Source organism: Gordonia sp. ABSL11-1 (assembly GCF_030315685.1).
Classification (GTDB): Bacteria; Actinomycetota; Actinomycetes; order Mycobacteriales; family Mycobacteriaceae; genus Gordonia.
Genome location: NZ_JASXSI010000002.1, coordinates 115,344 through 173,014, shown reverse-complemented (window position 1 = coordinate 173,014; position 57,671 = coordinate 115,344). Strand labels below are relative to the sequence as shown.

Here is a 57,671-nt window from a genome sequence, read left to right as displayed (position 1 = left end):
CGACCGAGCAGACCGCGGAACAACACCACCGACGCCACCAGCAGGACCAGCACCACTGTCGCGATGACCGGATCCTCCTCGTAATTCGTCTTCGCGGTCGGAGCGAGGTTCAGCCCGATCAACGCCACGATGGTGCCGGTGACCACCGGGGGCATCAGCACCTCGATCCATCCGATGCCCGCGAAGTGGGCGATCGCCCCGATCACGACGAGCAACGCCCCGACGACGACGATGCCGCCCAACGCCGCCGACTGACCGTCGGAGGCCGTCGCGGCCAGAACCGGTGCGATGATCGCGAAACTCGAACCGAGATAGCTGGGCAGGCGGTTCCGGGTGATCAGGAGGAACAGGATGGTGCCGATCCCCGAGAACAGCAAGGTCGTCGCGGGCGGGAACCCGGTGAGCACAGGAACGAGGAAGGTGGCGCCGAACATGGCCACCACATGCTGCAGGCCGATCCCGACGGTCCGCGGCCAACTGAGCCGTTCGTCGGGGGCGATGACTCCCCCACCGTCGACCTTCCGCCAGGACAGGAAGCCACGCGAGCGTTTTTCGGGTGTCGCCATGGGAATCAGTCTGCGGCATGGACACCCACTTCTGCTGACCTGACAGCGTTCTCCCAGCTGCGCGCCAGGCCGCCCGCAGGTCGCGGCGATAGCTTTCTTCTGGCCGGCAAGGCCGCCGGCCAGAACACAAGGAGAACATGCATGCCTACTCCAGGACAGAATCCCGGACAGGGCCCGCGCCCGGGCCAGCAGCACCCCGAACCGCCCCGCAGGCGTCGGCGACGTCGCGTGTGGAACCGCCGCCTGCACCGATGGGACTGGACCTGGTTCTGAGCCGACGCCCGACCTGACCCATCCACGCCGCGCCCGAGGACAGCAGACCGCGCAGTCCTCGGGCGCGGCTTCGTGACCCGATCGGACAACTTCGATGACCGCACGCGAGGCCTACCGCCGATTTCTTCCGGCACTCCGGGGCGAGGGCTCCCGATTCGCCCTTGCCGCAACACTTCTCCTCATCGCGACAGCCTGCGAGATCCTCGCCATCTTCGTACTGTCCGACGTGATCGACGGTGCGCTGTCCGCCGACAGCACGATCGCGTTCGCCCGACTCGCCGCCGTGTGGCTGCTGATCACGGCGATCTCCACCGGCGCCGACTACTACGGCCAGGTGTTCGCGGTCGCCATATCCGAGAGAGTGGTCCTGCGCCTGCGCGACGGACTGTTCGCCCACGTGCAACGACTCAATCCGGTCATCCACCGTCGATTCGGTCTGGGCGACATGGTGACCCGCCACTCGAGCGACCTCGAGGCCGTGGAGTACCTGATCGGCTCCGGGGTGATGCAGTTCATCGTCGCGATTACCAACACCGTCGGACTCGTGGTCGCCGCACTCATCATGAGCTGGCAGGTCGCCCTGGTCGCGATCGCCGCGGTGCCCGTGCTCTGGGCCGTCTCCGCCTTCTACGGACGTCGCCAGACCGTGGTCACCCGCGACGAACGGACCGCCAACGCCGACATCGCCGTCGCCGTACAGAGCGCACTCAGCGGTCACGAGACCGCGGTCGCCTACAACCAGCAGCGCCGTGAACACGCCCGGCTGCATCGCCACGGTGTGGCCTGGCGCGGGGCGCGCCTGTCGCAGACCAGGATCGAGGCCGGATTCGGTGCGGTGATGGGCTTCGGTCAGGTCGTCGTCACCCTCGCCATCGCGGTCGCCGGGGTCTGGCAGGTCCGTCAGGGGTCGCTCAGCGTCGGCCAGTTGCTCGCTCTCACCGGCTATCTCGGCATGCTCTATCCGAAGATGCAGGAACTCGCCGAGGTCCGGTTGTCGCTCGCGTCAGCCGCGGTGAGCGCAGAACGGATCGCCGAGCTCCTCGACCTCACCCCCACCGACGCCGACCGCGACGACGCGGTTGCGCACTCCGGACTCGACCACACGGTCTCGGTCCGCGATGTCACGCTGCGCCGCGGCGACGCCACCGTGCTCGATCGCGTGTCGCTCGACCTTCATCCCGGCCGGATCACTGCGCTCGTCGGTCCCAGTGGCGCCGGGAAATCCACGCTCGCCTCCCTGCTGTGCCGCTTCGACAGTCCCGACACGGGCACCATCATGTTGGGCGAGAAGGTCTACGCCGACCTGACCGGACAATCGATCCGCGACCACGTGACGCTCCTGCCGCAGCAACCCGTCATCAAGGCGACGACCGTCGCGGACAACATCGCCTATGGCCGCCCCGACGCGAGCCGCACCGAGATCATCGGTGCCGCACTGGCCGCCGACGCCGATTCGTTCATCAACGAACTCCCCGACGGCTACGACACGGCGCTCGACGAGGACGGCCTGACCCTGTCCGGTGGTCAGCGACAACGGATCGCCATGGCGCGAGCGATCCTGCGGGACAGCCCCGTCCTCGTACTCGACGAACCGACCTCCGGGCTCGACGACGAGACCGCGCAGCGCATCCTCGAGCCTCTCCGGCGACTGGCGCAAGGCAGGTCGACCCTGCTCATCACACACGACCCACGCGTCACCGACATCGCCGACGACGTCGTCGAACTGCGCGACGGACGACTGACGACCCGCGAACAGGCACTCAATCTGAGGAGCCACTCAAGTTCATACGCAACCAAGTGCATATGAACCCTGTTGCATAAAACGTCGGTGCAGTGCTAGCTTTCTGGCATGGCGCTCGAGCATGCGATTCTCGTGTCGCTGGCCGAGCGCCCCGGGACGGGATACGAGATCGGCCAGCAGTTCGACCGGTCCATCGGCTACTTCTGGTCGGCGACGCATCAGCAGATCTATCGGACGCTGAAGAAGCTGCACTCCGACGGACTGGTGAGTTTCGAGTCGGTCAGCCAGGACGGACGTCCGGACAAGAAGGTCTACACGATCTCATCCGAGGGCCGGAAGGTGTTGTCGGAGTGGGCAGTGAGTCCCACACCGGTCCAGCCGCTCCGCAGTGACCTCGGTGTCAAGCTGCGTGCCGCGGAGTTCGGGGACCTCGCCGCCGTGATCGGCGAGCTGAAGGTCCACCGCGACGAGCACCTCGCACAACTGAAGCTGTACATCGGCTTCCAGGAGAACTTCTATCCCGACCCGGATGCACTCATCGGCCGCAAACTCCACCAGTATCTGGTGCTCCGCGGCGGGATCCGCCAAGAAGAAGGCTTCATCGAATGGTGCGACGAGGTCATCGTCGCCCTGGAACGAGAGCTGTCCGCCTGACCGGGCATCCCGGTCGATCACACCGAGAGGAAAGGTCCGCCATGTCAGCCCACACGGCCGCACCGAATCCGCACTACCCGCGCCTGTTCGAGCCGATGCAGCTCGGCGGCACGACCCTGAAGAACCGCCTCGTCATGGGGTCAATGCACACCGGACTCGAGGACCGGATCTGGGACACCGACAAGTTGGCCGCGTATTACGCCGAACGTGCCCGTGGCGGAGTGGGACTCATCATCACCGGTGGGTTCGGTACGTCCCGGACCGGATTGCTGCTCCCGTTCGCCGGCAAGATGACCAATGTCGCCGACGTCGCGCGTCACCGTCGGATCACGAGTGCGGTGCACCGCGAGGACGGCAAGATCGCGATGCAGCTGATCCACGCCGGACGCTACGGGTACACGCCGTTCAAGGTCGCCGCCGGCTCCGAGCCGTCCCCGATCCACCCCTTCAAACACCTGAAAATGACCGACGCCATCATCCGGCACGTGATCAAGTCGTTCGGCAGATCCGCGAAGCTCGCCCGCAAGGCCGGCTACGACGCCGTCGAGATCATGGGCGGTGAAGGCTATCTGATCAATCAGTTCCTCTGCCCGCACACCAACGACCGCACCGACAAGTGGGGTGGATCGACCGAGAACCGGCAGCGGTTCCTCGTCGAGATCATCAAGGAGATCCGCCGACAGGTACCGCGCGACTTCCCGGTGATCCTGCGGCAGTCGATCGCCGACTTCGTGCGCAAGGGTCAGACCTGGGACGAGATCGCGCTGATGGCGCGCAAGGCCGAGGAGTACGGGGTCGACGCGATCAACACCGACATCGGCTGGCACGAGGCGGGCGTCCCGACGATCGTCACGTCGGTGCCGCGCGCCGCATTCGTCAAGTTCACCGAGCGACTGCGAGACGAGGTCTCGATCCCGCTGATCGCCAGCAACCGCATCAACACCCCCGAGGTCGCGGAGGAGATCCTCGAGCGCGGGAAGGTCGATGCGATCTCGATGGCGCGACCGCTGCTCGCCGACCCTGATTTCGCGGACAAGGCCGAGTCCGGACGCTCCGACGAGATCAACACATGCATCGGCTGCAACCAGGCCTGCCTCGACCACGCGTTCGTCGGCAAGAAGGTCTCCTGCCTGCTGAATCCGCGCGCGGGCCGCGAGACCACCCTGACGCTGGGAGCGACCCGCCGCGCCAAGCGGGTCGCCGTCGTCGGCGCCGGCCCCGCCGGACTGTCGGCCGCGGTCTCGGCCGCACAGCGCGGACACAAGGTCGACCTCTTCGAGGCGGGTGAGCACATCGGCGGCCAGTTCTCCATCGCCGCACGGATTCCCGGCAAGGAAGAGTTCAACGAGACGATCCGCTACTTCACCCGCCAGCTCGACCTCGCCGCGGTCACCGTCCATCTGAACACGCGGATCACCGCCGACGAGATCATCGAGCGCAAGTTCGACGAGGTGATCGTCGCAACGGGCGTGACGCCGCGCATCCCGCAGATCCCGGGAATCGAGCACCCGATGGTGATGTCCTATGCCGAGGCTGTGCTCGGCCACCGGGAGATCGGCAAGCGGGTTGCCGTGATCGGTGCCGGCGGAATCGGTTTCGACGTGACCGAGTTCCTCACCGTCGATGAGTCCCCCACCCTGAACCTGAAGGAGTGGGAACAGGAATGGGGCGTCAGTGAGGACCTCTCCAAGCCCGGTTTCGTCACCAAGCCGCGACCGCTGCCCGCGATCCGCGAGGTCTACCTCGTGCAGCGCAAGTCGGGTCGACAGGGCAAGACACTCGGCAAGACGAGCGGCTGGGTCCACCGGGCGACCGTCAAGATGAAGGGCGTCGAACAGATCTCGGGCGCCAACTACGACAGGATCGACGACGCCGGTCTGCACCTGAGCTTCCGCGATGAGGACGGCACCGTCATCGAGACCCGCATCCTCGAGGTCGACAACATCGTCGTGTGCGCCGGTCAGGAATCGGTCCGCGAACTCGTCGACCCGCTGACCGTCGCGGGCGTCACGACCCACGTGATCGGGGGCGCCGATCTCGCCGCCGAACTCGACGCCAAGCGCGCGATCCGACAGGGCACCGAGGTGGCCGCGGGAATCGCCTGACACAGAAAGACATTCACCAAACGACGTCCGACGACGTGACGGCGGTGGCACACTCGATCGGGCAGGTCCCCTCGAGGTGCCGCCGCCGTCGACGTGTGGACAGGAGTCAACGATGGGGTCTGAGTTCCCAGACCGACGATGGGGCACCGAATCGAGCCCGCTCCGTCGCCCGATGGTCGCCCTGGCCGGCACGCCGTTCGGCTCCTGGGTGATCCGCACCCTCGTCCCGCTCGATCGACGTCTCCTGCGCGCCACCGGCGGACGGCTCACCGCCTTGGGACCGATCGGTGCACCGACCGTTCTCCTCACGACCATCGGGCGCCGGTCCGGCGAGAAGCGGACGTCACCGCTGATCTATGTCCGCGACGATCCCGACCTGTTCGTCATCGGCTCCAACTTCGGGCAGGAGGAGCATCCGGCGTGGACGTGGAATCTCCTGGCTCAGCCCATATGCTGGGTCAACACGGCGGGCACCGACATCGAGGCCTCGGCCACCCTGCTCGACGGTCCCGAGCGCGATCGAATCGTGGGCGAGTTCGAGAAGATGGTCACCGTGTACGAGGTCTACCGCGGGCGCACCGATCGTCCGATGAGGGTCTTCCGTCTGACGCCCACGTAGCGTCGGGGCTGCGGGCCGTCTCCGAGTGGCGGCCCGACTAGAGTCGACAGCATGCCGCTACCTGCCGCCTCCGACTCCGCTCGCGCCGTGGTCTCGGGTGCCTCGTCGGGAATCGGGATGGAACTCGCATGGGCCCTCGCAGCCCGCGGACACTCGCTGATCCTGGTCGCCCGCCGCGGTGACGTCCTCGAAGAACTTGCCGGACGGATCCGCACCCAGCACGGCGTGCACACCGAGGTGCGGGCGGTGGACCTGTCCGATCCGTGCGCTCTCGAGGTGCTCGCCGCCGAGCTCGCCGACCGCGAGATCTCGATCCTCTGCAACAACGCAGGGATCGCCACGTTCGGTCCGGTCAGTGACCTCGATCCGGAGTACGAGCGTGCCCAGGTCCGGCTCAACGTGACCGCGGTCCACGATCTGACTCTCGCCGTGCTGCCCCAGATGGTGCACCGCGGGTCCGGCGGCATCCTGATGGTGGGATCGGCGGCCGGCAACATGCCGATCCCGAACAACGCCACCTATGCGGCCAGCAAGGCGTTCGTCAACACGTTCAGCGAATCGCTACGTGGCGAGGTCGGCGACCGCGGTGTCCACATCACACTTCTCGCGCCGGGTCCGGTCCGCACCGAGACACCTGCACTCGAAGACGCATCCATCGTCGACCGCATGGTTCCCGACTTCCTGTGGCATTCCAGTGCGCGGGTTGCGGAGATGAGTCTGGATGCGCTGGAGCACAACAAGATGCGTGTCGTGCCGGGCGCTCTGTCCAAGGCGATGTCGGTCGCCGGGGGGTACAGTCCGCGCGCCGTCGTCGCGCCGATCGTCGGGTCGTTCTACCGCAAACTCGGCGGCGACTCCTGAGTCGAGCCGGTCAGCGTCGTCGCCGACGACCCGTCCCGAAGATCGCCCTGCTGAACTCGCGGCCGGCCGCCGACGCGGCCGAGCGGAGAAAGCTCTGCACGGGCTTGCTCGTCAGCACCTCGGTCAGCATGCCCGGTTGTTCCGACGTCGGGTCAGGCGCGGGCACTGGCGGCGGTGGCGGTGGCGGTGCGTCCCCGGGTTCGTCCGGTGACAGGGTGTTCGCCGCCAATTTCTCGTAGGCCGATTCGCGGTCGATTGCAGTTCCGTACTTCGCGTACAGCGCACTCGCCTTCGCGGCGGCGGTGATGCCCTCGGCGCCAATGGCTTCCATGGACGATCGTGGAGCCCGGACCACGGTCCACGCCACCGGCGTGGGTGCACCCTTCTCCGACAACACGGTGACGATCGCCTCGCCGGTCCCCAATGACGTGAGCGCCTTGTCGATCTCGTAGACTTCGGAGACCGGATAGGTCTTCACGGTCTTCGACAACGCCTTCTGATCGTCGGGCGTGAACGCTCGCAACGCGTGCTGGATACGCGCACCCAGTTGGGAGAGAACCGCATTCGGGATATCGGTCGGGAGCTGCGAGCAGAAGAACACGCCCACCCCTTTGGAACGGATGAGTTTGACGGTCTGCTCGACCTGTTCGGTGAATGCCTTCGACGCGTCGTCGAGCAGCAGGTGGGCCTCGTCGAAGATGAAGACGAGCTTCGGCTTGTCGAGATCGCCGACCTCCGGGAGGAATTCGAACAGGTCGGCGAGAATCCACATCAGGAATGTCGAGAACAGGGCCGGACGCGCGGACTGCGCGCCGAGTTCGAACAGAGTGATGATTCCGCGGCCGTCCGGCGCCGCCCGGATGAGATCGGTGGGCTCGATCTCGGGCTCCCCGAAGAAGGTGTCGCCGCCGTCGGCCTCGAGATTGGTCAGCGCACGCAGGATGACACCGGCCGTCGCAGTGGACACACCACCGATCGCCTTCAGCTCGGGTTTGCCCTCGTCGCTCGCGAGATGGGCGATCACCGCCCGCAGATCCTTCAGGTCGAGGAGGGGCAGGCCCTTCTGGTCGGCCCAGTGGAAGATGAGTCCGAGCGTGGACTCCTGGGTGGCATTGAGACCCAGCACCTTGCTCAGCAGGATGGGCCCGAACGACGTGATGGTGGCGCGGACCGGGACCCCGATCCCTTCGGAGCCCAGGGACACGAACTCGACCGGGTACGAGGCCGGTTGCCACTCGTCACCGGTCTGCGTCGCCCGCTCGGCTATCTTGTCGTTCGTGGTCCCGGGCCTGCTCAGACCGGAGAGATCTCCCTTGATGTCGGCCATCACCACCGGGACACCGTTGGCGGACAACTGTTCCGCGATGAGCTGAAGCGACTTGGTCTTGCCGGTACCGGTCGCCCCGGCCACCAACCCGTGGCGGTTCATCATCGACAGCGGGATCCGCACACGGGCAGCCGGGTCGGCGTGTCCGTCGACCGACACGGTTCCCAGCTCCAGTGACGTCGAGTCGAACGCGTATCCGGCGGCGATCGTCGTCGCAGCGGTGTCGGGATCGGTCACAACAGCTGTCCTCTCATCCACATGGTCGTATCAGCTCGTGCACCACAGCAAACAATAGCCGTCGCGCCACCGCGCGAACGCTCACGACGACTAAGGTTGACCGGATGCAGGACAAACTCGTGTGGATCGACTGCGAGATGACCGGTCTGCGACTCGAATCGGACAAGTTGATCGAGATCGCCGCCCTCGTCACCGACAGTGACCTCAACATCCTCGGTGACGGTGTCGACATCGTCATCCATGCCTCCGACGACGACCTCGCGGCGATGCCCGACGTGGTGACGAAGATGCATGCGGCGTCCGGACTCACCGACGAGGTCCGTGCGTCGACCGTCTCGGTCGCGGAAGCGGAGAAGCAGGTGCTCGACTACATCCGGACCCAGGTCACCACCGCCGGCGCCGTCCCGCTGGCGGGCAATTCGATCGCCACCGACCGCGGGTTCATCGCCCGGGACATGCCCGAACTCGATGCGTACCTGCACTACCGCATGGTCGACGTCAGTTCCATCAAGGAACTCTGCCGGCGCTGGTACCCCAAGATCTACTTCGGGCAGCCCGAGAAGGGCCTCGCCCATCGGGCCCTGGCCGACATCCGCGAGTCGATCCGCGAACTGAAGTACTACCGCGCCGCCGCCTTCGTCGCCGGGCCGGGACCCGATGTCGACGACCTCACCACCATCGTCAATGACCTCGGACCTGCCTGAACACGCGAGACCGTAACCGATTGGAGTTCGGAGCACCCGACCCGCTAGAGTATGACTCTGGCTCTGGGACCCGGTGAGAGATCCTGGGTATCGGACGCCAATGGTGGATGTAGTTCAGTTGGTAGAGCACCAGGTTGTGATCCTGGCTGTCGCGGGTTCGAGTCCCGTCATCCACCCCGACCGCACTGCCCCCAACCTGCACCGCAGGTGGGGGCAGTGTTCGTTTCACCTGGACTCCCCTTGCAGCCACCGCCCGCCGTCCGATAGTTTCGAGATTACGTAACTACGGAGGATTGCCATCGTGCGCAAGGAACTCGCTGCCGCAGCACTGATCGGGGCACTCGTCGGTGGATGTGCCACGACCTCGGACGAGGACACGTCGCCGACGCAGGACGCGGCAGCCACCTGTGCACCGACCCCGCCCGCCGATGTCGGCACCGCCGACGGATGGCTCGGCTACCTCGCCGCCCATCCCGAGGACGTCGGAGTGAGCGTGACGGCCACCGACGGGCGGGTCATCGAACACAACGCGGACAAACCGTTTCCGACCGCGTCGGCGATCAAGCTGGTCCACCTCGCCGCGTACGCCGACGGCGTTGCCACGCAGAAGTTCCGGCCCGACGACACGGTGACCGTCGGCGAATGGGAGAGGTGGTACTTCCCCATCGACGGTGGTGCACACCGCCGTTCGCTGGCGTACCTCGGCATACCGGAACGCAATGGCGTCGCCACACAGCCCGACCGGCCGGTGTCCTACCGGCAACTGGCCGACGTCATGATCCGCTTCTCCGACTCGGCGGCACCGGATCTCTTCCGTGACCGACTCGGCGACGACACCCTGGCAGCGATCATGCGGCGCTACGGGATCGGCGACGACGCGCCCAGCCTCCTCGGCATGTACCTGGGCACCGTCGATCCCACCCTGCGGACCGCCGCCGACCGCGACCGCGCGGCGCAGCGCTACACCACCGATGTCGACTACGCGCGAGCCCGGCTCGACGCTCTGCGAACCGCCGATCTGACAGCCCCGCAGAGCGATTCGCCCATCCGCGCGACACCGCGCGCTCTCTCCGCCCTCATCGGCGCCCTCTCCGACGGCACGTTCGGCCCCGGTGCGCCCATCGCGCGCGAGATCCTCGAATACCAGGGACCGCAGCCGGACGGTGGGACGCTCGGGTTCAAGGGCGGGAGTCTGCCCGGCGTGCTCACCGACGTGTTCGAGTACCGCGGCGCCGACGGCCGGACCGGCGTCGGGACGGTGATGGTGCGCAACCTGTCGGCGGCCGACGCCTCTCGCAACGACTTCGCCCACCAGGAGATGCTGCTGCGCGCACTCACCGAGCCCGCCTTCGCCCGAGCGCTGGATTGCGCGTCGTGAGCGATGCCGAGTCCCGCATTCGCGACCTCACCGCGAGGGTGGGTCACCTCGAGCACGTCGTCGGCGTCGCGGGCCACGCCGACGACGCCGGCCCGAGGGATTCGCCGACTGCAGCCGATGACGGCGTGGAGTCGCACCGGGCCGGGACCATCGGATACTCCGGCACGGTCGATCTCGGTGGGCCGGTGCGCTGGGACATCCGCTACGACACGGAGTCCACGATCGGGCTGCCCGCGGAGACCCTTGCCGCGGTGTTCGCCGCTCTCGGACATCCCGTGCGACTGTCGGTCGTCCGGTTCCTGCTGCGTGGCGCGGCGTCGGTCTCCGAGCTCCAGGAGACCGGCGAATTCGGGACGTCGGGCCAGCTCTATCACCATCTGAAGACACTCACCGCAGCCTCGATCGTGACCAAGAGCGGACGCAACGAGTTCGTCGTCGCGCCGACCCACGTCGTCCCGATACTCGTTGCCCTGCTTGCCGCTGGTGACATCTCCGGCTCACTCTGACGCATCATCGTCCACCTACACTGGTCGGCATGTCTGCAACGGTCGATGCGCCCACTGGCCACCCCCTCGATCGGACGTTCGCCAGCGACAACGCGGTCGGCGCCTCCGCGGAGATCATCGATGCGATCGCCCGCGTATCCGCTGACGGCCACGTCGGTTACGGCGACGATCCCGTCACCGCGTCCGCGCGCGCCAAGGTCGTCGAGGCATTCGAGCACGATGCCGACGTCCACTGCGTGTCGACCGGCTCGGCCGCCAACGGACTCGCCCTGGCCAGCCTCCTGTCGCCGTGGGGTTCGGTGTTGTGCCATCGCGACAGCCACGTCTTCTACGACGAGTGCGGCGCTCCGGAGTTCTTCACCGCCGGCGGCAAGCTGATCCCGCTCGACGGCCCCGACGGCAAGATCGATCCTGCGGCACTCGCCCACGCCGCGCGGGCGGGAGCCGGCGTCGTCCACAGCACCCAGCCGCAGGTCCTGAGTATCACCCAGGCCACCGAGACCGGCTCGGTCTACACCCTCGACGAGATTCGCGAGCTGACCGGCATCGCCCACGAGGCGGGGCTGCGCGTCCACCTCGACGGCGCCCGGTTCACCAATGCCCTTGTCTCCCTGGACACCACACCCGCGGAGATGACATGGCGAGCCGGTGTCGACATCCTGTCCTTCGGCATCACCAAGAACGGCGGACTCACCACCGACGCGGTGGTGTCGTTCGATCGCACGCTCGCCACCGAACTCGCCTTCCGCGTCAAGCGCGCCGGGCAACTCACGTCCAAGATGCGGTTCCAGTCGGCGCAACTCGACGCCTACCTCACCGACGACCTCTGGCTCCGCAACGCACGTCACGCCAATGCCATGGCCCGCCGCCTCGACGCAGCGCTGCGCGACACGCCGGGGGTCGAGGTGCAGGGCAGCGGCGGCGCCAACATCGTGTTCTGCCGAATGTCCGACGCGGTGATGTCGGGGCTCCGCGACGACGGCTTCGTGTTCTACGACAGTCACCCGGAGCCCGGCGTCGCGCGATTCGTCACCTCGTTCGCCACCACCCCGGCCGCGGTCGACGCACTGATCATCCGCACCCGCGAGCGCGTCGGGGTCTGACCCACCCTGCGCTCCCTCCCAGCGCGCGCCACACCGGACAGACGACATCGGCTGTTCATGTCCATCCCGTACGATCCCGCGCATGCTCGAGGATCTGAACAAGGCCGCGAAGAAGGCCGGACTGCACGTCGCCCACGCGAAGAAGGACGGACTGTACTCGGTGCGCAAGGCCAAGAACGGCAAGCTCGTCGCGAAGAACATCGACGCCGATGAGGTCGAGAAGGTCATCAAGAAGCACAAATGATCTCGATCGGCGGCGCCTCGCGTCGCCTCCGTCGTCGCCCCCTCCCCTGATCCACCTCGGCTCCCGAGGTGGATCTTGCATCTGCGGTGCCGCAATGTGACACAGCAACCGATCTTACCCACCTCGTGACGCGGGCCACATTGACCTGTTACCCTGCCGTTACTTCAGGTCAAGTGACCTAAACATGTGAGAGCTATCGTCCCCTCTATGTCACTTCGGGGGAACGGCAGCCGTCAGAGAACGGAAACGTCCATGGGTCAAGGGGTTTCACGTCGGACATTCATGGGGGGAACCCTCGGTGCGGCCGGACTGGCGATCACGGCGGGAGCGACGAGCGGTGGCGGACACGCCGATGCCGCACCGGCCGGCGTCGTCGATGCGATCGTCATCGGGGGCGGACTCTCCGGACTGGCCGCCGCGAAGTCGCTGGTCGCGTCCGGGGCGTCGGTGGTGGTGCTGGAGGCCCGCGAACGCGCCGGAGGCCGTGTCCACAACATCTCCACCCCGCGGGTCGGCGCCACGCTCGACGCCGGCGCCGAGTTCATCGGGCCCACCCAGACCCACATCGCCGCGTTGGCACGCGAACACGACGTCCGGACCATCCGGACCTACAACCAGGGCGACAGCGTCTTCTGGAACACCGACACCGGCACTCGGATGCCCGCGGCGCTGCCGCTGCCCGCCGAATTCTCCACGCTCCAGGCACTTCCTGCGCTCGCCCGCGCCCAGGCGGAGGCACTCCTCCCGTTCCCCGTCGGTGAGCCCTGGCGCCACCCCGACGCACGCCGTCTCGACGCGATCACGTGGAAGCAGTACACCGACGCGGTCACCTCGGATCCGACCGCGCGGATGCTCACGAGCGTCGCCATGTCGGCACCGCTGTCCGTCCGGCCCGACGAGGTGTCGGCGCTGTACTTCATCAACTACATCGCCGCCTCCGGCGACGAGAACAATCCCGGCACCCTCATCCGGTTGCTCAGCACGGACGGCGGCGCGCAGGAGAGCCTCTTCGAGGGTGGTGCGGCACTGATCCCGTTGCGCATGGCGGCCGCGCTCGGTTCGCGTGTCGTGTACAACGCCCCGGTCCGGGCCATCGACCACGCCGGTCCGGTCGCCTCGGTCACCACCGATCGTGGGACCTTCCGGGGACGCAGGGTGATCGTCGCGATGTCGCCGGCCATCAGCGGCCAGATCCGCTACTCGCCGGGCCTGCCCGCTGCGCGGGTCGGCCTGACCCGCGGGTACCACATGGGTGCGGTCAGCAAGTTCGCCGCGGTGTACCGGCGTCCGTTCTGGCGCGACAAGGGCTTCTCCGGTCAGGTCTTCGGCAACGGCCGGCCGATCGACGTGACCTTCGAGAGCTACGCCGACAATCGCCACATCTTGATGGGATTCATCTCGGCCGATGCGATGCGCCGCCTCGACACGGCACCCGAGAGCCAGATCGTCCGCGAATGCATCGCCAACTTCGTCGACTACTTCGGGCCCGAGGCGCGCGACCTGCTCGACTACGGGATCTTCAAATGGGACCTCGAGGAATGGTCCCGCGGTGGCCCCGTCGCCGTCAGCTCGCCCGGCACCCTCACCCGACACGGCCCGGCGCTGCGCGAACCGGTAGGCCCGATCCACTGGGCCGGCACGGAGACCGCCGACTACTGGACCGGCTACATGGACGGCGCCGTCCGGTCCGGACAGCGCGCCGCCCGCGAGGTGCTCACCGCGCTGCGCTGAGCAGCATCCATCGACCCGACCGCTCGTCACGCGCCGGTCCGGTCTGCGATCCGAGGAGAACCCCGTGGCCAGAATGCCGGTCGAGAAACGTCGGGAACTGTTGCTCGAGTCCGCCTTCCGTGTCATCGCACGCCGTGGAGTGGACGGGGCGACGACTCGGGCCATCAGCGCCGAGGCCGGAGTGACGCTGTCGACATTCCATTACGTCTTCGAGTCCCGCGACGACCTGCTCGCCGCACTGGTGACGCGGGGCACCGACACCGAGTTGGCCGTCATCGCCACGGCGCTGGGGACGGCGGCCGCAGGGGCCGAGCGCGGACCCGGTGGCATCCGGATCATGTTGCAGGAGAGCCTCTCCGGGTACATCGACGGTGTGGTCGCCGATCCAGAGCGGGAGCAGGCGATGATCTCGCTGAATCAGTACGCGCGTCAGACGAGCGGCCTCGCCGAGCTCGGCGCGAACATGTACCAGCGGTACTACGACGCGATTGCCGACGGTCTCGAGGTCGCCGCCGATCAGGCCGGTGTCGGATGGGACCGGCCGACCGCAGAGCTGGCACCCCTGGTCGTCGCCGCGACGGATGGCATCACGCTCGCCTACCTCAACACCCGCGACCGAACCATCTGCGATCGGATCGCCGAGGCGACGGTGACGCTCCTACTCGGCCACGTGGGCGACCATCACTGACCGCAGACGACGTCCGGTGAGACGCGTCAGACCTACCGCGACACCGCGAAACAGGCTCGAACACAAGGGGGAACGACCATGGACGTGAGTCGCCGACAGCTTCTCGCCGGGGCCGCCGCAACCGCCGTCGGGGGCGGCGTCGCACTCGTGACCGGTCAGCCGGTCGCGCATGCGGCGCCGAACGGGGTGGACGGGGCGGCCCCGGCGGGATCCACCGACTTCCTCGTCGGGTGTGGGATCGCCGACGTGACCGGCGCGATCGCCGGCCAGGGCATGATGGGGTACTCCGACGCGGACCAGGTCGCCGAAGGCCTGTTGCAGAGGTGCTGGGCGCGCGCCTACATCGTGGTCGACCGGTCCACCGGTGACCGCGTGGTCTTCGTGACCAGCGACATCGCCTGTGTGTTCCAGTCGCATCACATGGGTCTCATGCCCCGGCTGCGAGCGCGTTTCGGCGATCTCTACTCCGAGCGCAACGTCAATCTCAACGCCACCCACACGCACGCGTCCTGCGGCGGGACGGCATGGGACTTCGCCTACTCGCTGGCGGCCTACGGGTTCAAGAAGAACTCATACGCCGCCGAGCTCGACGGGATCTTCACCGCCATCGTGCGCGCACACGAGAATCTCGCGCCGGGCAGCATCGCACTCGGTCGTGATGAGCTGCACAATGCGAGCCGGAACCGCTCGAAGGTGGCCTTCGACCTCAATCCCGGTTCGGATCGCAAGGAGTTCCCGGGAGCGATCGATCCAGGCGTCACGGTGCTGCGGCTGCGCCAGGGAGGCACGGATGTCGGTGCGATCACCTGGTTCTCGACCCACGGCACGTCACTCACCGACCGCAACCGCCTCATCGCCGGCGACAACAAGGGCTACGCCAGCTACCGGTGGGAGAGCACGCGGCCCGGCTTCGTCGCCGCCTTCCCGCAGACCAACAGCGGTGACATGACCCCCAACCTCGACCTGGTCAAGATGCACCCGGGCGGGCCGACCGACAACAACAAACGCAACTGCGAGATCATCGGCGAACGCCAATACCGCTCGGGCCGAGCCGCTTTCGACGGCGCGCGACCAATGAGCCGTGGCGGTGTCGACTCCATCGTGCGCTATGTCGACATGTCCGCGGTGTCCATCGACGGCATCTACACGCCGGAAGGCAGACGGGTCTCGACGACCCCGGCGATGATGGGCGCGGCAGCAGCGGCGACCAGCACCGAGGACAACTGGAAGTCGCAGCTCCCGTTCCTGAAGGAGGGCATGACGAATCCGGTGGTGACCGCGTTCGGCGGCGATCGCCGTCCGCCGGTCTCGCCATGGATCCGCGACATGCAGGCGCCCAAGCTCGTCCTCTTCCCGCTCGGTCTGCTGCCGCCGGCGCCGTGGATCCCGCATGTGGTGCCGCTGCAGATCATGCGGATCGGCGAGCTCGTCTTGATCGGGGTTCCCGCCGAGGTGACCATCGTCGCCGGTCTCCGGCTGCGCCGGGTGGTCGCGGACGCGCTCAAGGTGTCGATGGACACCGTGCTCGTGCAGGGATATTCCAACGCGTACACGCAGTACGTCACGACCCCCGAGGAGTACGACGCCCAGCAGTACGAGGGCGGCGAGACCCAGTACGGCCGGTGGACTCTGTCGGCGTACATGCAGGAGTTCCACACCCTGGCGGCCGCGATGGCCGCCGGTTCGACCGTGTCGCGGGGGCCGGCCCCGCTCGACAAGTCCGGATTCCAGCCGGACCTCCTGCCGCCGGTTCCCGCCGACCGTCCGGTGACGGGTCGCCGGTTCGGTGACGTCCTGCAGCAGTCGGCCGGCCGGCACCGGCCCGGCGCAGTGGTGGCCGCCGAGTTCGTCGGCGCGCATCCGACCAATGACTTCCACACCGGCGGCACCTATCTAGAGGTGCAGCGTCGCTCCGGGACGAACTGGTCGACGATCGCGACCGACAACGACTGGGAGACCGAACTGCGGTGGCGGAGACCGGCGGGTCAGCCGGAGGCCTCGGTGATCCGGATCGAGTGGACGACACCATCGGGCACCGCCGGACGATTCCGTATCCGTTACCACGGCGACGCCCGTAGGCCGGACGGGACCACCCGGCCGTTCACCGGCACCACAGCCACCTTCAGCATCGGGTGAACACTCCGATGACCGAACGCCGCACGGTGTCGGAAATGTCCGGACTCACGGTAAGCTGACCGGCAGATCGACCCAGTCATCCACCGCCCCTGCATCATCCATCACACGAATCGGATTCGCATGAAACTCGTCAGGCTCGTCTTTCTGGCCATCGTCGCCATCGCCGCATCCACACTCACCGTCGTCGCCACGGCAACCGCACACGGAGCCCCGTCCACGGGCACCCCCTCGCACCTCACGTCGGCCGGCGGCGACGGCGGATCGATCACCTCGGTCCTGCGCAACGCGACATTCATCCCCACTCCCGCGGGCGACGAACTCACCGTCGTCGATCCGGACGGCCGCACGATCGATCGCGTGGCGCTGACGATCCCGATGGGTGGCGCTGTGGTCCCGTTGCGCGCGAACGTCAGTGCCGACCGGACGTCGGCCACGTTCACCCCGGTGATCACCCCACAGACACGGGCGGCCATCGCGGCAGGTGTCCATCCTGTGTCGGCCAAGAAGGATCGGGCCTACCAGAAGATGATCTGGCACATCAACAACGGCTGGAACCGCGGCGGCGGCGTCGCCACCGCGGTCGGCGCGATCGTCGGTCTCATCGTCGGCTGCCTGGTCATCGTCGGCTGCATCTGGGGCGCCGGGGTCGGCGCGGCGATCGGCGCCGCCGTCGGGATCAACAACGGCGATCCTCAGGCCGGACAGGCGATCCTGACCTGGATCAACACGCCGTAACACCCCCGTCCTCGCTGATGCGCGTCACCCGATGGCGGCGCGCATCAGCGAGACGTTGTACTCCGTCCACGTCGACATCGTGAAGTACAGGTCCCTGCCGCTCGACCATGGGTGCAGGAACCCGCCGTAGAGCTGGGCGTAGCGCGCGGAGTGCACCAGCTCTGCGGGTTCGGACCACACCCCCTGAGGCGTCCGGGCAGTGCGCAACACAATCGATCCGCGCACTGCGTCCAGATAGCTGAGTTGCCAACGGGCCGAGGCGGCGTCGTATCGCGCCGACAGCTCGCCGGCCGGGCCGAAGAACAGCGGCGATGCCACGTTGCCGTCGCGCGCCGGCACCCAACGCCCGTCACGCCAGTACTGATAGGCGGTCTTGTTCAGCACCCGGTCGGTGCGTACACGCGCCAGTCCGACCGATCCGATGCGCGAGTTGGGCGTCCCGAACATGTAGACGTGGTCGCCCTGTGGGACCATCGACGACACCTGGAACTGGCTGGTCCCGAAGACGTTGTCCCAGCGCGCATGCGGGTCCTTGGTCCACGTCGACCCGTGATCGTCGGAGTAGGCCAGACCGCCGTAGTTGGTCAGCCACACGCCGGGGATCGGCCCCCAGGTGCGCACCGACATGTAGCTCATGTACTGCCGGTCCCCGATCGCGAAGCCCGAGGTCGGGATGGTGGTCATCTCATATCGGTCGATGTGTCGCGCACTCAGCACCTGCGCCGCATGGCATCGGCTGTCCTGGACCATCGTGTCGATCGACATGCCGTCGTCGAGTTTCCGGTCCGAGCTGAAGCCCAGAACGTTGCTGCGCCAATCCCGTCCGTTGGCGCCCGGCGGGCGGAAGCCACGGCCGAAGGTGTCCCCGAACGCGACGGCGATCTGTCCCGGGCGCGACTCCCACATGATGCCGAGATCGGTTCCGTTGATCTGCCAGCGTTTGTCGGTCCGACTCGTTGATCCCTTGCCCGTCAGAGTGGACACGAGGTCGACGTCGCGCACGCGGGGCGGGCGCGGCTTCATCGTCACGGGCGCACGTTCGCTGCCCGGGTCGACGGCGGGCGGCGGCGGTGGGATGGGTGCCGGGTTCGGGTTCGGCACCGGGACCGGGATGTCCTTGGGTGCCGGATCGAGAGTGATCTTGGGGAACTCGATGGAGAGCGCCGGACGGTCGGCCTTCGGCTTCGGCGGGTCGGTGATGTCCGGACACGGGTCCGTGCACGGATTCGTCGGCGGCGGCTGGGAGGGGATGCGCACCGGCGGCTTCTCCGGCGACTGCGGCTCGGGCACCGGAAGAATGCGTGGGTACGGCAGCGGTATCCCGATGTGATCGGGCAATCGTGGGATCAGATCACGCGGATCGAACGGTTTCGCAGACGGCGCGGGCGGGAGATCGACGACGCACCCCGAGCTGGGCAACGGCCTCGGCGCGGCGGTGGCCACCGGACTGATCACGCCCGCCAGGCAGGCCGTCGTCGCCGCAGCGCAGACCGCCGTCCAGCATGCGGTACGCACGGTCATGTCGGGCATCCCCTCGGTGTGATCAGGAGGAATGTATCACCGGGAAGACCTTGCGAGCTCGACACGAAGCGATAGCGAAACCGTAAACTCATTATTCACTTCAGCCACATCTGTTTACTGTTGTCACAATGAAGACACTTCTGCGCACGATCGCCACCCTCGTGATGACCGTCGCGATCGCCGGCGGTCTGGCCGTCGCGGCGCCCGCACACGCCGCCCCGGCCGCCGACTACAAGCGTGCGGCGACCGCGTTCAACTCCGGCAACCCGTACGTCGCGATCGGCCATCTCAACACCGCGCTGCGAACGAATCCGCGGGACACGAACGCGCTCGCGCTGCGCGCCATCTATGCCGATTACGGCTACGACCTGATCACCAAGAACGACTCGCTCGCGCGACTGGGGGCGATCGACGCCGGCAAACGTGGTCGCGTGGACACACTGCTCAACGCGATTCTCTCCCAGTCCCTGACCCCGCCGAACCCGCTGCCGGCCATCATCGGGCCCCGGACGGCCGTGGTCATCCTGGGGTACGGACTCCTGCCGGACGGGGCGATGCGTCCCGAGTTGATCGGCCGGCTCACGACCGGTCTCGGCCAGGCGTTCATGGCGCCCGGATCCCCGGTGATCGTGACCGGCGGAAACCCGAAGCGCGGGATCACCGAGGCGGCCGCGATGCGCGCCTGGCTGATCCGGCACGGCCTACCGGCCTCTCGCGTACACGCCGAGCACCGCGCCACCTCGACGGCGGGCAACGCGGTGCAGTCGGCGATGCTGATGCGTCGGATCGGCGCGGGCAGTGCCGTGATCGTCACCGACCCCAACCACATCCGGCGCGGGGTCGTCGACTTCATCACCGCGGGAGTGCCGGTGGTCGGGGCGATGGCCACCCTCAACGGCTACGTCCAGAACGTCTGGCCCGTCCTGGACAAGCGAGAGCAGTGGGCGATGTACCGCGACGGCATCTCGGTGCTCGGACTGCCCGGCTGAACGACGACTGCTCACAGAGAGCGGGCGATGATCTCCTTCATGATCTCGTTGGTCCCGGCATAGATCTTCTGCACTCGGTTGTCCGCCCACATCCGGGCGATCGGGTACTCGTTCATGTACCCGTAGCCGCCGAAGAGCTGGAGGCATTCGTCGGCGACGACCATCGCCCGGTCGCTGGTCCACCACTTCGCCATCGCGACCGTCGGGATGTCGAGGGCCCCGTCGAGGTGCTTGGTGATGCAGTCGTCGACGAACACGCGCGCGATCCGCGTCTCGGTGGCGGCCTCGGCGAGTTTGAACTTGGTGTTCTGGAACCCGAAGATCGGCCGGCCGAAAGCGGTGCGGTCCTTGGTGTATTCGATCGTCTGCGCGACCGCGGCCTCCATCCCGGCGACCGACGCCACCGCGATGATGAGGCGTTCCTGGGGAAGCTGCTGCATCAGCTGGATGAAGCCCTGCCCCTCCTCGGCGCCGAGCAGATTCGAGGTCGGCACGCGCACCCCGTCGAAGAACAGCTCCGAGGTGTCCTGACCGCGCTGCCCCACCTTGTCCAAGATGCGTCCGCGGCGGAATCCCTCGCGATCGGCCTCGACGAGGATCAGTGAGATGCCCTTCGCACCCTCGCTCACATCCGTTTTGGCCACGACGATGATCAGGTCGGCCTGGCCGCCGTTGGTGATGAAGGTCTTCGAGCCGTCGATGACGTACTCGTCGCCCTGCTGGATCGCCTTGGTCTTGACGTTCTGCAGATCCGAGCCGGTGCCGGGTTCGGTCATCGCGATCGCACCGACCACCTCGCCGCTGGCCAATTTCGGCAGCCAGGCCTTCTTCTGCTCCTCGGATCCGTAGGCGAGAAGGTAGTGCGCGACGATGCCGTTGTGCAGGCTCGCGCCCCACGACGAATCGGCGATGCGCGCCTGCTCCTCGATCAGGACGGCCTCGTGCGCGAAGGTACCTCCCCCGCCGCCGTATTCCTCGGGGATCGACATGCACAGGAGACCGAGGTCCCCCGCCTTGTTCCACAGGTCGCGATCGACATGATGCTGCTCGATGAACTTCTCGATGTTCGGCTTGATCTCCTTCTCGCAGAAGCTGCGAGCGAGGTCACGCAAGGCGGTCAGGTCATCGGTTTCCCAGGAGGAGCGGTCGGCCATGTCGTTGTGCACCCTTGTCGTCGGCGTTGCTGTCACCGGCGATCGTAACAGTGGTCGGTGGCACCATCAGCACGAGCCTGCGGCGGCAGCGATCCACCGGATCGGTCGGGGCGAAACGCCGACGACCCTGCCGGTCCGCTCGGTCCGGCAGGGTCGTCGTGCGTTCATGGTGATGCGCTCATGTCACGACGGACGGGTCAGGCATTGCCTTTCGACCACACGCTCCACGGGATGTTCCAGTCGCCGAGTCCGTCGGTACCCGACAGGACACCCCCGGAGGTGTTCTTCACGACGACCGGGTCACCGCGCAGGGTGTTCTTCATGACCCACAGCGCGTTGTCGGGACTGAGATTCAGGCAACCGTGACTGGTGTTGGTGTTGCCCTGCGCCCAGACCGACCAGGGTGCCGAGTGGAAGAAGATGCCACTGTAGGACATTCGGGTCGCATAGTCGACCGGGGTGCGGTAGCCGTTCGAGGAGTTGATCGGCACGCCATAGGTCGAGGAGTCCATGATGATGTGGTCGTGCTTGTCCGACACGAGGTAGACACCGTTGTCGGTCTCGTCGCCCGACTTGCCCATCGAGGTCGGCATCGTGCGGATCACCTTGCCGTCCTGGTTGAACACGACCTGCTTGGTGTTGTCGTCGGCGGTGATGATCATCGAACGCCCGATGCGGAAATTGGTCCGGACGTTCTCTTGACCGAACAGCCCGTCGCCGAGGTTGATGCCGTAGGTGTTGACGGCGACGTTGACCTTGGTGCCGGGCTTCCAGTACTCCTGCGGACGCCAGCGCACCTCCGATTCGCTGATCCAGTAGAACGCGCCCTCGGTCGGTGGATCGGTGGTGATCTTGATGGCCTGCTGGGCGGCCTTCTTGTTCGGGATGGGCTCGTCGAACTTCACCGCGACGGGCTGCCCGACGCCGACGGTCTCGTTGGGCGACGGCGTGAGGTAAGCCTGCGTCAGGTTGTTCGGCGCCTGCGTGGTGAACGAGACACGCTTGGTGCTCTTGCCGCCGATACCCACGGCGTCCGCCTGGAGGGTGTAGGTGCGGTTGTAGCCCAGCGGTTCCGCGCTGGTCCACGTCGTGCCGTCCTCGGAGAGTGTGCCCTTCACCGGCGACCCGTCGGCCTTCGGGATGCGCACGTCGGTGATCGAACCCTCGCGGGCCGCGACCGTGATCGGCGCGCCCGGCTGGACCCCCACCGCCTGATCGGCGAGCGGCTTGTCCGACCACTCGGTGATCGCGACGCCCGGCTTGAGCATGTCGTCGATCAGACTGGAACTCTGCACATCCGACGAGTACGTCGGGTCTTGCGAACATGCCGACACCATTGCGACGACCGCGGCGAGAATGCCGACGAGCGCGAGCGGCGAACGACCCCCTGTGCGGGTACGACCGATCCCCATGACCCTCCAACCTAGTAAGCACCGACCATCGACCCGCGCGACGTCAGCGACGACGTATCCCCCCCGGTTGCACGGTTCGGCCACTAGTGTACGAGACGTTTCGCGACCGGTTTGTCCGAGTCCCCGGCCTGTCGACGAAGAGCGCCGAGCGGGACCGATCAGCGCGGACCTCCGATCGACACGAAAGACGCCCCGCGTCGAGGCGGGGCGTCTTGTGTGGTGGTGCGCCATCAGGGACTCGAACCCCGAACCCGCTGATTAAGAGTCAGCTGCTCTGCCAATTGAGCTAATGGCGCTTGCCGGTGCGAGAACGAACCTTACATGTCGCGGCGACAGAAGTGAAATCGCCTGTTCGCGAGGCCCTCCGCACGGGTCGGTCAGGTCGCGCTCACGCGTTGCCCTTCTTCCACACCGACCACGGCACGTTCCAGTCGCCGAGCCCGTCGTCGCCCGGAAGCGGTGGACCGACAGTGTTTTTCGCGATCACGACGTCTCCACGCAGCGAGTGGTTCAGGAACCACTCGGCGTTCTCCGTGCTCACGTTGAGGCAGCCGTTGCTGACGTCGTCGACGCCCTGATCACCGAGCGACCACGGCGCGGCGTGGACATAGATGCCGCTGAACGAGATTCGGGTCGCGTCGTAGACGGTCTCCTTGTATCCCTCCGGCGAGTTGACCGGGACGCCATAGGTCGACGAGTCCATGATCACGCTGGGTTCACGTTCGGCGACGATGTACGTGCCGTTGTTCGTCGGCGTCGAGTCCTTGCCCATCGACGTCGGCATCGTCTTGACGACCGTGCCGTTCACCGAGACGGTGATCTGCTTGGTCTTGTCATCGGCGACCGCGACGAAGCTGCGACCGACGGTGAAGTCGGACGACATGTTGTTGTCGCCGAAGACCCCGTCGCCGAGGTCGATGCCCTTGGTCTTGACCGCGACGTGGACCTTGGTCCCCGGCTTCCAGAAGTGCTGGGGCCGCCACCGCACCATGCTGTCGTTGAGCCAGTAGAAGGCGCCCTCGACGGGCGGATCGGTGGTCACCTTGATCGCGTTCTGCGCGTTGCGCTTGTCGACGATCGGGGTGTCGAAATTGATCGCCACCGGTTGGCCGATGCCGACGGTCTCGCCGTCGGAGGTCACCGTCGAGGCGTCGGCCAACGAGCCGGCGGACGCCGTGGTGAAGCCGATCTTCCGCGCGCCCTGACCGTCGAGGCCGCGCGCGGTCGCCGTGAGCGTGTAGTCGGCCCCGAAGTCCAACGGGTCACTCGACACCCAGCGGGCGCCGTCGGAGGAGACCTTCCCCGCGACCGGTCCGTCCGGTCCGGAGACGACCACCGACGAGAGATTGCCCTCGTGTGCGGTCACCGTGATCGGCGCACCCGGCATCACCCCGACCGCCTTGTCGTTCATCGGCGTGTCCCGCCATCCCGTCACCGAGATGGTCGGCTGTGCCAGCGAATCCAGGCTCTGCGCGTCGGTGATGGTGTCCGGGTACTCGGGAGCGGTCGAGCAGCCGGCCAATGCGGCGACCGTCAGTCCGACGAGCGCAGCACCCAAAGCACGGTGACGGGCGCACAGCGTCGCGGCCGATTGTCGAGCCGATCTCACCGGGTGATCTTCCGCACCACCACGACCGCGACCAGTACCCCCACACCGGCCAGCGCGTACCGCACGGCCGGAAGGCTCAGGGTCGCGAGTGCCTTGTTCTTGGCGTCGTCGGCGAGCCGCTGCGGGTTCGCGCGGTCGGCCAGCGCGTCAAGCGTCTTGGCCAGATCTTCACGCGCCTGCGCGATGTCCTGCTCGATACGTTCGGTATCCCCGGCCACGTGATTCCTCCCAAGTGTTGTCGGCGTCGTTCGTGATGTCGGCGTCGTGCCGGTGGCGCCTGGGCGTGATGTCGGCAGATCGGGTCCGACCCCACGGCGCCGCCCGAGCGCCCCGACGCCGTGATCGACCATTCGAGACTACGGCATACGGCCGTGTTCACCGGCGTGTGCAGGACGTTCGGTGTCGTCGGCGGGTGCGGGCGAACGGCGCCATCCCGACATTCCGTACGTGCCCGGACAGAACGGACCGTCGACCCGATCGACTAGCCTGACGGTATGCCAGCGACCACGAGGTTGTCCGTCGGGGACAAGGCTCCCGCGTTCACGCTTCCCGACGCCCAGGACACACCGGTTTCCCTGTCCGATTACGCAGGCCGCAAGGTCATCGTCTATTTCTATCCGGCGGCCTCCACTCCGGGGTGCACCAAGCAGGCGTGTGATTTCCGCGACAATCTCGCAGAGCTCGGGGGCGCGGGGATCGACGTCGTCGGCATCTCCCCCGACAAGCCGGCCAAACTCGCGACCTTTGTCGCCGACGAGGGCCTGACCTTTCCGCTCCTGTCCGACCCGGACAAGAAGGTGCTGACCGAATGGGGCGCGTTCGGTGAGAAGAAGATGTACGGGAAGACAGTCACGGGCGTGATCCGGTCGACGTTCCTCGTCGGCGAGGACGGCACGATCGAGGCCGCCCAGTACAACGTGCGCGCCACCGGGCACGTCGCGAAGCTCCGTCGAGACCTGTCCGTCTGACACCCGCCGACGATCATCATGTCCACGTCAGTCGCCGAGCCGCTGGTCCCTCGCAAGCGGCCGACGCAGGAACGCAGCAAGAAGAAGTTCTCGGCGATGTTGTCGTCGGCGCGGGAGCTGCTGATCGAGGTCGGGTTCGAGTCGCTCACGTGCGAGGAGATCGCCTCTCGCGCGGAGGTGCCGATCGGCACCCTGTATCAGTACTTCGCGAACAAGTACGTCATCGTGTGCGAGCTCGATCGCATGGACACCGTGGACGTCCGTGAGGAATTGGCCGCGTTCGCAACGGAGATCCCGTCGCTCGAGTGGCCGCATCTGCTCGAGAAGTTCCTCGATCACCTCGCCGCGCTCTGGCGCGACGATCCGTCACGACGGGCGGTCTGGTTGGCCGTCCAGTCCACACCGGCCACCCGTGCCACCGCATCGCTGAACGAACGCGTCCTCGCCGAGCAGGTCGCCCGCATCCTCGCGCCGCTGACACCGACCCAGCGCACGCGCCGGGAGATGATGTCGCAGGTCCTCGTGCACACTGCGTACTCGGTCCTGAGCTTCTCCGTCCAGGACGGCCACGACCACGACCTCACCGTCGCCGAGCTCAAACGCATGCTGGCCGGCTATCTCCTCTTGGAGGAGACCACCGCCGAGGCTTGAGCTCGCCCGCCGACAGAACCGGGCACAGTCGGCGAGAAACAGGACACGATCGGCGATGTCGATTCGCCGACCGTGCCCTGTTTCTCGTCGATCGGGTCCGGCGTCAGACCCCTTCGAGGATCGCGACCGCAGCCGCGGTGTCGCCGTCGTGCGTCAGGGACACATGCACCCGGGTGTCGGTGAGCAGTTCGCCGATCTCGCCGCCGAGGCGGATCGCCGGACGGCCCCAGTTGTCGGTGACGACCTCGATGTCGCTGTGGCGGATCAGCGGCAGCAGGGGCGATCGCGAGAACCGGCTGACCGACCACGCTTTCACGACGGCCTCCTTCGCCGCCCAGCGCGCCGCGAGGTGACGGGCCTCGTCGCCGGTGCCCGCCGCCGCGTCACGACGCTCGCGGACCGTGAACCGGTCGCCGAACGTCGTGCCCGGCTGTTTGAGCTGCTCGCCGAACTCCGGGATCGACACGATATCGATCCCCACACCGAGGACGCTCATCGACCCGGCCGACTCCGGGCTCACTCCGACCCGCCGGAGCGCCCGTAACTGCCGGCCTCGGCGAGACGCACCGACGGATCGAGCAACAGCTCGGCCTCGGCGTCGTGCTCGTCGGCCGCCGCGTCGAAGCGACGGTTCGGCGGCCGCTGGTAGGCCGGCTCGACACCGCACATCGCCTCCAGGAGACGATGATTGCCCTTGCGTGAGCGCTCCGCCGACATCCGCCGGTACTCGGCGGCCTGCTCCGCGTCGAGTGTCGCCACGAAGGCCTCCGGATGCACGACCGCGATGAGCCCGGACACATGCCCGAAACCGAGGCTGGTCAGCATGCCGGCCTTGAGCGGGAACCGCTCGCCGAGGTCGAGCGTCTCCCGCGGCCACACCAGGTGCGGGTAGTCGCGCATCTGCTCGTCGACGCAGTCCAGGCTGCGGTTCGGCGGGATGACCCCGTCGCGCAGCAACTGGCACAGGCCGATCAGCTGGAACGCGGCGGCACCACCCTTGGCGTGACCGGTCAGCGACTTCTGCGACACCACGAACAGCGGTGCGCCGTCTCCGCGGCCGATCGCCGAGGCGATCCGCTCGTGCAGTTCGGACTCGTTGGGATCGTTGGCACGCGTGGAGGTGTCGTGCTTCGAGATCACCGCCACATCGTCGGCGCTGACACCGAGTGCACTGAGCGAGAGTGCCAGCGGCGAGGCGTCGTTGCCGCGTGCCGCGCCCAGCGCGCCCAGCCCGGGAGCCGGGATCGACGTGTGGACACCGTCACCGAAGCTCTGCGCCCAGGCCACCACACCGAGCACGGGCAGACCCATCTGCGCCGCGACGTCACCGCGGGCGAGCAGGATCGTCCCACCGCCGGCGGATTCGACGAACCCGCCGCGACGACGGTCGTTGGCGCGCGAGAACCGGCGCTCGTCGATCCCGCGGGCCGACATCTTCGCCGACTCCGCGGTCGCGGACATGTCGCCGAATCCGACGATGCCCTCGATGCCGAGATCGTCGAAGCCGCCGGCCACCGCGAACAGCGCCTTGCCGAGGCGGATCTTGTCCACACCCTCCTCGACCGAGACGGCCGCCGTGGCGCACGCCGCCACCGGGTGGATCATCGCGCCGTAGCTGCCGACGTAGGACTGCACGACATGGGCCGCAACGATGTTCGGCAGCGCCTCCTGCAGGATGTCGTTCGCCTTGGACTCACCGAGCAGCGTGTTGATGTACAGCTCGCGCATCGACGTCATGCCGCCCATACCGGTGCCCTGAGTGTTGGCCACCAGACCGGGATGCACCCACCGCATGAGCTCGGACGGGGTGAAGCCCGACGACAGGAACGCATCGACGGTCGCCACCAGGTTCCACAGCGCGACACGGTCGATCGACTCGGCCATGTCGGGCGTGACGCCCCAGCGGGTCGGGTCGAACCCGGTCGGGATCTGGCCGCCGACGGTGCGTGACAGCGAGAATTGCCGCGGCACACGGATCTCCGTGCCGGCCAGGCGGGTGACCTGCCAGTCGCCGGTCTCCGCGTTCTCCGCGACCCGGGTCTTCTCCGGGTTCGCCGATGCGAAGGCCCGCGCCTCGGCCTCGGAGCTCACCGTGAAGGTGAGGTCATCGTCGAGGAACACCGAGGTGAGCAGCGGCGACGTGTTGTCGATCATCGCACCCTCGTCGGCGTAGCGACGAATACCGCATCGCGACACGACCTCATCGTGATACCGCTCGGCGATCTCGCTCTCCGGCACCGGATCTCCCGACTCGGTGTCGTACCACCCCGGCTTGGGTGCGGTGTCCCAGTGGATCAGACCGGTGTTCCACGCGAGCTCGACGACACCTGCGGCCGACAGTTTCTCGTGCACCTCCATCTCGAGGCGGGTCCGCGACGAGCCGTACGGTCCGAGCTCACCGGCGCCGACGATGACGACGAGGTCCTCGGGTCGGGCGTCGATGGACGGCCACTGCGGGGTCATCCCGGTCGCCGCACGCGCGGGCGCGGGCAGTGCGGCCACGGTCGGCGCCGACTCCTCGGCGTCCTCGGCCTCCGACGACGCGGCGTCAGCCGCGGCTCCGGCGAGCGCCTTGAGATCGATCGACGGATCGAGACCGCCGGTGAAGTCGGCGACGATCGCCTCGCTGCGGGCATGCGCACGGTGATCCGGTGTGCACAGGCCGAGCAGGTTGGCGGCCATCTCCTCGGTGCTCCAGGTCCGGACACCGGCCGCCTCGACGGCGTCGACCATGCCGTCGTTGTGGCCCATCAGTCCGGTGCCACGCACCCAACCGATCAGCGCGTGCGCGATGGTCGTCTTCTGATTCCACGAATCCTCAGCGGCCCAGCGGGTCACGAGTGCATCGAGCGAGGCCTTGCTCTCGCCGTATGCGCCGTCGCCGCCGAACATGCCGCGGTTCGGGGAACCGGGCAGCACCACGTGGACGCGGGCGGCGATGTCGTGGTCGGCATGCAGTTCGCCCAGACCGGCGATCATCCGCTCGACCGACCAGAGCAGGACCTTCATCTCGAGTTCGGCACGGCCGCCGGCGTCGGTGAGGTCACCGGCGACACGGGGTGCGGCGAACGGGAACAGCAGGGTCGGCTTCATGGCCGGCTTGATCACCGACGTCGTTCCACCGAGATTCTCGGTCTGCTCCGCGCCGATCCACTCGACCAGATCGTCGACGTCGGTGTAGGACGCCATGTTGGCCGGTGCCACCCAGAGCGCCGCATCGAATCGTGCGTTCTCCCGATACAGCTTCTTGTAGAACGCCAGTTTGGCGGAGTCCAGACGTGAGGTCGTCGCGACGACGGTCGCACCACCGGCCAGCAGACCGGCGATCACGCCCGAGGCGATCGACCCCTTGCCCGCACCGGTGACGACCGCGATCTCGTCGGACCACTGCCCCGCTCCGGGCTGCTCCGCGGCATGCGCGATGCCCGCGAAAACCCGTGCATGAACGGCGTTCCCGGACGCGAGGGCCTTGCCCTGCCACCATGTCGCGTGCTGCGCGACGGTGTGGCCCGCGCCGTCGAACCGGCTGACCACGCGCTCGAAGTCGTCGTCGACGTCGTGCTCGTCGGTGAGCCAGATGCGGACGAGGTCCTCCCGGCTGGTCGCCCAGCGGTCGTCGACGAGGACGACCTTGGCCGAGTCGAAGGCCGGCGCGACGGTGCGCGCCCAGTCCGAACCGAGTTCGGCGCTGACCCGTTCCGCGATGACCACGTTCGGATCCTCGGCGACCTCGGCGACCTCGGCGGTGTCGGCCAGGCCGAGTTTCTCCAGCACGGTGTAGGCAGCCGAGGCCAGCGCACCGGAACGACCGGTGATCTGTTCGGTGAACTCACCGAGCGCGGCGGCGTCCACCGTCGCTCCACCGCCCCCCTCGGCGGCCGGCTTCGCGACCGAGATGCCCCGGGCGGCACCGACCGTGGTGACAGCGCGATCGATCAGGGCGTCGAGCGCGTCGGCGTTGGCCAGGGGGCCGTCGAGCAGATTCCCCAGGTCCTCGCCGCGGACGCTGGCACCGTCACGAGTACCCAGCGCGACCGCCACGGTGGTGTGCAGGCCCCATCCGGTCCCCAGCTGCCAGACGTTCGAGACGCGATCGGTGATGTAGGACTGGCGCTTGCCGACCGGACCGAGCACCTTGCGGACCTGGTCGCCGACGGCGTCGGTGAGCACCGGGCCGAGCGGCCGGTAGCCGCGGGCGAGTGTCTCGACCGTCGAGGAGAGCGCGTTCATGTCGGCTTCGGCCGCACCGTCGATCGCGCCCAGACCGAGTTCGCCACCGATGTCCAGCAGCAACTGGTTCCGGCGCGACGAGACGCCGTCGCACAGCGCCTCGATGGTGTCGGCGGAACCGATCTGATCGGTGCGCATCTTCGTCCACAGCGCGATGACGGACTTGACCGCATCCGCCGGACCGAACGAGATGTCGTCCGGTCGCGGGCCACCGGCTGCCGGGGCCGGTGCGGGCGCCGCGGCCGGGGCAGCCGGAGCTGCCGGGGCGGCAGCCGAATCCGCCGTCTCCGCGGCGGGAGCCGGTGTGTCGTCGGCTTCGTCCTCGGGCTCCGGACCGGAGTCCTTCGCCAGGATGAGATCCGAATCCCGTTCCACGTTGGCGACCTCGGTGGTCGCCGAGGCGTAGTCGTCGAGCTTGAGGGTGTTCGACGCGAGGCCGGCGAGGGTGGGGGCACCCTTCAGACCGATCTCGACGAATCGCTGCACACCCAGGCCGTCACGCTCGGGTCCGGCGAACAGCAGTTCCTGGGTCTCGATCCAGCGGACCGGGCTGGCGAACTGCCAGGCGAGGAGCTCGATGAGCACCACGCGGACCAGTCCGCTCGGGTTGACCTCCCACGAATCCCAGTCCGCGAGAACCTCGTTCAGCGGGTCGGACGGAACCAGCGCCGCGATCTCCTCGACGAAGGACTTCTCGAGGGTGAACAGGCGGGGCACCAGGTTGGGGATGTAGTGACCGACCAGGATCGCCGGGTCGATGTGCTCAGGCAGGAGTTCACCCAGCTTGGCGCGGAACTCGGGGACGCCGGCGCGCAGGACCGTCGAGTGGAAAGGCACGTCGATCCCCGGGACCAGGATGAATGATCGCTTCCCGCCGAACTCGGTACGGCGGCGTTCGATCTCGTCCTCGAGATGCTCGAGGCCCCGGACCGTACCGGCGATCGCGTACTGCGAGCCGAGCAGGTTCAGGTTGACGACCTCGAGGAACTCGCCGACGGAGGCACCGACCTCGGCGACGAACTCCGTGACGTCACCGTCGGCCAGCCCGAACTGGCTCGGGCGGATGGCTGCCATGCGATAGTCGCTGCGGCCCAGCTCGTCTCGAGGGACGAGGTGATGCATCGCCTCGCCGCGCTGGAAGACGACCTCGAGCACTGCCTCCAGCGGGAGGACGCCGGCGCAGGCCGCCAGCGCGTTGTACTCACCGACGGAGTGGCCACAGGTGATCGCGCCCTCGACGAAGCCACCCGACTCCTTGAGCTCGGCGATCTGAGCGACACCCAGCGTCGCCATCGCGACCTGGGTGAACTGCGTCAGGTACAGCACGCCGTCCGGGTGGTTGTAGGTGGTGCCGTTGGCGACGAGCGTCGTCGGGTTGTCGCGGACGACGGCGAGGATCGAGAAGCCCAGTGCGGCACGGGTGTGCTTGTCGGCACGGTCCCAGATCTCACGGGCGGCCTTCGAGCGGGAGCGGGCGTCGAGACCCATTCCCTTGCTCTGGATGCCCTGCCCCGGGAAGGCGTAGACGGTCCGCGGGGCGGCCAGCAGTCCGGTCGCGCTCATGACCAGGTCGTCGCCGACCTTGGCGGAGACCTCGACGACCTCACGTCCGGCGTCGAGTCCGACGCGGTCGACGCGGATCGTGACGGCGTCGCCGGTGCGGACCATGCCGAGGTACCGCGCGGTCCAGCCGATCAGCGGGCGCGCCGACGGGACAGGGTTCTTGCTGTCGGTCGCGGTGACGACCTGCTGTGCGGCGGCCGACAGCCACATGCCGTGCACGATCGGGTCGCCGAGACCGGCCAGCCGCGCCGCGGTGGTGTCGGTGTGGATCGGGTTGCGATCTCCCGAGACCGCGGCGAAGCCGTTCATCCGGCTCGGTGCGGTGACGGTGGCCGACCGGATCAGTTTGCGGGTCGCCGACTGCTCGCCGGTCGCCGCGCCGCCGGCGCGTGCCGGATCGGACAGTTGCTCGGCACCCAGACGTCCGCGGATGGCGAAGCGTTCCTGCATCGTCGCGATGGCGCCCTCGGGGCCGGCGAGCTCGACGCGCACCTCGACGACACGTCCGACCTCGGTGTCGTGGACGGCCCCGGTACGGGCCGTGACCGTCAGTTCGGTGGCGACGGAAGGGATCTCGCCGACCAGCTCGACCGCGTGGTCGAGGTGGACGAGGTCCAGGAGACCTTCGACGACGGGGGCGCCGGAGTCGGTGCGGGCGGCACCGATCACGCTGAACACGCTCGGCCACGAGGCGCCGACAAGTGTGTCGGGCACGGCGAAACCGAACGGCTCGGTGGGCGTCGTCGGACGCAGATGGGCCGGCATGGTGTAGCCGGTGACGGCGGCGTGATCGGCGACACCGTCCGGATCCCACGACACGGTGGTGGTCGAGGCACCGTCGGTGACCTCGGCGAGTCCGCCACCGGCAGCCACCGTGAGGATCTCGCGCATGGCCTGGGCGGCCTCGTCGATCCCGACGCGGGGGTTGCCACCGTCGAGCAGGGTGGCGTCCACGTGCAGCGGGATACGCACCGACGCACCGGAGATCGGTGAGATCAGATCGAAGCGGTCGTCGGCGACACGCTCCACCACGGACCCGGTCGGCTCGTGCTCGGCGCGGTTCTGGTCGACGAGTTCCCAGCGATCGCGATCACCGAGCAGTGCAATCGGATTGGGGACCATCCGGCCGACCCAATCGACGTCGTCGGCCTCGAGGACGGCGACGATGGCGCCGTCACCGGCGACCAGACCGGCACGCTTGCGGGTGTCGACGGCGACCGACTCGGTGCCGGCCCCCTCGAGATCACTGACGACTCGGGCCTCGAACCGGTCGAGGAGTTCGCCGACCGGCTCGTCGACGCGGGTGATTCCCGCGACCGCGACCGGTCCGGGGATCACGCAGACGGCGTCGGCCGGATACCGCGCGTCGTGGGCCTGCCACAGCGAGTCACTGCGCCACCAGCGCCGGACGTCCTTGTCGATGATCGGCACGAAGTTGACCGGCTTGCCCGGCGTACGGCACAGCTCGAGGAAGAACGCGACGTCGGCGGGGTGCAGCACGTCCGTCTCGATCTCGGGGTACACGCTGCCGAGGGCATCGATCGCCGAGTGCGGGTCGTCGGTGCTGCCCATCTCGCCGAACATCGTCGGGATGGGACCGGAGTCGACCGGGCTCATCCGGGCCTCGGTGCGCTGCAGCATGTCCACGAAACGCTGCTGCCAGGTGATGTCGGCCCACGGCAGCTGATCGGACCGTCCATCGCCCACGGCGAGCGTGGCGTAACGGTCGAGCCAGGCGCGGTAGGTCATGCTCGCCACATCGCCGAAGTAGGGCTTGGCGGTGTCGGCCATGGCGGCGATGATCTCGTCGCGGCGATCGGCGACCGCATCACCGTCACCTGCGACCTCGTCGAGGATCCGGCCACACCGTGAGGCGGTGTTGTCGATCTCGTGGATGTCGGCGCCGAGCTGACTGCGTCCGGAAGCCATTCCGGCGGTGGCGTGTCCGGCACCGATCCAGTCGTCGCAACCGACGGTGTCGACGAGCAGCTGCTTGACCTCGGGAGCCGTCGTCGCCTCCTTGGCGGCCATGGCGGCCGTGCCGACGAGGATGCCGTCGAGCGGCATCGACGGATAGCCGTAGGCGGCCGACCACGCGCCGGTGAGGTAGTCGCTGGCGCGCTCGGGGGTACCGATGCCGCCACCCACGCAGATGACGACGTTGTTGCGCGCCCGCAGCTCGCCGTAGGTCGCGATCAGCAGATCGTCGAGGTCCTCCCACGAGTGGTGGCCGCCGGCGCGCCCGCCCTCGATCTGCACGATGACCGGGTGGTGCGGGACCTCCGCGGCGATCCGCACGACGGCGCGGATCTGCTCGACGGTGCCCGGCTTGAAGGCGACGAAACGCAGACCGGCCTCGACGAACTCGTCGACGAGAGCCACCGCGTCCTCGAGCTCGGGGATACCGGCGGAGACGACGACACCGTCGATCGGGGCACCCTGTGCACGCGCCTTCTGCACGAGTCGCTTGCCGCCCAGCTGCAGCTTCCACAGGTAGGGGTCGAGGAACAGTGCGTTGAACTGGGCCTGCCGGCCGTCGTCGAGGAGTTCGGTGAGCTTGTCGACGTTGTCGGCGAAGATCTGTTCGGTGACCTGCCCGCCGCCGGCGAGTTCGGCCCAGTGCCCGGCGTTGGCGGCCGCGGCGACGATGGCCGGGTCGACCGTGGTCGGGGTCATGCCGGCCAGCAGCATCGGCGAACGACCGGTCAGGCGGGTGAAGGCGGTGTCGACGACGCGACGGCCGTCCGGGAGTTCGACGAGCTGCGGCGCGAACTGCGTCCACGGGCGCGCGACCTCCGGGATGCCCCCCGGGCTGAACAGGTTCCGCTGCCCGACGCGCAGGGCCGCGGACACCAGGCCGACGCCCTGACCGCGGACGAGCGAGGAGGTCAGACGCGTGGCGAGGTCACCCGGACCGAAGTCGAGGATCCACCGGGCACCCGAGTCGACGACACCGTCGACGGTCGCGACCCAGTCCACGGTGTCGACGAGGATGGCACGCGCGTGGGCGACCGCGGTCTCGCGGTCGATCGCGCACTCGTCGGCCCACTGCGCGACGAGCTCGACGGCCTCGGCCATGGCCGGATGGTGGAAGGCCACGCTCACGTCGAGGTGATCGAACTTCGGAGCGAACGGCGCCCCGCCGGTGACCTTGCGCTTGCGGTCGTCGGCCTCGGCGTCGGCGATCCGCTCGCAAAGTGCGGCGAAGGCGGCCAGATGACGCGGGGCGCCGGACAGCGCGACCGAGCGCCGCCCGTTGGTGATCGAGATGACCGGCGCTGTGGCCAGATCCGACGAGCTGAGTCCGTCGCGGTACTCGGCGAGGATCTCGGCGATGCGTGCCGGGGCGGCACCGCTGACGGCCAGCATGGGAGTGCCGTCGCCCGTGGTGGAGAGTCCGCGACGACGTGCGATGACGGTGCCGGCGGCACCGATGAGATGTGCGATCGCCAGCAGCAGACCCTGACCGGACTCGGCGACGTGCCCCTCGGCGCCGATGGCATGGGTGGCGATCGATCCCTGGGAGTGACCGATGACGGCGGTCGGCGCGATCGCCGTGGTGTCCAGGCCCTGCTTCTTCAGCGCCTCGATGGCCGCGAGCTGGGTCAGCAGGACACCCGGTCCGGAGAGCGTGAAGTCGGCGAGCTCGGTGTCGCTGGGGACCGATTCCTCGGCGTCGAGGGCACGCACCCAGGCGAGGGGGTGGAAGCCGTCGGCGACGGCGATGGTGATGCGGTCGGCGACGGGATCGATGATCCGCTCGGCCGCCTCGACGATCTTGGCGATCCGGTGCTCGAGGTCGGCGTCGACGACCAGCTCGGCCAGGGTGGGCAGCCACGGCGATCCCTGACCGCCGAAGCTGATGGCGTACGGCTCACCGTCGGCGAGACGGTCGATCAGTGTGGTGGTGGGACGTTCCGCGCGAGCGGCGCCCTGTGCTCCTGAGCGGTGGTGGTCGACGGTCACGGTTTCTCCTCTGGTCTCGACACGTCGGGAGGGGCTCGTCGTGTCGCGGGTCGGGGTGGGCTGGCGTCGTGGTGCGGGCAGGAGGCACGCCACACACAAGTGCGATCGGTCGTCGGGTGTTCGCGGTCCCAGTGCGGCGCTCTTTGGCACACTGCTTGAACACGCCTGCCGCACAACGGTTTCGGCGACTCGCGAGACTCTGCCGTGAGTCATCGTCGGCGTGAACGTGAACCCATGATGGCACATGAAAATGAGGCTTTCCTCATGTTCTGTTGTGACTAGTCGGTATACCCATCGGTAACCCCGCGGGTAACACAGGTGTTCACCGAGTGCCCACCGCGAACGCGCGCCATACCCCCAGTTGACGGGCGGTGTCCGAGCGCTCGATCGGGGTTCGGAGCAGGTGTTTTCGACCGTTATGAAATCGTTATGTGACATGGTGCACTCCTGGTGGGGCGCTCGTGGCGCGCCACCACGCCACGTCCGACCTCCGGGAAAAGTAAGGTGTGGCGGCATGACATCGTGCGTGTTCTGCGACATCGTCGAGGGGATCGCGCCCTCGCGGACGATCTACCGCGACGACGACGTGATCGGCTTCCTGGACATCCGCCCGGTCACCCGCGGGCACACCCTGCTCGTGCCCCGTCAGCACTCCTCCGGCCTGGCCGATCTGGCCCCTCATCTCGGCGGCAGCCTCGTGTCTGCAGGCCAGCGCGTGGCGGCTGCGATGAAGGCGGGCGCCATCGCCGCCGACGGGGTGAACCTCGTGATCAACGATGGCAGAGCAGCGTTCCAGACCGTGTTCCACACGCACCTCCACGTGGTCCCGCGCCACGACGGAGACAAACTGAGCTTCGCGAAGGGCCTGGTCGTCCGGCGCGATCCCGATCCCGACGAGACCGCGGAGAGCCTTCGCGCCGCCCTCGCGCAGGCGTCACGCACCACCGACGACCCTGCAGGCGACCACACCGCGGACGATCGATGACCGCCGGAGACGAGACCGAGGTCGCCGCGCACGTCGACGTGCCGGCGGCGGCGGTCGAGCTGGTCCGGGACGCCGAGTGGGTCACCGTGTTCACCGGCGCCGGGATGTCCGCGGAGAGCGGGATCGCCACATTCCGGGACGCGGAGACCGGGCTTTGGGAACGATTCGATCCCGCACAGCTGGCGACCCCCGAGGCGTGGCGCGAGGACCCCGACCTCGTCTGGGCCTGGTATCAGTGGCGAGCACGGCTGGTGCGCGAGGCCCAGCCGAACGCGGGTCACCGTGCGATCGCCGACCTCGGTCGCGACCGGACGGTCATGGTCGTCACCCAGAACGTCGACGACCTCCATGAGCGTGCCGGCAGCGACGTCGTCAGCCATCTGCACGGGAGTCTCTTCGCGCCCCGCTGCAGCAACTGCGGACGGCCGTATCACGGAACCGATGCCGACCCCGACCGCGCGCTGCATCAGGTCCGGGTGGAACCGCCGTCGTGCCCGGTCTGCCTGTCGGCGGTCCGGCCGGGGGTGGTGTGGTTCGGCGAACACCTGCCTGAGGACGCGATGACACGCGCGGACAATGCCTTTCGCGCCTGTGACGTGGTGATCGTGGTGGGCACCAGCGGTGTCGTGCACCCGGCGGCATCGCTGCCCGAGCGCGCCCGGGCCGCAGGTACCCCGGTCATCGAGTTCAATCCGGAGCCATCCGCCTTGACTCCGCTGGCGACGCATTCCCTACGTACCACCGCCGCGGCGGGTCTCCCAGCACTCCTCGACGCGGTCCGGTCCGGCTAGCGTCTACTCCCCCGCGCTCAGATCGATCGGTTCCCACCGCGGACCAGTCGTGTCCGAGGACGAGACCTGTGCCACCGACCCGGGCTTCACCCCGCGCCGGTCGAGCGCCTCCCACAGCCCGTCGAGGGCCTGTTCCGGATCGAGTTCGAACTCCGATTCCCGGACGCGCCAGAACTCCCAGCCACACCGACGCAGTTCGCGTTCGCGTTCCATGTCCGAGCGCGCCTGCTCGCCGGTGGTCCGGAACGACTCACCGTCACACTCGACGGCCATCCGTGCGTCCGAACCGGTCACGACGAGGTCGATCACCCGGTTGTTGACGGTCACCGACGGCACGACGTGATAACCCCGCTGCGCCAGCCGGTTGAACACGCGTTGTTCGAACAGACTCGAGAACGGCTGTCGGCGTTGATGATCGGAGACATCGGTAGGCATGGGCGCGATCGTGGGCCCCTGGTTCGACTCGACGTAGCCGACGAGTGAATACCGCAGATCGTTCGGCTTGAGCCGATCGAGGTCGATCGAATGGAACAGCCACAGTTGATCCATGGCCCGCGACGCCGCCACGTTCATCCGTCGCTGCGACTCCGCACGCGTCAACGGGGCGATCGCCGATGGATCCGAGACCACCATCGACAGCAGGATCACGTGACGCTCGTCGCCCTGGAAATCCGGCGGGGTACCCACGCGGATACGGCGTGTCCGCCACACGTCGTCGCCGACCACCGCCCGCAGCCGGCGGGTGATCTCGTCGACCTGCCGAGTCCCCTGCAGCGCGATGATGCCGAAATCCAGTCCGTCGTAGGCCGGATCAGACAGGCAGTCGGTCACCGTCTCGACGATCCGCGCCGCCTCGATCTCGTTCACCACCGCGGCACCCTGCCCGCTCGCGACGCCCTCGTCGACCGACGTCGAACGCAGTGGGGGCAACCGGTCGGCGCCGAACTGACGTACCGGGATGAGCGGCGCACCCGAATAGAACTGGCGAGAGGAGAACTCGATGATCTCGGGCATCGACCGGAAGTGCTCGCGCAAACGGATCAGATGCCCGAACCTGCTGCGCAACAACGAGAAGAGGCTCGATCGCGGGGTCAGGCCGTCGCGCAGGTAGTTCGGGAGATCCGGCAGGTAGGAGTCGAGTTTGGCGAAGGCGTCGTCGAGTGTGGTGCCCGACAGCCCGCTGGGAGCGCACTGCCGGTCGTCGCCGACGACGATCACCCGCGGCGCGAGCCAGAGCAGGAACGAACTGGTGATGTCGGCCTGGCTCGCCTCGTCGACGATCACCACGTCGAATGCATCGCGCCGCGGGTCGACGGTCTCGGCCACCTGACTGATCGACATGATCCACGCCGGGACCGCACTCTGCGCCTGCTCCATCGCGGCACGGGCCGCGGCGCGGAAACGGTGGGCGTGCTTTCCCGAGCCCTTGCCCAGGTTGATCATGTGGTCCCGATAGGACTGCAGTGCCTGCACCTGCGCGACACTCATGCGGCCCAGGCACGCCCGCCACGCCCGCGCCGCGGTCAACCGGGCCGTGAACTGTGCGATGTCCGCCTCGTACTCGTCGAGTTCGGCCTGCAGACGCGTCTCCAGCGTGGGATCGCTCCGGTCCTCCGCCCAGGTCTGTGCCCGACGCCACGCCCACGCGTCGGCGACGTCCCGCACCCGGACATCCCACGCGGGGTCGTCGGCCGTCTCGGTGAGCAGCGCATAGAACTCCGGCGCCTTGCCGCGGAGACGCAGCGACAGCAGATCCAGCGCGGTCTGCGCCTGCAATTCGTCGCGTGCGGAGTTCCAGCGGCGCCGGGCGGACGCGATCGCTACCGCATCCGCGTTCGCCAGGGCGGCGACGAGGGCATCACCTTCCGGCGACGGTCCCTGCTCGACCTCGGCCGACAGGCGGTACGAACACGCCGCGAGCTCGTGCTCGGCGATCACCGCATCGTTCGTCGATGCGATCTCACCTGCCTGGTAGGCCACCGCCGACACCTCGTCCACGCTGCGGGGTCGCGGCCCACCGGGACTGATGGCCTCGAGTTCACGGACCAGCTGATCACGCCCGGACAAGAGTTCGGAGATCCAAGCGAGCTGGTTGTCCAGTCGGACGAGGGTGTTCAGCTGTGTCGACCGAGAACCCGAGTTGTCCACCGGGACATGCAGATCGGCAAGAACCCGCTGCACCTGACCGACCGCCTCGATGACCGCCAGGTGATCGGCCACCAGCCGCAGCGATCGTTCGTCGATCGGCGCCCGCCCGTCGACCGTCGCCGCGACGCCGGAGTCCTCGACCGCGCGTTGCTCGGGTGAGCGCAGCAGTCGTCCCCGCCAGCGCCCGCCGGCGGCCAGATGATCGGCCGCCGCGGTGAAGACCTCGCTGTCCCCCGGTGCGGCACCGTCGGCGGTGACGACGTGCGCACCGATCGTCCGATCCCGCTCGGCCGCCTCGGCGATGATCGGCGACAGGCCGATCACCCGCGACCACAGATGCTGCGCCTGGCCGTCCAGGAGCCGGTCGGCCATGTCGACCACGGTCACCGGGAATCCCGCGACCTCACCCGACGCGACGGCCAGACGTTCACAGACCTCCTTGATGCGCACGAGACGGGCGCTGTCCACGCCGGCGAGGATCGACAGCAAGGAGCCGCTGCCGACCATGGGCTCGGTGGGGCGCTGCGCGATTCGTTGGCAGATGCTCTCCAGCGTGGCGGTGTCGGGCAGATGATCGGCGAGATCGGGCAAACGTTGGCCCAGGCGTGAGCGGGGATCGGCGGTGGTGCGCAGCAGATCGAGGAGCCGGACGAACTCATCGGCGTCCAGCGGCGGTGCCACGCCCTCGAGCGGCCCCGGCAGCCAATCGTGGCGGGGTGCGTCGGCGGCACACTGGCGCACCACCTCGGCTGCCGTCCCGCGATAGTCGCCGGCCACCCACTCGTGGGCCTCGGTCTCCGACTCCCGTGCGCTCCAGAGCTCGCGCAGCACCCGCTCGCGCTTCCAGGTCGCCTGCTCTCGCTTGTCGAGCAGATCGGCGATCTCCGCCTCGACGACGCGCGGCTGATGGCCCGCCTTCCTCTCGGCGATCGCCTCGACGCCGGAGACCGTCGCGTCGGCGTCGTCGCGCCCGACGTCGGCGATGGACACCGCCAGCTCACGCAGTTCCGGGGGCAACATGTCGCGGATGACGGTCAGGGCGTGGGCCTTCTCGCTGGTCACCAGGACGCGCTGCCCCTTGGCGAGCAGCGCGGCGGTGAGATTGGCGATCGTGTGGGTCTTGCCGGTCCCCGGTGGGCCCTCGACGACGACTCCGCTGTCGACGCCGAGTTGCGCCAACACATCACGCTGTTCGACGTTGGCGGGCAGTGGGTAGAGCGCGTCACGGACCAGGTCGTCAGGGGCCATCACATCCGCCCGGGCCAGCGCGGCCAGACGCTCGGGCGCCTCGATCGGTGCGACGAGCTGTGCGAGGCCGATCGGGAGGTCATCGGGATGCGCCCGCAGTTCGGTCAGGATCGCGTCGTAGAACGCCAGCGCGGCGGTGACACCCCGGCGACGCAGGACAAGCGCCGGCCGGTTGTCGACGGACAGACTGATCGAGTCCGCGTCGACGGAGATCTGCTGACGCCAGGAGTCCATCAGCTCGGGGAACCTGCCTCCGAGCGGGTTGGCGAGGTCGGTGATACGAACGCGCGCCTTCATCGCGTCCGAGAGGTCGATGCCCTCGATCGGCGCGAGGAGATAGGTGTCGTGGACCATCGGCACCGATCCGGTGCCGAGTGAGATCCGGATACTGCCGGTCTCGTCGTCGCGGTCCGCGATCACCTGCTGGGTGACGAGGTGATCGCGGATACGGATCTCACCGTCGTCGTCGGCGTCGCGGACCGTGACCAGGGCGTTGGCCACAACCAGCTCGAGCGTTTCGGGACTGTCGTGCAACTCGTCGACGAGTTGCGCCACCGACGCGTGTCCGTCGTCGTCTGCGTCGAGTTCGATGACGGGCTGCCCGGCACCGGCCGACGCGCGGACACCGACCTCGGTGGATCGTCCGATCCAGACCACCCCGGGGTGGCGATCGACGTCGTTGACGATCTCCGAACGGGAGCGGACCAACTCGTGAAGGTAACCGAGTAGTCGGATGACCTGGTCGCTCCGCTGCGTGTCACTCCCGTCGGCCATGCCCACTCGATCCCTCCTCCGTGCGCCGTCCCCCGGCGTCGTCGGCAGGATTCACTGGCGTGGATACGTGAAAAACGCTACCAACCGAATCCGTCGCGCGGTTCAGGTGCGGTACTGGGTGCTCATCGCGCGGTAGCCGCCGTCGACGTAGTGCACATTGGTGTAACCGAGTCCGGCGATCTGTTCGGCGATGGCGGGCGCCTGTGAGCTGACCGACACGACGGCGATCTCGGTGTCCGGATCACGAACCACGGGAAACGTCCCCGACGGTGTCGGCGTGAAACGCTCGCGCACATCGGTCGGCTCCACCACCACGGCCCCGGGCAGAGAGCCCTGGTGACGCATCACCTGTGGGCGTGCATCGACGATCACCGCGTGATCGTGCTCGCAATGGGTCTTCGCGTCGGCTGCTGTAATCGAATTCACCACTGACACTGGTGACTCACCATTCCTGTTGTTCTCGTCCGAATCTGTTCTGACACACGGCCTCATCGTGGTCAGCGGGGTCGGCGACGGCCACCCGTCGTCCATGAACTCTCTCGTTCCCCCACACCAAAGGTTACGGAAATATCTCGAACCGGCAAGTTTTGCACCACGGTCTCCCCAACCTCACATGGCCCTCCCAGAAACGGCCCGGTCCGCGACGGCCGACTCGGCGATCGTCCCGGCGAGGGGCTCAGCCGCGTCCGCGGCCGGCGACACGCGGATTCGACCGCTTGCCCCAGCTGTCGGAACGCTTGCCGTACCCGTCGCGACCGTGGCCGCCGCCACGCTTGGCACCGCCACGCGTCCGTGGCGGGCCGTGGTCCTTCTTGATGTCGATCGGGTTCCGGCCGATCTTCGTGTGCCGCAAGGAGGACAGCGTCTCGTTGTCGAGGTTCTCGGGCAACTCCACCAAGGAGAAGTCGTCGCGGATGCTGATGTTGCCGAAATCCCCGCGAGTGAGGCCGCCCTCGTTCGCGATCGCACCGACGATCGCCCCGGGCGACACCTTGTGCTTGCGGCCCACCGCGATCCGGTAGGTGGCGAACTGACCGCCGGACGAACGACGCGGGCTGCGCTCCCGACGCTCACCCCGCTCACCCTCGGGCGGATCGGGGGCCATCAGGAAGCCGCCGTCGCGGGTCTCGAGCGCCAGCGCGGCGGCGATGTCGGCCATCGCGACATCCTTGTCGCGGGCGTAGTTCTCGACGAGCTGACGGAACGTGTCGAGATGATCGGAGCCGAGGTTCTCGGTGATCGAGTCCGCGAAACGCGCCACGCGCTGTGCATTCACGTCCTCGACGCTGGGCAGCCCGATCTCGGTCAGGGTCGAGCGCGTCGCCCGCTCGATCGCGCGCAGCAGATGGCGCTCACGCGGCGACACGAACAGCAGCGCATTGCCCGACCGTCCGGCGCGGCCGGTACGTCCGATGCGGTGCACGTAGCTCTCGGTGTCGTGCGGGATGTCGTAGTTGACGACATGCGAGATCCGGTCGACGTCGAGTCCGCGGGCCGCGACGTCGGTCGCCACCAGGATGTCGATCTGCCCGTTCTTGAGCTGATTGATGGTTCGCTCGCGCTGCGCCTGCGCCATGTCGCCGTTGATCGCGACCGCAGAGAATCCACGCGACCGCAGCTTCTCCGCGAGTTCCTCGGTCGCCGACTTCGTCCGCACGAACACGATCATCGCGTCGAACGTCTCGACCTCGAGGAACCGAGTGAGTGCATCGAGTTTGCGCTGGTGTGACACCTGCAGATAGCGCTGGGTGATGTTCTGCGCGGTCGCCGTCTTGGCCTTGACGGTGATCTCCTGCGGGTCGTGCAGGTAGCGCTGTGCGAGTCGTCGGATCGCGCTGGGCATGGTCGCCGAGAACAGCGCGACCTGCTTGCTGTCCGGGGTCTCGGCGAGGATGCGCTCGACGTCCTCCGCGAAACCCATCGTGAGCATCTCGTCGGCCTCGTCGAGGACCAGATGATCCAGTTGCGAGATGTCGAGTGTCCCCTTGTCCAGGTGGTCGATGACGCGACCGGGCGTACCTACGATGACCTGGGCGCCGCGGCGGAGGCCGGCGAGCTGCACGCCGTAACTCTGACCGCCGTAGATCGGCAGCACCCGGACCTCGGGCATGTGGGACGAGTAGCGACCGAAGGCCTCGGCCACCTGCAACGCGAGTTCACGGGTGGGTGCGAGGACGAGAGCCTGCGGATGGCGCGCCGTCGGATCGATCCGGGACAGGATCGGCACCGCGAAAGCAGCGGTCTTGCCGGTGCCGGTCTGCGCCAGACCGACGACGTCGCGACCGGCCATCAGAGGCGGGATCGTCGCGGCCTGGATCGGCGACGGGGACTCGTATCCGACATCGGCGATGGCCTGACGTACCCGAGGGGCGATGTCGAGGTCGTCGAACGAGTCGATGTGGCCGCCGTCGGAGCCGGCCTGTCCGTCGGCCGGGTCAGTCATGCCCGGATCTGTCATGCGCAGTCCCATTCATCACGCCAACTCTAATCGGCCGAAGGGCGCTCTGGACAATCGTCGGCGACGGCCGTGACCTCGTGGTGACCCGCGACCTCGATCGTGCCCGGTCACGGGAGGATCACCGACCTGTGATCGACGACACGAACGCTGGTACTGTCAGTGACACTTAACAGAGATGAGACGGAGCACACGCGGGCTCGCCCGTGTCCGTTATGACCGTATTTGCGCGCTAGGGGAGGCCGCTATGGAGCAGTATTCCACTCCGTCCGATCTGTCCATCGAGGACAAGGCAACGACCGTCGACAGCATCCTCCGGTATCGGGCCGAACGACCGACGATGCCGTTGTTCCGGAGGCGTTCGGGCAACCAGTGGATCAACGTGACCGCCAAGCAGTTCGTCGACGAGGTCGACGCCGTGGCCAAGGGCCTGATCGCCTCCGGCGTGAAACCCGGTGAGCGCGTTGCGATCCTGTCGTCGACCCGCTACGAGTGGACGGTCCTCGACTACGCGATCTGGCGCGCAGGGGCGACGACGGTCGCGATCTACGAGACGTCGGCACCCGATCAGGTCAAGTGGATCCTCGAGGACTCCGGAACCGCACTCCTGTTCGTGGAGCAGAACGCACATCACACCAAGCACCTCGGAGTCATCGAGGAGGCGCCCGATCTGCGCGAGACGCTGATCATCGACGAGCAGGCGCTCGCGACGATCACCAAGCGCGGCGCCGAGATCGCCGACGATGAACTCGACACCAGGCACGCGAACGCGCTGTCCTCGGATGCGGCAACGCTGATCTACACCTCGGGGACCACCGGACGGCCCAAGGGTGTCGTGCTCACCCACGCCAACTTCCTGGCCGAATGCGCCGCGACGCGCGATGCCGTCGGTGCAGGTCTGGTGGAGGGCAAGTCCACCTTGCTCTTCCTGCCGCTCGCGCACGTGTTCGCTCGTGTCGTCGCCGTCGGGTGCGTGGAGAACGGCGTGATCCTCGGCCACACCAACGACATCCCCAACCTCATCGAGGATCTCGGGACCTTCAAGCCGAACTACGTGCTGTCGGTGCCCCGGGTGTTCGAGAAGGTCTACAACTCCGCCAAGCAGAAGGCCTACGACGGCGGCAAGGGCAGCATCTTCGATCGCGCCGCCGACACCGCGATCGAGTACAGCAAGGCCCTCGAGACCGGCGGTGCGGGACTCGGCCTGAAGCTCAAGCACGCGCTGTTCGACCGGCTGGTCTACGGCAAGCTCCGTGCGGCGCTCGGCGGACAGTGCGAGGGCGCCATCTCCGGCGGTGCTCCGCTGGGTGCCCGGCTGGGTCACTTCTTCCGCGGCGTCGGCATCCCGGTCTACGAGGGTTACGGCCTGTCGGAGACCACCGCGGCGGTGACCGCCAACAACGAGGATCATCAGAAGGTCGGTTCGGTCGGCCGCCCGGTGCCGGGCGTCACGGTCGCCATCGCCGACGACGGTGAGGTCCTGCTGCAGGGGCCCGTGGTGTTCGGCGGCTACTGGAAGAACGAGAAGGCCACCGGTGAGGCGATCGTCGACGGCTGGTTCCACACCGGCGACATCGGTCGCCTCGACGACGGCTACCTCTTCATCACCGGCCGCAAGAAGGAGCTCATCGTCACCGCCGGCGGGAAGAACGTGTCCCCGGCGCAGCTCGAGGACACCATCCGGGCACATCCCATGGTGAGCCAGTGCCTCGTCGTCGGCGACAACAAGCCGTTCATCGCGGCCCTCATCACCCTCGACGTCGAGGCGGTGCCGGGTTGGCTCGACCGTCATGGTCTGCCCGCCGACACGTCGCTCGCCGATCTGGCCGGCAACGCCGACCTCAACGCAGAGATCGACGCCGCCGTGAAGGAGGCGAACACCAAGGTGTCCAACGCGGAGGCGATCAAGAAGTTCGCCGTGCTCGACACCGACTTCACCATCGAGTCCGGCGAACTGACCCCGACGTTGAAGTTGAAGCGCAACGTCATCCACGACGCGCACAACCGCGCCATCGCAGATCTCTACACCTGAGCCACCGCAACTCCGCCCGGCACCACGATCCGTCGAGGTGCCGGGCGGAGACGTGTCGCCCGGTGTGCGCGCGGCTGTTCGGCTCGCATCCTGACCGCTGGGTAGGGTGACATGCGATGAACCGAGATCTCGCCATCGACGCGACGCGGGGACTCGCGATCTGGAGCATGATCTCGCTGCATTTCGCCGATGGCACCCTCATCGCATCGCCCACCCACGCCTATCCCTACGTCGACGGCATGTCGGCGTTCGTGCTGTTGTCGGGTCTGGTGCTGGGCCTTGTGTACCGCCGCTGGATCGAGCGGCACTCGCTCGGCTACGCCTATCGGCGACTGACCCGCCGGCTGGTCGTCCTCTATGTCTGCCAGCTCACCATCGCCCTCGTCGCGGTCGCCGCCGCCGTCGAGGGCCATCGTTGGCTGACCCTGCTGCTCCCGATCGACGGCTGGTCGCAAGGTCTCGAACTCGCGTTCACGATGCGCTACCTACCCAGCGGCGGCAACATCCTGTTGCTCTACATGGTGTTGATGGCGTCGGCGTACCTTCTGTTCCCCGTGTTGATGCGCGGCTGGTGGGCGGCGGTCCTCGCGGCGTCGCTCGCGCTCTATGTGATCTCGTTGGTGTGGTCCCCGGATTGGGTCTATCTGACCGCCTACATGGCCGGTCCACGCATTCAGAACTGGGCGGCCTGGCAGATCATGTTCGTGCCCGCAGTGGTGATCGGGTGGAAGTGGCGGGACTGGAACGTCGCCGAGCGCATCGACCGCACTCTGCCGGCGATCGTCGCCGTGGCGATCGGCGTCGCACTGTTCCTGCACTTCACAGTCGACACCGGACCATGGACCCACATCGAATCCGCCGTCGCGGACAAACTCGACTTCCGGCCCGCCCGGGCGATCGGCGCCTGGGTGGCGATCCCGGCTGTCTACGGAATCTTCCGCGCTCTGCTGCGGTGGTGGCACAAGGACTGGTTGCGACCGCTGGTCATGACCGGCACCCGGAGTCTGGACTCCTATGTCCTGCAAGCACTCGCGCTGGTGATCGTGCCCATCCACATCGCGCATCGGCCCTGGGGGTCGATGACCAACGCCTGTGTCGTCGGCGTGGTGTTCGGTCTGTGTTGGGCGTGGTCGGAGTTCCGCGCGGCCTACGGCGTCGACAAACTCCACCGGCTCCCGCTCATCACCGCCCAGCACGTCGCTGCCCAACACATCGCCGCGGACCACCGGCGGGTCGAGGAACCGATCGATCCGCCCAGGACCCGCTCACCCGACATCACGACCGTGGGAGTGCCATGACCGCCAGTTCCGATCCGATCGATCCGCGAACGGTCGGTGACCGCACCCTCTGCGTGCACGCAGGCAACTCGACGTCCGAGTCCGGGGCCATCCGGACACCGATCACGATGGCCAACTCGTATCACCTGCCCGACGATCCGTCGGCGATGGACTGGTCGGGCACCGAACGCCTCTTCTACTCGCGCAACTCGGGGGCCAACCAGATCGCCCTGCAGGACAAGCTCGCCGCGCTCGACCGCGGCGAGGAGGCGGTGGCACTCGCCTCCGGTGTCTCCGCGCTCCATGCAATCTTCTTCACCCACGTGTCCGCCGGTGACCATGTCGTCGTGTCCGACACCACCTACGAGGCCACCTACAAACTCTGGTCCTCGCTGCTCCCCCGCAAGTACGGCATCGAAGCGACTTTCGTCGACGTCACCGACCACGACGCGGTGCGGGAGGCGCTCCGGCCGACGACCCGGCTCGTCGTCACCGAGGCCGTCGCCAACCCGACCACGAAGGTCGCCGACATCGCCGAGTTGGCCGACATCGCGCACGACGGTGGCGCGTTGCTGGTGGTGGACTCGACCTTCACGCCACCTCCTCTGTATCGGCCCCTGACCGACGGCGCCGACCTCGTCGCGCATTCACTGACCAAATACATCAACGGTCACGGCGACGCGATGGGCGGAGCCGTCATCGGCCGGCGTGAGCTCATCGAACCCATCCGCGCCGAAGCGATGGTGGACGTCGGCGGAGTGATCTCGCCGTTCAATGCATGGCTCATCTCGCGCGGCGCGATCACACTCCCCTTGCGTCTGGCGGCGCATCAGTCGGCGGCGCAGCGCCTCGCCGAGATGCTCACCGACGACGACCGGATCGCCTTCGTCGCATACCCGGGCCTGCCCACACATCCCCAACATGACCTCGCCACACGACAATTCGGTGGACGTGGATTCGGCGGGATGATGGCGTTCGCCGTACGTGGCACACCGGCCGACCAGAACCGGTTCGTCTCGAACCTGCGCCTGATCACCTCCGCCGTCTCCCTCGGACACGACGAGTCGCTGATCGTGCACGTCGGTACCGACGGTCCGCGGGTGGCCGCCTACCCCGAGGACTTCCGACGTTACGGTCATCTCCGTTTCTCCGTCGGCCTCGAGGATCCCGACGACCTCGAACACGATCTGCAGTCGGCACTCCACGCCACCTTCGGCCGCCGCACCGCGACCACCACCCCGCTGGTCGAGTAGCGACGAGCAAGCACGACACCCCCGACCCCCAACCCGCTGGTCGAGTAGCCACGAGCGAGCGCAGCGAGCCCGACGCGTATCGAGACCACCCGCCCGATTCAGCTCGCCTCGAACAGGATTCCGCGTCCGATGGCCTCGCGCACGACGGGCAGCGCCGCCTGCGCGAGCGCGTCGGGGTCCACGCCGTGGAAGCCGGCGAGCAACTCGATCAGCGCGCCGAGCGGAACGTGTCCGCGACATCCTGCGAGCAGCGCCCGCGACACCTCGTCCACTCCGAGGACCGCACCCGGACCACCGGGGCGACGCACCGTCGCCGCCACCTGTTGCCACCCGTCCTCGCCCGGCAGCGACTGCTCCTCGAGGAACACCGGAGCCGTTGCCATCCGGACACCGAGAAGATCGTCGTCCGAACGTGTCCGGAGATAGTGCCGACGCGCGAGGAACGCCTGCGCCTCGGGACCGGTGACCTCCTCCCCGGCACCGACGATCTCCTCGATCACCTGATCAGGCGCCCGTCGCTCATCCCCTACATCCCTGCGACGCAACGTGATCAGACCCATGCCGATCCCGGCGATCCCCTGCTCGGCGAACCAGTCGAGCCACTGCGCCCCCCGGACGGCCGCGGCATCGGTCGACTCACCGGCATCCGACAACCACAGCGAGATGTAGCTGATGGGATCGGCGAGCTCGCGTTGCACCACCCAGGCATCGAGACCGGTGTCCGCCAGCCACCCGCGAACACGATCACGCCAGTCGGTCTCCCTCGGGACGATCCAGTTCGCCAAGATCTGGGCGGTACCACCCGGTTCCAGATGATCCGGCAGCTCGCGGATCAGCTCAGCGCACAGGCTGTCGCCGACCATCCCGGAGTCGCGGTAGATGTAGTCCTGCGCGCCCGCACCGACGACGAACGGCGGATTCGACACGATGAGGTCGAAACGCTCCCCGGCCACCGGTTCGAACAGACTGCCCGCGCGCAGATCCCAGCGCATGCCGTTCAAGCGCGCGGTCGCCGCGGCCAACGACAACGCCCGCGGGTTGGTGTCGGTGGCGACGATCTCGTCACAGTGCGCATCGAGGTGCAGGGCCTGGATACCGCAACCGGTGCCGATGTCGAGAGCCCGCCGGACCGGTGACCGGATGACGGCGCGCGCCAACGACACCGACGCTCCCCCGATCCCGAGCACGTGTTCGCGGTCGACGGGGCCGGATCGCATCGCGGCGTCCTGATCGGACACGACCAGGTACTCGCCCGCGTCGTCGGCGTGCGGTCGGATGTCGAGGGCCGCACGGAGGCGTCCGTCGATCGAGTCGAGCACCCCGTGTGCCGCCAGAGCGTCCCGGCCTGTCGTCGGAAATGCCTGCGCGACGGAAGAATCCGGCTCATCGGAGCCAAGGAGGAACAACCGGACGATGGTGGCCAGTGCGGTTCGATCGGTGTCCGCCGCCCTCGTCGAGTGCATGGCAGGCCACCACACGCCGCGTCCGAGTGCCTCGTTGGCGTCCTCGCCCAGCAGTGTGGCCACACCGTCCGTCGTGTATCCGGCAGCGCGGAGGTCGACCCCCAGGGCGTCGATGAACGCCTCGTCGGACAGGGGCGGTCGGGCCGTCATCCGACCTTCCGATACTTCTTGTGCATTGCCTGCTTGGACACTCCGAGCAACGTCCCGATCTCCGCCCAGGACAGGCCTGCGTGTCGCGCTCGTCGCACGGCCACTTCTTCGTCGCGGGCGAGGTCGCGCCGCCTCGCCGCGACTCGTGTCAACTCTTCGATCGGCGTCCCGCCGTCGTCGTCGAATCCGGTTCTCATGTGACCAGGGTGCCCACCGACGACCGTCTGGTCAACCATGGTTGACGAGACGGCGAAAATTGAATGCCCCACAACAATGTTGTGCACAACCTTTGTGCGCTATGGTGGACTCCGTGACCTCCGTTCGACTCGACGACCAGCTCTGCTTCGCCCTGTACACCGCCTCCCGTGCGGTGATCGCGGCGCAGCGGCCAGGTCTGCAGGACCTCGGTCTCACCTATCCGCAGTACCTCGCGATGCTCGTCCTCTGGGAAGAGGACGAGATCACTGTCGGCCGGCTGTGCCGTCGGCTTCATCTAGACTCAGGAACGGTGTCGCCACTGCTGCGGCGGCTCGAGGCACTCGGGTATCTCACCCGAGTGCGATCCGACACCGACGAACGTTCGGTCACGGTCGCGTTGACACCTGAGGGCGTGGCCCTGGGTGGACGGGCGGACTGTGTCTACGAGTCGTTGACCGCCGCGATCGCCGATGCCGCCGCCGTCGCCGAGGAGCGGGATACGCCCGCCTCCGAGGCAGACTCCGACGATCACGCCTCGTTCGACCCCGCGGCACTCATCGCGTTGCGAACCACCCTGCACGACCTCACCGACGAGCTGCGTCGACATCTCGACGCATCCACCCCATCGAAAGGAAGCCGATCATGAAGGCGATCTACACCGCAGAGGCCCTGGCAACGGGCGACGGTCGCAACGGCCATGCACGGACGTCCGACGGGAAGATCGATCTGGACCTGGACATGCCGAAGGAACTCGGCGGCTCCGGCGTGGGCACCAACCCCGAGCAGCTGTTCGCGGCCGGCTATGCGGCCTGCTTCCACAGCGCACTGCGACTCGTGGCCGGACAGTCCGGCGCCGACGTCACCGATTCGGCTGTCGGAGCGAGGGTGTCGCTCGGTTCGACCGACACCGGCGGATTCGGCCTCGCGGTCGAACTCGAGGTCACCTTGCCGGCCGTCGACGACGCCACGGCAAAGTCGCTGGTCGAGAAGGCGCACGAGGTCTGTCCCTACTCGAACGCGACCCGCGGCAACATCGACGTCACCCTGACCCTCGCCGACGACTGAGCGATCGAGCACACTCGAGCGTCCGGCTTCTCCGACAGTGAGGACACCCATGGCCACGACAGCATTTGCCCGTACGACCGACACCCAGTCCCGACCCGGGCGGCTTGCGCGCCTCGTCCTCGGCGGCATCCTGACCACCGCCGGGATCGGACACATGACGTTCCAGCGCAAGGAGTTCCAGGCCCAGGTGCCCGACTTCGTCCCGCTGTCGCCGGACGCCACCGTACTGGCGTCCGGCGTTGCCGAGATCGGCCTGGGGCTCGCCCTCATCGGGCTCCCCGACCGCCGACGGGCGGTGGGTGCGGCCGCCGCGGCGTTCTTCATCGCGGTGTTCCCGGGCAACATCCACCAGTACCGCAACAAGATCGACGCCTTCGGACTCGACACCGACCGTAAACGCTTCGTCCGGTTGTTCGGTCAGCCGGCACTGGTGGCACTCTCCTGGGTCGCACGCGGCTGAGGAGAACCGGCGCCACCGGGGATCCCGGTGCTCCGGGCATCCCGACATCGCGGCACCTCGTCGACGATGGTCATCGAGGTGCCGCAGTTGTCCGTCGTACCACCAGCTCGGGCGTGTGCCGATACACCCGCTGCGGGGCGGTCATGCGTTCCATGCGCTGCAGGACGAATTTCGCGGCCTGCGCGCCCACGGTGAAGTTTCCGTTGTCGACCGACGTCAAGGAGATGTGCCGAAGACTCGCCAGTTGTGTGTCGTCGTAACCGATCAGGGACAGGTCCCCGGGGATCGAGATGCCCCGATCATCGGCGGCCGACATCGCCCCCAGGCTCGCCATGTCGTTGAACGCCAGGATCGCCGTCGGCGGTGGAGCGGCATCGAGAAGCCGCGCCGACGCGGCGTATCCACCCTCCTCGGTCGTGCCGCCGTATTCGATCGCGACCGATTCGACCGGAAGCCCCGACGCGGAGATCATCTCCTCGAACCCCTGCCGTCGGAGCCGTCCCACCATGCCCGGCCCCTGGATGTGCGCCAACCGTCGATGCCCCAGGGCCAGAAGGTGTTCGGTGGCGATCCCCGCGCCGACCACATCGTCGTCGACGGCGATGTCGATCGTCGGCAGATCGGGTTCGAGGGTGCCGGCGAGCACGACCGGGATCGACCGCGCCGCGCGTTCGACGTCGACCCGCGCGTCGGTCGTGCCGACGACCACGAGACCGTCCACCTGGCGCGACAGCATCGTCTCGACCGTGTCCCGGCCGACCTGATGGTCGAGGCGACTGTCGACGAGGATCGGTGCTATGTCGACCGCATCGAAGGTGGTGGCGAGGCCTTCGAGGAGATCGACATACCACGGGTTGCGAAGATCGTTGATCACGACACCGACCGTGCCGCTGCGAGCTTCGGACAGGCCGCGCGCGATGGAGTTCGGGCGATAGCCGAGCTCGTCCATCGCGACACGGACACGGGTGCGCCGCTCGACGCTGACGTTGGGTTCGTCGCGCAGGACACGTGAGACCACGGACTTGGAAACCCCGGCGTGGGCAGCGACGTCACGGATCGTCGCAGCTCGTCGTCCGGCGGGGATTCCGCTGGCGCCACTTGCGGGCACATCGTCGAGACTCACAACCGCACATCCTATTGCTCTGGTGATCTGGACCACGTATGGTGACTGGGACCGGTCCCACATTGTCCCACAGATGGTCGGTTCCCGACAGGACAGGAGTAGACACAGATGATCCGGATGGCGCTGGTCGGAGCGGGGTTCATCGGCTCGGTACACGCCGCGAACCTCGCGTCTCACCCGGGTGTCGACCTCATCGGCATCCATGACGTCGACGACTCCCGGGCACTCGAACTCGCATCGCGAACCGGCACCACCGCACTCGGATCCGACGATGTCTTCGATCCGTCGAACGTGGATGCCGTCCTGATCGCTTCGTCCACCGACACCCACGCGACCCACCTCCGCAGGGCCGCGGCAACCGGGCTGGCGACCTTGTGCGAGAAGCCGATCGACCTCGACCTCGATCACGCCGTCGAGGTCGTCGGCGATGTGGGACATACTGGCCTGCCGATGATGGTCGACTTCAACCGACGATTCGACCGCGACTATGCCGAAGTCGCACGCACCGTGCGATCCGGCGAGATCGGTGGGGTCGAACTCGTCCAGATGACGACCCGCGGGCCTGCGCTGCCCCCTCTCGACTACATCGCTGTCTCGGGCGGTCAGATGCGCGACCAGACCGTGCACTTCTTCGATCTCGCGCGGTGGATCACCGGTGAGGATCCGGTGTCGGTGTTCGCGGCCGGTTCGGTGTTCACCGATCCACGGATGACCGACCTCGGCGATGTGGACACGTCGGTCGTGACCCTGCGGATGCCCAGCGGCGCCCTGGTGCAGATCGACAGTGCACGCCGCATCGGTTACGGCTACGACGAACGCATCGAGGTGCTGGGTTCCACCGGTCTCGTGGAGGCCGGGCGTCACCAGGTTGGTTCCGTGACCCGATACCGGGCAGGACAGATCGTCGGCGACGGCATGCATGCCGGATGGTTCGAGCGTGTCGCGCCGACCTATCGGGCTGCGCTCGACCATTTCGTATCGGCAGTGGAGACCGGCACCCCGATCGGACCCGCCCTCCCCGAGGCACTCAAGGCCCAGGCGATCGCCGAGGCGGCCACGCGATCACTGCGCACCGGTGAGCTCGAGCCGATCGGCTATCCGGTGCCGACATCGGCCGTCTGAGGCTCCGGAACACGAATCCCTACATATTTCCTTCCACGACAACAGATCTCACCGAGACGCCCCATACGAAAGGGATTCACCCATGAGCAGCATCATCGTCGGCTCCGCACCCGATTCCTGGGGCGTCTGGTTCCCGGACGATCCGCAGCAGACCCCCTACACCCGGTTCCTCGACGAGGTCGCCGCGTCCGGATACGAGTGGATCGAGCTCGGTCCGTACGGCTACCTGCCGACCGACCCCGCGCAGCTCCTCGACGAGCTCGGTGAGCGCGGCCTGAAATTGTCGGCGGGCACCGTGTTCGAGCATCTGCATCAGGACGCTTCATGGGACGCGGTCTGGACCCAGATCGAGGACGTCGCCAAGCTGACCGCCGCCGTGGGCGGCAAGCACGTCGTGGTGATCCCGGAGATGTGGCGCGACCCGGCGACCGGGGAGGTCCTGGAGGACCGCAACCTCACCGACGACCAGTGGCTCGCGAAGACCCGTGGCATGAACGAGCTCGGCCAGGCGATGTTCGAGAAGTACGGTGTGCGTGCGCAATACCATCCGCACGCGGACAGCCATGTGGACACCGAGGACAACATCTACCGATTCCTGGAGAACACCGGCGGTGAGTTCGTCAACCTCTGCCTCGACACCGGGCACGTGAGCTACTGCGGCGGAGACAATCTCGCCATCATCCGAGCGCACCCCGAGCGGATCGGTTACCTGCACCTCAAGCAGGTCGACGAGTCCGTCCGCGCGAAGGTGGCCGCCGACGACCTGCCCTTCGGCGAGGCCGTCCGCCTCGGTGCCATGACCGAGCCGCCACGTGGCATCCCGGAGATGCCGCCGTTGCTCGATGCCGTGGCCGACCTGGACATCGACATCTTCGCGATCGTCGAACAGGACATGTACCCGTGCTCGCCGGATGCGCCGCTGCCCATCGCCCAGCGCACCCAGAAGTACCTGGGCTCGTGCGGCGTGCCGTCCGTGCGCTTCCGCTGACCTCACGCCCGCTCGCCGTTCCCGCCGAGGAGAACCACCATGAAGGTCGCGCTCGACCCCACCCCGTTCCACCACAGCCACTCCACCACAGCCACTCACTGCTCGAACTACCCGGCGTCGTCGCCGACCTCGGCTACGAGTACCTGCAACTCACCCCACACGCGAATATGATCCCGTTCTTCAATCACCCCAAGGCCGACGACGCACTCGTCGCCGAGTTCCGCACCGCCTGCGCCGACGCCGGCGTCGGCATCGCCTCGGTCCTGCCCGTGCTGCGCTGGTCCGGCCCCGACGACGACGCCCGCGAAGCCGCCGTCCGCTATTGGAAACGCGCGATCCAGATCACCGTCAACCTCGGTGTGAACGTGATGAACACCGAGTTCTCCGGACGCCCGGAGAAGCCCGAGGAATCCGAACGCGCCTTCTACCGATCCATGGACGAACTCGTCCCCATCATCGAACGCGAGGGCATCGACGTCCGCATCGACCCACACCCCGACGACTTCGTCGAGGACGGACTCGCCGCGATCCGGATGATCCGCGGGATCAACTCGCCGAACATCGGGCTCGCCTTCGTCGCCTGCCACACCTTCCACATGGGCGCCAACATGCGCGAGATCATGACCACCGCGGGCGACATGCTCCGGCTCGTCCACGTGGCCGACACGATGGATCACCACGCATCGCACGGGTTGCGGTACATCACCAATCCGCCGGGCAACGCCGTTCGCGTGCACCAGCACCTCAAGATCGGCGACGGCGACGTCGACTGGGACGAGTTCTTCTCCACCCTCGGCCAGATCGGCTTCTACGACCGCGACGACTCCGTCATGGTGTCCAGTGTCTTCGCCGAGAACGAGAACGCCCCCGAGGTCTCCCGGTACCAACTGGCCACCATGACCGACTACGTCACTAAATACCGGAGCTGACAGGTGATCTCACGACTACCCGCACCGCGTACCCAGGATCCGACGACCGCGCCGGCCCTGCGGTGGGGGATCATGGGTCCTGGTTGGATCGCGGAGCGGTTCGTGTCCTCGTTGCACAAGCACACGAACCAGCAGGTCACGGCCGTCGGTTCGCGATCAGCCGGGCGCGCGGACGATTTCGCCCGGCGGATGGGTGTGCCGACCGCTCACAGCGGTTACGACGCGCTGCTGTCGGATCCGGCGGTGGAGATCGTGTACGTCAGTACGCCGCACCCCCAGCACCACCGGTGTGCCCTCGACGCGATCGCGGCCGGCAAGCATGTCCTCATCGAGAAGCCGATGGGGGTCAATGCGCGGCAGGCGCGCGAGATCGTCGCCGCGGCACACCATGCCGGCGTGTTCGCCGGTGAGGCGATGTGGACACGGTTCCTACCCAAATTCGACGTGATCCTCCAGATCGTCGACGACGGCATGCTCGGCACCGTTCGGGCCGTCGCCGCCGACCACGGCGAATACTTCACCACCGATCACCGGATCTACGACCCGGCACTCGCGGGCGGGCCGTTGCTCGACCTGGGTACCTATCCGGTCGCCTTCGCCCGATGGTTCCTCGGCGACGTGAGCACGGTGTCGGCGATCGGCCAACCCGCGAACCACGAACTCAACGGCCAGATCTCGGCCGTACTCGGGCACGTCGGTGGCGGGCAGTCGGTGCTGAACACGACGATCCTCGCGAACACCCCGACGACGGCGTTCGTCGCGGGTGAGAACGGGTATCTCGAGGTGCCCGGGCCGTTCTACCAGCCCGGGCCGTTCCGTGTCGTCCCCCGAGACGGAGAGCCGCTCGAACACACCGAGGAGACGGCGGCACATGCTGACGGACTGCACTTCTCCGCCGTCGATGCCGCGCGGCGAATCGCCGATGGCGCAATCGATTCGGACATCCATCCGTCCGCCGATGTCATCGCGACCCTGGATATCATGGATCGCGTGCGCGCACAGATCGGGATCGACTTCGCCGGCGATTGATCCCGGTCGTCATCTCAGCAGATGCCGACCCCAGCGAGGTCAGCGCGTCGGGGGTGCCGTCGTCCCGCGTACCTTGAGCGTCGGCTCGAGGACAGCGCCGGCATCGAGTGCGTGCACCTCCGTGAGGAGGTCGACGGCCAGTTCGACCGAGCTCTCCGCGAGGCCGTGTGCGTCCTGATGGATCGTCGTCAGGTCGATGCGTGGATTGTCGGATAGCCGGCCGTCGTCGTATCCCATGAGTGAGATCTCGCCCGGGATGTCGACGCCCTCGCGGGTGAACACGTCGAGGAGCCCGAGGGCGCATCGGTCGTGCCCGCCAGAATGGCTGTGGGCAACAACTTCTGGCCGAGGATGACGTGGGCGGCGGCGGCTCCTGCGGCTTCGTTGTGTGCCCCGCGGACGACGTGCGCGATCGCCGAGCCCATGGGCTCGCATCGCCGATCGATAAGCGGACCGTCGGTCCCGGACGCCGGATCGTTGCCGTCATCGACGTGCAGGATGTCGCGGTGA

General features: G+C 67.6%; 44 protein-coding genes, 2 tRNA genes and 2 pseudogenes (2 of these 48 cut by a window edge). 30 read left to right on the top strand and 18 right to left on the bottom strand.

The annotated features are described in order from the left end of the window. Positions 1–566: the beginning of a uracil-xanthine permease family protein gene (locus QSJ19_RS03465; RefSeq protein ID WP_286318313.1), read on the bottom strand. It extends 706 nt beyond the left edge of the window; the window shows 566 of its 1,272 coding nt (coding positions 1–566); it begins with the start codon at positions 564–566; the stop codon falls past the left edge of the window. 367 nt (positions 567–933) lie between these two features. Between QSJ19_RS03465 and QSJ19_RS03460 the strand changes: the two genes are divergently transcribed. From QSJ19_RS03460 to cmrA, 5 genes are all read left to right on the top strand, one after another. Then, the gene (locus tag QSJ19_RS03460) at positions 934–2,646 is read left to right on the top strand and encodes an ABC transporter ATP-binding protein (RefSeq protein ID WP_286318312.1); all 1,713 of its coding nucleotides are present in this window, start codon (positions 934–936) and stop codon (positions 2,644–2,646) included. Positions 2,647–2,688: 42 nt separating this feature from the next. Next, entirely contained in the window at positions 2,689–3,234 is a 546-nt protein-coding gene (locus QSJ19_RS03455; protein ID WP_286318311.1) for a PadR family transcriptional regulator, read from the top strand. 41 nt (positions 3,235–3,275) lie between these two features. Then, a complete protein-coding gene (locus QSJ19_RS03450) occupies positions 3,276–5,339 on the top strand; it encodes an NADPH-dependent 2,4-dienoyl-CoA reductase (RefSeq protein ID WP_286318310.1) in 2,064 nt (687 codons plus the stop codon). A gap of 112 nt (positions 5,340–5,451) precedes the next feature. Continuing rightward, on the top strand, positions 5,452–5,958 hold the full coding sequence (locus QSJ19_RS03445) for a nitroreductase/quinone reductase family protein (RefSeq protein WP_286318309.1): 507 nt from the start codon (positions 5,452–5,454) through the stop codon (positions 5,956–5,958). Between the two features lie 51 nt (positions 5,959–6,009). Then, positions 6,010–6,819, top strand: coding sequence for a mycolate reductase (gene cmrA / locus QSJ19_RS03440; protein ID WP_286318308.1), 810 nt, complete (start codon positions 6,010–6,012; stop codon positions 6,817–6,819). A 10-nt stretch (positions 6,820–6,829) separates the two neighbouring features. Here cmrA and QSJ19_RS03435 read toward each other — a convergent pair whose 3' ends face one another. After that, entirely contained in the window at positions 6,830–8,383 is a 1,554-nt protein-coding gene (locus tag QSJ19_RS03435; protein ID WP_286318307.1) for a helicase HerA-like domain-containing protein, read from the bottom strand. 104 nt (positions 8,384–8,487) lie between these two features. Between QSJ19_RS03435 and orn the strand changes: the two genes are divergently transcribed. The 10 genes from orn to QSJ19_RS03385 all read left to right on the top strand — a co-directional run bounded on the left by orn (position 8,488) and on the right by QSJ19_RS03385 (position 17,608). Then, positions 8,488–9,087, top strand: a complete 600-nt coding sequence (orn, locus tag QSJ19_RS03430) for an oligoribonuclease (RefSeq protein ID WP_286318306.1) — start codon at positions 8,488–8,490, stop codon at positions 9,085–9,087. 103 nt (positions 9,088–9,190) lie between these two features. Beyond that, positions 9,191–9,263 (top strand) — tRNA-His (locus QSJ19_RS03425). 125 nt (positions 9,264–9,388) lie between these two features. Next, the gene (locus QSJ19_RS03420; RefSeq protein ID WP_286318305.1) at positions 9,389–10,465 is read left to right on the top strand and encodes a serine hydrolase; all 1,077 of its coding nucleotides are present in this window, start codon (positions 9,389–9,391) and stop codon (positions 10,463–10,465) included. Continuing rightward, a complete protein-coding gene (locus tag QSJ19_RS03415; RefSeq protein WP_286318304.1) occupies positions 10,462–10,971 on the top strand; it encodes an ArsR/SmtB family transcription factor in 510 nt (169 codons plus the stop codon). The genes QSJ19_RS03420 and QSJ19_RS03415 overlap by 4 nt, the downstream gene beginning before the upstream one ends. 29 nt (positions 10,972–11,000) lie before the next feature. Further along, positions 11,001–12,074, top strand: coding sequence for a threonine aldolase family protein (locus QSJ19_RS03410; protein ID WP_286318303.1), 1,074 nt, complete (start codon positions 11,001–11,003; stop codon positions 12,072–12,074). A gap of 82 nt (positions 12,075–12,156) precedes the next feature. Next, positions 12,157–12,318 carry a hypothetical protein gene (locus tag QSJ19_RS03405; RefSeq protein WP_187583870.1) on the top strand — a complete coding sequence of 54 codons (162 nt, stop codon included), beginning with the start codon at positions 12,157–12,159 and terminating at the stop codon, positions 12,316–12,318. Positions 12,319–12,570: 252 nt separating this feature from the next. Continuing rightward, positions 12,571–14,049 carry a flavin monoamine oxidase family protein gene (locus QSJ19_RS03400; protein ID WP_286318302.1) on the top strand — a complete coding sequence of 493 codons (1,479 nt, stop codon included), beginning with the start codon at positions 12,571–12,573 and terminating at the stop codon, positions 14,047–14,049. Between the two features lie 73 nt (positions 14,050–14,122). Next, positions 14,123–14,737 (top strand): TetR/AcrR family transcriptional regulator, encoded by a 615-nt coding sequence (locus tag QSJ19_RS03395; RefSeq protein ID WP_286318524.1) that lies wholly within the window; start codon positions 14,123–14,125, stop codon positions 14,735–14,737. 78 nt (positions 14,738–14,815) lie between these two features. Beyond that, positions 14,816–16,873, top strand: a complete 2,058-nt coding sequence (locus tag QSJ19_RS03390; protein ID WP_286318301.1) for a neutral/alkaline ceramidase — start codon at positions 14,816–14,818, stop codon at positions 16,871–16,873. Between the two features lie 120 nt (positions 16,874–16,993). Next, positions 16,994–17,608 (top strand): DUF8020 domain-containing protein, encoded by a 615-nt coding sequence (locus QSJ19_RS03385; RefSeq protein WP_286318300.1) that lies wholly within the window; start codon positions 16,994–16,996, stop codon positions 17,606–17,608. Positions 17,609–17,632: 24 nt separating this feature from the next. On the opposite strand, the gene QSJ19_RS03380 is transcribed toward QSJ19_RS03385, so the two are convergent. Beyond that, positions 17,633–19,129 (bottom strand): glycoside hydrolase family 183 protein, encoded by a 1,497-nt coding sequence (locus QSJ19_RS03380; RefSeq protein ID WP_286318299.1) that lies wholly within the window; start codon positions 19,127–19,129, stop codon positions 17,633–17,635. A 128-nt stretch (positions 19,130–19,257) separates the two neighbouring features. On the opposite strand from QSJ19_RS03380, the gene QSJ19_RS03375 reads away from it, so the two are divergent. After that, the gene (locus QSJ19_RS03375) at positions 19,258–20,118 is read left to right on the top strand and encodes a YdcF family protein (RefSeq protein ID WP_286318298.1); all 861 of its coding nucleotides are present in this window, start codon (positions 19,258–19,260) and stop codon (positions 20,116–20,118) included. A gap of 11 nt (positions 20,119–20,129) precedes the next feature. On the opposite strand, the gene QSJ19_RS03370 is transcribed toward QSJ19_RS03375, so the two are convergent. From QSJ19_RS03370 to QSJ19_RS03350, 5 genes are all read right to left on the bottom strand, one after another. Continuing rightward, a complete protein-coding gene (locus tag QSJ19_RS03370) occupies positions 20,130–21,272 on the bottom strand; it encodes an acyl-CoA dehydrogenase family protein (protein ID WP_286318521.1) in 1,143 nt (380 codons plus the stop codon). A 197-nt stretch (positions 21,273–21,469) separates the two neighbouring features. Then, a complete protein-coding gene (locus QSJ19_RS03365; RefSeq protein WP_286318297.1) occupies positions 21,470–22,684 on the bottom strand; it encodes a L,D-transpeptidase in 1,215 nt (404 codons plus the stop codon). A 220-nt stretch (positions 22,685–22,904) separates the two neighbouring features. After that, positions 22,905–22,980 (bottom strand) — tRNA-Lys (locus QSJ19_RS03360). A gap of 92 nt (positions 22,981–23,072) precedes the next feature. Beyond that, entirely contained in the window at positions 23,073–24,293 is a 1,221-nt protein-coding gene (locus QSJ19_RS03355) for a L,D-transpeptidase (protein ID WP_502876083.1), read from the bottom strand. Beyond that, the gene (locus QSJ19_RS03350; protein ID WP_286318296.1) at positions 24,290–24,511 is read right to left on the bottom strand and encodes a DUF3618 domain-containing protein; all 222 of its coding nucleotides are present in this window, start codon (positions 24,509–24,511) and stop codon (positions 24,290–24,292) included. The genes QSJ19_RS03355 and QSJ19_RS03350 overlap by 4 nt, the downstream gene beginning before the upstream one ends. Before the next feature lie 276 nt (positions 24,512–24,787). On the opposite strand from QSJ19_RS03350, the gene bcp reads away from it, so the two are divergent. Then, positions 24,788–25,261, top strand: coding sequence for a thioredoxin-dependent thiol peroxidase (bcp, locus tag QSJ19_RS03345; protein ID WP_286318295.1), 474 nt, complete (start codon positions 24,788–24,790; stop codon positions 25,259–25,261). 18 nt (positions 25,262–25,279) lie between these two features. Then, entirely contained in the window at positions 25,280–25,912 is a 633-nt protein-coding gene (locus tag QSJ19_RS03340) for a TetR/AcrR family transcriptional regulator (protein WP_286318294.1), read from the top strand. Positions 25,913–26,015: 103 nt separating this feature from the next. On the opposite strand, the gene acpS is transcribed toward QSJ19_RS03340, so the two are convergent. Together acpS and QSJ19_RS03330 are read right to left on the bottom strand one after the other, a co-directional pair. Further along, positions 26,016–26,408: a holo-ACP synthase AcpS gene (gene acpS / locus QSJ19_RS03335; protein WP_187583886.1), complete on the bottom strand. Its 393-nt coding sequence runs from the start codon at positions 26,406–26,408 to the stop codon at positions 26,016–26,018. 20 nt (positions 26,409–26,428) lie between these two features. Then, positions 26,429–35,671, bottom strand: a complete 9,243-nt coding sequence (locus QSJ19_RS03330; protein WP_286318293.1) for a type I polyketide synthase — start codon at positions 35,669–35,671, stop codon at positions 26,429–26,431. Between the two features lie 514 nt (positions 35,672–36,185). On the opposite strand from QSJ19_RS03330, the gene QSJ19_RS03325 reads away from it, so the two are divergent. Both QSJ19_RS03325 and QSJ19_RS03320 read left to right on the top strand, forming a co-directional pair. Then, positions 36,186–36,656, top strand: a complete 471-nt coding sequence (locus QSJ19_RS03325; RefSeq protein ID WP_286318292.1) for an HIT family protein — start codon at positions 36,186–36,188, stop codon at positions 36,654–36,656. Next, positions 36,653–37,447 carry an SIR2 family NAD-dependent protein deacylase gene (locus QSJ19_RS03320; protein WP_286318291.1) on the top strand — a complete coding sequence of 265 codons (795 nt, stop codon included), beginning with the start codon at positions 36,653–36,655 and terminating at the stop codon, positions 37,445–37,447. Before QSJ19_RS03325 ends, QSJ19_RS03320 begins: the two co-directional genes overlap by 4 nt. A 3-nt stretch (positions 37,448–37,450) precedes the next feature. Here the strand turns inward: QSJ19_RS03320 and QSJ19_RS03315 are convergent, their stop codons facing one another. The 3 genes from QSJ19_RS03315 to QSJ19_RS03305 form a co-directional block, all read right to left on the bottom strand. Continuing rightward, positions 37,451–41,617 carry a PDDEXK-like endonuclease domain-containing protein gene (locus tag QSJ19_RS03315; protein WP_286318290.1) on the bottom strand — a complete coding sequence of 1,389 codons (4,167 nt, stop codon included), beginning with the start codon at positions 41,615–41,617 and terminating at the stop codon, positions 37,451–37,453. A 102-nt stretch (positions 41,618–41,719) separates the two neighbouring features. Then, entirely contained in the window at positions 41,720–42,052 is a 333-nt protein-coding gene (locus QSJ19_RS03310) for a rhodanese-like domain-containing protein (RefSeq protein ID WP_286318289.1), read from the bottom strand. Positions 42,053–42,293: 241 nt separating this feature from the next. After that, complete coding sequence (locus QSJ19_RS03305) at positions 42,294–44,060, bottom strand: DEAD/DEAH box helicase (protein WP_286318288.1); 1,767 nt, start codon at positions 44,058–44,060, stop codon at positions 42,294–42,296. Between the two features lie 259 nt (positions 44,061–44,319). Here QSJ19_RS03305 and QSJ19_RS03300 point away from each other — a divergent pair, with 259 nt between their 5' ends. The 3 genes from QSJ19_RS03300 to QSJ19_RS03290 all read left to right on the top strand — a co-directional run bounded on the left by QSJ19_RS03300 (position 44,320) and on the right by QSJ19_RS03290 (position 48,634). Next, entirely contained in the window at positions 44,320–46,104 is a 1,785-nt protein-coding gene (locus QSJ19_RS03300; RefSeq protein WP_286318287.1) for an AMP-dependent synthetase/ligase, read from the top strand. A gap of 116 nt (positions 46,105–46,220) precedes the next feature. Continuing rightward, a complete protein-coding gene (gene opgC / locus QSJ19_RS03295; RefSeq protein WP_286318286.1) occupies positions 46,221–47,402 on the top strand; it encodes an OpgC domain-containing protein in 1,182 nt (393 codons plus the stop codon). After that, on the top strand, positions 47,399–48,634 hold the full coding sequence (locus tag QSJ19_RS03290; protein ID WP_286318285.1) for a trans-sulfuration enzyme family protein: 1,236 nt from the start codon (positions 47,399–47,401) through the stop codon (positions 48,632–48,634). The genes opgC and QSJ19_RS03290 overlap by 4 nt, the downstream gene beginning before the upstream one ends. A 98-nt stretch (positions 48,635–48,732) precedes the next feature. Here QSJ19_RS03290 and QSJ19_RS03285 read toward each other — a convergent pair whose 3' ends face one another. Further along, on the bottom strand, positions 48,733–50,247 hold the full coding sequence (locus tag QSJ19_RS03285; RefSeq protein WP_286318284.1) for a DUF7782 domain-containing protein: 1,515 nt from the start codon (positions 50,245–50,247) through the stop codon (positions 48,733–48,735). Next, complete coding sequence (locus tag QSJ19_RS03280) at positions 50,244–50,444, bottom strand: hypothetical protein (protein WP_286318283.1); 201 nt, start codon at positions 50,442–50,444, stop codon at positions 50,244–50,246. The genes QSJ19_RS03285 and QSJ19_RS03280 overlap by 4 nt, the downstream gene beginning before the upstream one ends. A gap of 113 nt (positions 50,445–50,557) precedes the next feature. Here QSJ19_RS03280 and QSJ19_RS03275 point away from each other — a divergent pair, with 113 nt between their 5' ends. Genes QSJ19_RS03275 through QSJ19_RS03265 form a run of 3 tightly spaced genes read left to right on the top strand, consistent with a single transcriptional unit; the run spans position 50,558 to position 51,970 of the window. After that, entirely contained in the window at positions 50,558–51,091 is a 534-nt protein-coding gene (locus tag QSJ19_RS03275; RefSeq protein ID WP_286318282.1) for a MarR family winged helix-turn-helix transcriptional regulator, read from the top strand. Next, positions 51,088–51,510 carry an organic hydroperoxide resistance protein gene (locus QSJ19_RS03270; RefSeq protein WP_286318281.1) on the top strand — a complete coding sequence of 141 codons (423 nt, stop codon included), beginning with the start codon at positions 51,088–51,090 and terminating at the stop codon, positions 51,508–51,510. The genes QSJ19_RS03275 and QSJ19_RS03270 overlap by 4 nt, the downstream gene beginning before the upstream one ends. A 49-nt stretch (positions 51,511–51,559) precedes the next feature. Beyond that, positions 51,560–51,970 (top strand): DoxX family protein, encoded by a 411-nt coding sequence (locus QSJ19_RS03265; protein ID WP_286318280.1) that lies wholly within the window; start codon positions 51,560–51,562, stop codon positions 51,968–51,970. A gap of 70 nt (positions 51,971–52,040) precedes the next feature. Here the strand turns inward: QSJ19_RS03265 and QSJ19_RS03260 are convergent, their stop codons facing one another. Then, complete coding sequence (locus tag QSJ19_RS03260; RefSeq protein WP_286318279.1) at positions 52,041–53,093, bottom strand: LacI family DNA-binding transcriptional regulator; 1,053 nt, start codon at positions 53,091–53,093, stop codon at positions 52,041–52,043. 108 nt (positions 53,094–53,201) lie between these two features. On the opposite strand from QSJ19_RS03260, the gene QSJ19_RS03255 reads away from it, so the two are divergent. From QSJ19_RS03255 to QSJ19_RS03240, 4 genes and pseudogenes are all read left to right on the top strand, one after another. Then, positions 53,202–54,215, top strand: a complete 1,014-nt coding sequence (locus QSJ19_RS03255; protein WP_286318278.1) for a Gfo/Idh/MocA family protein — start codon at positions 53,202–53,204, stop codon at positions 54,213–54,215. An 82-nt stretch (positions 54,216–54,297) separates the two neighbouring features. Further along, positions 54,298–55,203, top strand: a complete 906-nt coding sequence (locus tag QSJ19_RS03250; RefSeq protein ID WP_286318277.1) for a sugar phosphate isomerase/epimerase family protein — start codon at positions 54,298–54,300, stop codon at positions 55,201–55,203. Positions 55,204–55,242: 39 nt separating this feature from the next. After that, positions 55,243–56,132 (top strand): annotated as a pseudogene (locus tag QSJ19_RS03245) (sugar phosphate isomerase/epimerase family protein). 3 nt (positions 56,133–56,135) lie between these two features. Next, positions 56,136–57,161 (top strand): Gfo/Idh/MocA family protein, encoded by a 1,026-nt coding sequence (locus QSJ19_RS03240; RefSeq protein WP_286318276.1) that lies wholly within the window; start codon positions 56,136–56,138, stop codon positions 57,159–57,161. Between the two features lie 39 nt (positions 57,162–57,200). Here QSJ19_RS03240 and QSJ19_RS03235 read toward each other — a convergent pair whose 3' ends face one another. After that, complete coding sequence (locus QSJ19_RS03235; RefSeq protein WP_286318275.1) at positions 57,201–57,596, bottom strand: substrate-binding domain-containing protein; 396 nt, start codon at positions 57,594–57,596, stop codon at positions 57,201–57,203. Continuing rightward, positions 57,536–57,671 (bottom strand): annotated as a pseudogene (locus QSJ19_RS03230) (LacI family DNA-binding transcriptional regulator); its annotated part runs 518 nt beyond the window's last position; the annotation flags it as partial. The pseudogene QSJ19_RS03230 and the gene QSJ19_RS03235, both read right to left, overlap by 61 nt.

Bases quoted from the DNA above. Each gene is read 5' to 3' on its own strand.
- QSJ19_RS03460 (WP_286318312.1), top strand. From the start codon at position 934: ATGACCGCACGCGAGGCCTACCGCCGATTTCTTCCGGCACTCCGGGGC.
- QSJ19_RS03455 (WP_286318311.1), top strand. From the start codon at position 2,689: ATGGCGCTCGAGCATGCGATTCTCGTGTCGCTGGCCGAGCGCCCCGGG.
- QSJ19_RS03450 (WP_286318310.1), top strand. From the start codon at position 3,276: ATGTCAGCCCACACGGCCGCACCGAATCCGCACTACCCGCGCCTGTTC.
- QSJ19_RS03445 (WP_286318309.1), top strand. From the start codon at position 5,452: ATGGGGTCTGAGTTCCCAGACCGACGATGGGGCACCGAATCGAGCCCG.
- cmrA (WP_286318308.1), top strand. From the start codon at position 6,010: ATGCCGCTACCTGCCGCCTCCGACTCCGCTCGCGCCGTGGTCTCGGGT.
- orn (WP_286318306.1), top strand. From the start codon at position 8,488: ATGCAGGACAAACTCGTGTGGATCGACTGCGAGATGACCGGTCTGCGA.
- QSJ19_RS03410 (WP_286318303.1), top strand. From the start codon at position 11,001: ATGTCTGCAACGGTCGATGCGCCCACTGGCCACCCCCTCGATCGGACG.
- QSJ19_RS03405 (WP_187583870.1), top strand. From the start codon at position 12,157: ATGCTCGAGGATCTGAACAAGGCCGCGAAGAAGGCCGGACTGCACGTC.
- QSJ19_RS03400 (WP_286318302.1), top strand. From the start codon at position 12,571: ATGGGTCAAGGGGTTTCACGTCGGACATTCATGGGGGGAACCCTCGGT.
- QSJ19_RS03395 (WP_286318524.1), top strand. From the start codon at position 14,123: ATGCCGGTCGAGAAACGTCGGGAACTGTTGCTCGAGTCCGCCTTCCGT.
- QSJ19_RS03390 (WP_286318301.1), top strand. From the start codon at position 14,816: ATGGACGTGAGTCGCCGACAGCTTCTCGCCGGGGCCGCCGCAACCGCC.
- QSJ19_RS03385 (WP_286318300.1), top strand. From the start codon at position 16,994: ATGAAACTCGTCAGGCTCGTCTTTCTGGCCATCGTCGCCATCGCCGCA.
- QSJ19_RS03380 (WP_286318299.1), bottom strand. From the start codon at position 19,129: ATGACCGTGCGTACCGCATGCTGGACGGCGGTCTGCGCTGCGGCGACG.
- QSJ19_RS03375 (WP_286318298.1), top strand. From the start codon at position 19,258: ATGAAGACACTTCTGCGCACGATCGCCACCCTCGTGATGACCGTCGCG.
- QSJ19_RS03370 (WP_286318521.1), bottom strand. From the start codon at position 21,272: ATGGCCGACCGCTCCTCCTGGGAAACCGATGACCTGACCGCCTTGCGT.
- QSJ19_RS03365 (WP_286318297.1), bottom strand. From the start codon at position 22,684: ATGGGGATCGGTCGTACCCGCACAGGGGGTCGTTCGCCGCTCGCGCTC.
- bcp (WP_286318295.1), top strand. From the start codon at position 24,788: ATGCCAGCGACCACGAGGTTGTCCGTCGGGGACAAGGCTCCCGCGTTC.
- QSJ19_RS03340 (WP_286318294.1), top strand. From the start codon at position 25,280: ATGTCCACGTCAGTCGCCGAGCCGCTGGTCCCTCGCAAGCGGCCGACG.
- acpS (WP_187583886.1), bottom strand. From the start codon at position 26,408: ATGAGCGTCCTCGGTGTGGGGATCGATATCGTGTCGATCCCGGAGTTC.
- QSJ19_RS03325 (WP_286318292.1), top strand. From the start codon at position 36,186: ATGACATCGTGCGTGTTCTGCGACATCGTCGAGGGGATCGCGCCCTCG.
- QSJ19_RS03320 (WP_286318291.1), top strand. From the start codon at position 36,653: ATGACCGCCGGAGACGAGACCGAGGTCGCCGCGCACGTCGACGTGCCG.
- QSJ19_RS03315 (WP_286318290.1), bottom strand. From the start codon at position 41,617: ATGGCCGACGGGAGTGACACGCAGCGGAGCGACCAGGTCATCCGACTA.
- QSJ19_RS03305 (WP_286318288.1), bottom strand. From the start codon at position 44,060: ATGACTGACCCGGCCGACGGACAGGCCGGCTCCGACGGCGGCCACATC.
- QSJ19_RS03300 (WP_286318287.1), top strand. From the start codon at position 44,320: ATGGAGCAGTATTCCACTCCGTCCGATCTGTCCATCGAGGACAAGGCA.
- opgC (WP_286318286.1), top strand. From the start codon at position 46,221: ATGAACCGAGATCTCGCCATCGACGCGACGCGGGGACTCGCGATCTGG.
- QSJ19_RS03290 (WP_286318285.1), top strand. From the start codon at position 47,399: ATGACCGCCAGTTCCGATCCGATCGATCCGCGAACGGTCGGTGACCGC.
- QSJ19_RS03285 (WP_286318284.1), bottom strand. From the start codon at position 50,247: ATGACGGCCCGACCGCCCCTGTCCGACGAGGCGTTCATCGACGCCCTG.
- QSJ19_RS03280 (WP_286318283.1), bottom strand. From the start codon at position 50,444: ATGAGAACCGGATTCGACGACGACGGCGGGACGCCGATCGAAGAGTTG.
- QSJ19_RS03270 (WP_286318281.1), top strand. From the start codon at position 51,088: ATGAAGGCGATCTACACCGCAGAGGCCCTGGCAACGGGCGACGGTCGC.
- QSJ19_RS03265 (WP_286318280.1), top strand. From the start codon at position 51,560: ATGGCCACGACAGCATTTGCCCGTACGACCGACACCCAGTCCCGACCC.
- QSJ19_RS03255 (WP_286318278.1), top strand. From the start codon at position 53,202: ATGATCCGGATGGCGCTGGTCGGAGCGGGGTTCATCGGCTCGGTACAC.
- QSJ19_RS03250 (WP_286318277.1), top strand. From the start codon at position 54,298: ATGAGCAGCATCATCGTCGGCTCCGCACCCGATTCCTGGGGCGTCTGG.
- QSJ19_RS03235 (WP_286318275.1), bottom strand. From the start codon at position 57,596: ATGCGAGCCCATGGGCTCGGCGATCGCGCACGTCGTCCGCGGGGCACA.